General features: G+C 62.4%; 59 protein-coding genes and 3 tRNA genes (1 of these 62 cut by a window edge). 29 read left to right on the top strand and 33 right to left on the bottom strand.

All coding sequences use genetic code 11. The features are described 5' to 3' along the window. The first annotated feature begins 25 nt into the window (after positions 1–25). The 4 genes from O7A05_RS16285 (at position 26) to O7A05_RS16270 (ending at position 3612) form a co-directional block, all read left to right on the top strand. Positions 26–1066, top strand: coding sequence for a sugar ABC transporter substrate-binding protein (locus tag O7A05_RS16285; protein ID WP_337094066.1), 1041 nt, complete (start codon positions 26–28; stop codon positions 1064–1066). A gap of 101 nt (positions 1067–1167) precedes the next feature. Further along, positions 1168–2163: an ABC transporter permease gene (locus tag O7A05_RS16280; protein ID WP_337094065.1), complete on the top strand. Its 996-nt coding sequence runs from the start codon at positions 1168–1170 to the stop codon at positions 2161–2163. Positions 2164–2176: 13 nt separating this feature from the next. Next, positions 2177–2947 (top strand): SDR family NAD(P)-dependent oxidoreductase, encoded by a 771-nt coding sequence (locus O7A05_RS16275; RefSeq protein WP_337094064.1) that lies wholly within the window; start codon positions 2177–2179, stop codon positions 2945–2947. Between the two features lie 125 nt (positions 2948–3072). Then, the gene (locus O7A05_RS16270) at positions 3073–3612 is read left to right on the top strand and encodes a hypothetical protein (protein ID WP_337094063.1); all 540 of its coding nucleotides are present in this window, start codon (positions 3073–3075) and stop codon (positions 3610–3612) included. 82 nt (positions 3613–3694) lie between these two features. Here O7A05_RS16270 and O7A05_RS16265 read toward each other — a convergent pair. After that, a tRNA-Val gene (locus tag O7A05_RS16265) sits at positions 3695–3770 on the bottom strand. A 218-nt stretch (positions 3771–3988) separates the two neighbouring features. On the opposite strand from O7A05_RS16265, the gene O7A05_RS16260 reads away from it, so the two are divergent. Then, positions 3989–4065: transfer RNA gene (locus O7A05_RS16260), tRNA-Asp, on the top strand. Positions 4066–4236: 171 nt separating this feature from the next. After that, positions 4237–4440, top strand: a complete 204-nt coding sequence (locus O7A05_RS16255; protein WP_337094062.1) for a hypothetical protein — start codon at positions 4237–4239, stop codon at positions 4438–4440. 16 nt (positions 4441–4456) lie between these two features. Here O7A05_RS16255 and O7A05_RS16250 read toward each other — a convergent pair whose 3' ends face one another. From O7A05_RS16250 to O7A05_RS16235, 4 genes are all read right to left on the bottom strand, one after another. Further along, a complete protein-coding gene (locus O7A05_RS16250) occupies positions 4457–4555 on the bottom strand; it encodes a putative RiPP precursor (RefSeq protein ID WP_337094061.1) in 99 nt (32 codons plus the stop codon). A 110-nt stretch (positions 4556–4665) separates the two neighbouring features. Beyond that, entirely contained in the window at positions 4666–5595 is a 930-nt protein-coding gene (rbsK, locus tag O7A05_RS16245) for a ribokinase (RefSeq protein ID WP_337094060.1), read from the bottom strand. Positions 5596–5599: 4 nt separating this feature from the next. Beyond that, positions 5600–6052 carry an RbsD/FucU family protein gene (locus tag O7A05_RS16240; RefSeq protein ID WP_095765160.1) on the bottom strand — a complete coding sequence of 151 codons (453 nt, stop codon included), beginning with the start codon at positions 6050–6052 and terminating at the stop codon, positions 5600–5602. 26 nt (positions 6053–6078) lie between these two features. Continuing rightward, positions 6079–7137 (bottom strand): ABC transporter ATP-binding protein, encoded by a 1059-nt coding sequence (locus O7A05_RS16235; RefSeq protein WP_337094059.1) that lies wholly within the window; start codon positions 7135–7137, stop codon positions 6079–6081. A gap of 281 nt (positions 7138–7418) precedes the next feature. Here O7A05_RS16235 and O7A05_RS16230 point away from each other — a divergent pair, with 281 nt between their 5' ends. The 3 genes from O7A05_RS16230 to O7A05_RS16220 all read left to right on the top strand — a co-directional run bounded on the left by O7A05_RS16230 (position 7419) and on the right by O7A05_RS16220 (position 11320). After that, complete coding sequence (locus tag O7A05_RS16230) at positions 7419–9083, top strand: sugar ABC transporter substrate-binding protein (protein ID WP_337094058.1); 1665 nt, start codon at positions 7419–7421, stop codon at positions 9081–9083. 195 nt (positions 9084–9278) lie between these two features. Next, entirely contained in the window at positions 9279–10394 is a 1116-nt protein-coding gene (locus O7A05_RS16225; RefSeq protein ID WP_337094057.1) for a carbohydrate ABC transporter permease, read from the top strand. Between the two features lie 8 nt (positions 10395–10402). Beyond that, positions 10403–11320 carry a carbohydrate ABC transporter permease gene (locus O7A05_RS16220; protein ID WP_337094056.1) on the top strand — a complete coding sequence of 306 codons (918 nt, stop codon included), beginning with the start codon at positions 10403–10405 and terminating at the stop codon, positions 11318–11320. Between the two features lie 43 nt (positions 11321–11363). On the opposite strand, the gene O7A05_RS16215 is transcribed toward O7A05_RS16220, so the two are convergent. Both O7A05_RS16215 and hxlB read right to left on the bottom strand, forming a co-directional pair. Continuing rightward, positions 11364–12107 carry a creatininase family protein gene (locus O7A05_RS16215; protein WP_337094055.1) on the bottom strand — a complete coding sequence of 248 codons (744 nt, stop codon included), beginning with the start codon at positions 12105–12107 and terminating at the stop codon, positions 11364–11366. Between the two features lie 3 nt (positions 12108–12110). Beyond that, the gene (hxlB, locus tag O7A05_RS16210; protein WP_337094054.1) at positions 12111–12677 is read right to left on the bottom strand and encodes a 6-phospho-3-hexuloisomerase; all 567 of its coding nucleotides are present in this window, start codon (positions 12675–12677) and stop codon (positions 12111–12113) included. A 171-nt stretch (positions 12678–12848) separates the two neighbouring features. Here hxlB and O7A05_RS16205 point away from each other — a divergent pair, with 171 nt between their 5' ends. Then, complete coding sequence (locus O7A05_RS16205; protein WP_337094053.1) at positions 12849–13871, top strand: aldo/keto reductase; 1023 nt, start codon at positions 12849–12851, stop codon at positions 13869–13871. 85 nt (positions 13872–13956) lie between these two features. Here the strand turns inward: O7A05_RS16205 and hupB are convergent, their stop codons facing one another. From hupB to O7A05_RS16185, 4 genes are all read right to left on the bottom strand, one after another. Further along, entirely contained in the window at positions 13957–14229 is a 273-nt protein-coding gene (hupB, locus tag O7A05_RS16200; protein WP_140532907.1) for a DNA-binding protein HupB, read from the bottom strand. Between the two features lie 197 nt (positions 14230–14426). Next, positions 14427–16838: an endopeptidase La gene (gene lon / locus O7A05_RS16195; protein ID WP_140750552.1), complete on the bottom strand. Its 2412-nt coding sequence runs from the start codon at positions 16836–16838 to the stop codon at positions 14427–14429. 275 nt (positions 16839–17113) lie between these two features. Continuing rightward, positions 17114–18388, bottom strand: coding sequence for an ATP-dependent Clp protease ATP-binding subunit ClpX (clpX, locus tag O7A05_RS16190; protein WP_224512195.1), 1275 nt, complete (start codon positions 18386–18388; stop codon positions 17114–17116). A gap of 290 nt (positions 18389–18678) precedes the next feature. After that, complete coding sequence (locus O7A05_RS16185; RefSeq protein ID WP_337094052.1) at positions 18679–19314, bottom strand: ATP-dependent Clp protease proteolytic subunit; 636 nt, start codon at positions 19312–19314, stop codon at positions 18679–18681. 347 nt (positions 19315–19661) lie between these two features. Between O7A05_RS16185 and O7A05_RS16180 the strand changes: the two genes are divergently transcribed. Then, a complete protein-coding gene (locus O7A05_RS16180; protein ID WP_337094051.1) occupies positions 19662–20249 on the top strand; it encodes a hypothetical protein in 588 nt (195 codons plus the stop codon). 114 nt (positions 20250–20363) lie between these two features. Beyond that, a complete protein-coding gene (locus O7A05_RS16175) occupies positions 20364–21263 on the top strand; it encodes an ABC transporter substrate-binding protein (RefSeq protein ID WP_337094050.1) in 900 nt (299 codons plus the stop codon). A gap of 155 nt (positions 21264–21418) precedes the next feature. Here the strand turns inward: O7A05_RS16175 and O7A05_RS16170 are convergent, their stop codons facing one another. Both O7A05_RS16170 and cysE read right to left on the bottom strand, forming a co-directional pair. Next, positions 21419–21622: a DUF3126 family protein gene (locus O7A05_RS16170; protein ID WP_042644432.1), complete on the bottom strand. Its 204-nt coding sequence runs from the start codon at positions 21620–21622 to the stop codon at positions 21419–21421. A gap of 147 nt (positions 21623–21769) precedes the next feature. Beyond that, complete coding sequence (gene cysE, locus O7A05_RS16165) at positions 21770–22618, bottom strand: serine O-acetyltransferase (RefSeq protein ID WP_224512198.1); 849 nt, start codon at positions 22616–22618, stop codon at positions 21770–21772. A gap of 216 nt (positions 22619–22834) precedes the next feature. Here cysE and O7A05_RS16160 point away from each other — a divergent pair, with 216 nt between their 5' ends. Further along, positions 22835–23440, top strand: a complete 606-nt coding sequence (locus tag O7A05_RS16160) for an HD domain-containing protein (RefSeq protein ID WP_337094049.1) — start codon at positions 22835–22837, stop codon at positions 23438–23440. Positions 23441–23534: 94 nt separating this feature from the next. After that, positions 23535–24500 carry an agmatinase gene (gene speB / locus O7A05_RS16155; protein WP_337094095.1) on the top strand — a complete coding sequence of 322 codons (966 nt, stop codon included), beginning with the start codon at positions 23535–23537 and terminating at the stop codon, positions 24498–24500. 174 nt (positions 24501–24674) lie between these two features. Here the strand turns inward: speB and O7A05_RS16150 are convergent, their stop codons facing one another. The 3 genes from O7A05_RS16150 to O7A05_RS16140 form a co-directional block, all read right to left on the bottom strand. After that, the gene (locus O7A05_RS16150; protein ID WP_337094048.1) at positions 24675–25442 is read right to left on the bottom strand and encodes an alpha/beta fold hydrolase; all 768 of its coding nucleotides are present in this window, start codon (positions 25440–25442) and stop codon (positions 24675–24677) included. Positions 25443–25457: 15 nt separating this feature from the next. Next, on the bottom strand, positions 25458–25952 hold the full coding sequence (locus O7A05_RS16145) for a DUF192 domain-containing protein (RefSeq protein WP_337094047.1): 495 nt from the start codon (positions 25950–25952) through the stop codon (positions 25458–25460). A gap of 113 nt (positions 25953–26065) precedes the next feature. Next, positions 26066–26659 (bottom strand): cold-shock protein, encoded by a 594-nt coding sequence (locus O7A05_RS16140; protein WP_224586942.1) that lies wholly within the window; start codon positions 26657–26659, stop codon positions 26066–26068. 260 nt (positions 26660–26919) lie between these two features. On the opposite strand from O7A05_RS16140, the gene gloA reads away from it, so the two are divergent. After that, a complete protein-coding gene (gene gloA, locus O7A05_RS16135) occupies positions 26920–27360 on the top strand; it encodes a lactoylglutathione lyase (protein ID WP_337094046.1) in 441 nt (146 codons plus the stop codon). 111 nt (positions 27361–27471) lie between these two features. Then, positions 27472–27759, top strand: a complete 288-nt coding sequence (locus O7A05_RS16130) for a DUF2218 domain-containing protein (RefSeq protein WP_140809090.1) — start codon at positions 27472–27474, stop codon at positions 27757–27759. A 33-nt stretch (positions 27760–27792) separates the two neighbouring features. Here the strand turns inward: O7A05_RS16130 and O7A05_RS16125 are convergent, their stop codons facing one another. Together O7A05_RS16125 and ilvA are read right to left on the bottom strand one after the other, a co-directional pair. Beyond that, positions 27793–28353 carry a DUF1697 domain-containing protein gene (locus O7A05_RS16125; RefSeq protein ID WP_337094045.1) on the bottom strand — a complete coding sequence of 187 codons (561 nt, stop codon included), beginning with the start codon at positions 28351–28353 and terminating at the stop codon, positions 27793–27795. Next, a complete protein-coding gene (gene ilvA / locus O7A05_RS16120) occupies positions 28350–29606 on the bottom strand; it encodes a threonine ammonia-lyase IlvA (protein WP_337094044.1) in 1257 nt (418 codons plus the stop codon). The genes O7A05_RS16125 and ilvA overlap by 4 nt, the downstream gene beginning before the upstream one ends. Before the next feature lie 272 nt (positions 29607–29878). Between ilvA and O7A05_RS16115 the strand changes: the two genes are divergently transcribed. Together O7A05_RS16115 and O7A05_RS16110 are read left to right on the top strand one after the other, a co-directional pair. After that, complete coding sequence (locus O7A05_RS16115; RefSeq protein WP_224587082.1) at positions 29879–30913, top strand: alpha/beta hydrolase; 1035 nt, start codon at positions 29879–29881, stop codon at positions 30911–30913. Positions 30914–31016: 103 nt separating this feature from the next. Beyond that, positions 31017–32177: an alpha/beta hydrolase gene (locus O7A05_RS16110; protein WP_337094043.1), complete on the top strand. Its 1161-nt coding sequence runs from the start codon at positions 31017–31019 to the stop codon at positions 32175–32177. Positions 32178–32183: 6 nt separating this feature from the next. Here O7A05_RS16110 and ade read toward each other — a convergent pair whose 3' ends face one another. Then, entirely contained in the window at positions 32184–34001 is a 1818-nt protein-coding gene (gene ade / locus O7A05_RS16105) for an adenine deaminase (protein WP_337094042.1), read from the bottom strand. 158 nt (positions 34002–34159) lie between these two features. Between ade and O7A05_RS16100 the strand changes: the two genes are divergently transcribed. Beyond that, positions 34160–34816, top strand: coding sequence for an outer membrane protein (locus tag O7A05_RS16100; RefSeq protein ID WP_337094041.1), 657 nt, complete (start codon positions 34160–34162; stop codon positions 34814–34816). Positions 34817–35782: 966 nt separating this feature from the next. Here O7A05_RS16100 and O7A05_RS16095 read toward each other — a convergent pair. The 3 genes from O7A05_RS16095 to O7A05_RS16085 form a co-directional block, all read right to left on the bottom strand. Then, complete coding sequence (locus O7A05_RS16095) at positions 35783–36037, bottom strand: hypothetical protein (protein WP_337094040.1); 255 nt, start codon at positions 36035–36037, stop codon at positions 35783–35785. A 248-nt stretch (positions 36038–36285) separates the two neighbouring features. Beyond that, complete coding sequence (locus O7A05_RS16090) at positions 36286–36729, bottom strand: hypothetical protein (protein ID WP_337094039.1); 444 nt, start codon at positions 36727–36729, stop codon at positions 36286–36288. 47 nt (positions 36730–36776) lie between these two features. After that, a tRNA-Leu gene (locus O7A05_RS16085) sits at positions 36777–36861 on the bottom strand. A 450-nt stretch (positions 36862–37311) separates the two neighbouring features. Here O7A05_RS16085 and O7A05_RS16080 point away from each other — a divergent pair. Beyond that, a complete protein-coding gene (locus tag O7A05_RS16080; protein WP_337094038.1) occupies positions 37312–39126 on the top strand; it encodes a hypothetical protein in 1815 nt (604 codons plus the stop codon). 22 nt (positions 39127–39148) lie between these two features. On the opposite strand, the gene O7A05_RS16075 is transcribed toward O7A05_RS16080, so the two are convergent. Beyond that, a complete protein-coding gene (locus O7A05_RS16075; protein ID WP_337094037.1) occupies positions 39149–39727 on the bottom strand; it encodes an NUDIX domain-containing protein in 579 nt (192 codons plus the stop codon). Between the two features lie 185 nt (positions 39728–39912). On the opposite strand from O7A05_RS16075, the gene O7A05_RS16070 reads away from it, so the two are divergent. The 3 genes from O7A05_RS16070 (at position 39913) to O7A05_RS16060 (ending at position 41869) form a co-directional block, all read left to right on the top strand. Next, complete coding sequence (locus O7A05_RS16070) at positions 39913–41016, top strand: NADH:flavin oxidoreductase/NADH oxidase (protein ID WP_337094036.1); 1104 nt, start codon at positions 39913–39915, stop codon at positions 41014–41016. A gap of 309 nt (positions 41017–41325) precedes the next feature. Next, entirely contained in the window at positions 41326–41604 is a 279-nt protein-coding gene (locus O7A05_RS16065; protein WP_201410293.1) for a DUF982 domain-containing protein, read from the top strand. Between the two features lie 25 nt (positions 41605–41629). Continuing rightward, positions 41630–41869, top strand: a complete 240-nt coding sequence (locus tag O7A05_RS16060; protein ID WP_140750592.1) for a DUF2188 domain-containing protein — start codon at positions 41630–41632, stop codon at positions 41867–41869. A gap of 67 nt (positions 41870–41936) precedes the next feature. On the opposite strand, the gene O7A05_RS16055 is transcribed toward O7A05_RS16060, so the two are convergent. The 3 genes from O7A05_RS16055 to O7A05_RS16045 all read right to left on the bottom strand — a co-directional run bounded on the left by O7A05_RS16055 (position 41937) and on the right by O7A05_RS16045 (position 43409). Further along, the gene (locus O7A05_RS16055; RefSeq protein WP_337094035.1) at positions 41937–42212 is read right to left on the bottom strand and encodes a hypothetical protein; all 276 of its coding nucleotides are present in this window, start codon (positions 42210–42212) and stop codon (positions 41937–41939) included. A 172-nt stretch (positions 42213–42384) separates the two neighbouring features. Next, positions 42385–43161 carry an alpha/beta fold hydrolase gene (locus O7A05_RS16050; protein ID WP_337094094.1) on the bottom strand — a complete coding sequence of 259 codons (777 nt, stop codon included), beginning with the start codon at positions 43159–43161 and terminating at the stop codon, positions 42385–42387. Further along, entirely contained in the window at positions 43086–43409 is a 324-nt protein-coding gene (locus O7A05_RS16045) for a hypothetical protein (protein ID WP_337094034.1), read from the bottom strand. The genes O7A05_RS16050 and O7A05_RS16045 overlap by 76 nt, the downstream gene beginning before the upstream one ends. A gap of 87 nt (positions 43410–43496) precedes the next feature. Here O7A05_RS16045 and O7A05_RS16040 point away from each other — a divergent pair, with 87 nt between their 5' ends. The 4 genes from O7A05_RS16040 to O7A05_RS16025 all read left to right on the top strand — a co-directional run bounded on the left by O7A05_RS16040 (position 43497) and on the right by O7A05_RS16025 (position 46541). Then, a complete protein-coding gene (locus tag O7A05_RS16040; protein ID WP_337094033.1) occupies positions 43497–44237 on the top strand; it encodes a competence/damage-inducible protein A in 741 nt (246 codons plus the stop codon). Between the two features lie 86 nt (positions 44238–44323). Then, on the top strand, positions 44324–45157 hold the full coding sequence (locus O7A05_RS16035) for a universal stress protein (protein ID WP_337094032.1): 834 nt from the start codon (positions 44324–44326) through the stop codon (positions 45155–45157). Between the two features lie 197 nt (positions 45158–45354). Next, positions 45355–45855, top strand: coding sequence for a xanthine phosphoribosyltransferase (gene gpt, locus O7A05_RS16030; RefSeq protein WP_337094031.1), 501 nt, complete (start codon positions 45355–45357; stop codon positions 45853–45855). A gap of 197 nt (positions 45856–46052) precedes the next feature. Next, positions 46053–46541: an NUDIX hydrolase gene (locus O7A05_RS16025; protein ID WP_337094030.1), complete on the top strand. Its 489-nt coding sequence runs from the start codon at positions 46053–46055 to the stop codon at positions 46539–46541. 81 nt (positions 46542–46622) lie between these two features. Here O7A05_RS16025 and O7A05_RS16020 read toward each other — a convergent pair whose 3' ends face one another. The 5 genes from O7A05_RS16020 to O7A05_RS16000 form a co-directional block, all read right to left on the bottom strand. After that, the gene (locus tag O7A05_RS16020) at positions 46623–47789 is read right to left on the bottom strand and encodes a hypothetical protein (protein WP_337094029.1); all 1167 of its coding nucleotides are present in this window, start codon (positions 47787–47789) and stop codon (positions 46623–46625) included. Between the two features lie 305 nt (positions 47790–48094). Next, positions 48095–49900, bottom strand: a complete 1806-nt coding sequence (locus O7A05_RS16015) for an ABC transporter ATP-binding protein (RefSeq protein ID WP_337094028.1) — start codon at positions 49898–49900, stop codon at positions 48095–48097. A gap of 373 nt (positions 49901–50273) precedes the next feature. After that, a complete protein-coding gene (locus tag O7A05_RS16010; RefSeq protein WP_337094027.1) occupies positions 50274–50681 on the bottom strand; it encodes a GNAT family N-acetyltransferase in 408 nt (135 codons plus the stop codon). Between the two features lie 20 nt (positions 50682–50701). Further along, positions 50702–52381, bottom strand: a complete 1680-nt coding sequence (locus O7A05_RS16005; protein ID WP_337094026.1) for an NAD+ synthase — start codon at positions 52379–52381, stop codon at positions 50702–50704. Between the two features lie 198 nt (positions 52382–52579). Further along, the gene (locus O7A05_RS16000; protein WP_337094025.1) at positions 52580–53293 is read right to left on the bottom strand and encodes a DNA-3-methyladenine glycosylase I; all 714 of its coding nucleotides are present in this window, start codon (positions 53291–53293) and stop codon (positions 52580–52582) included. Positions 53294–53384: 91 nt separating this feature from the next. Between O7A05_RS16000 and O7A05_RS15995 the strand changes: the two genes are divergently transcribed. Together O7A05_RS15995 and O7A05_RS15990 are read left to right on the top strand one after the other, a co-directional pair. After that, positions 53385–53948: a DUF1003 domain-containing protein gene (locus O7A05_RS15995; RefSeq protein ID WP_337094024.1), complete on the top strand. Its 564-nt coding sequence runs from the start codon at positions 53385–53387 to the stop codon at positions 53946–53948. Then, entirely contained in the window at positions 53945–54544 is a 600-nt protein-coding gene (locus O7A05_RS15990) for a DedA family protein (protein WP_337094023.1), read from the top strand. The genes O7A05_RS15995 and O7A05_RS15990 overlap by 4 nt, the downstream gene beginning before the upstream one ends. Before the next feature lie 13 nt (positions 54545–54557). Here the strand turns inward: O7A05_RS15990 and O7A05_RS15985 are convergent, their stop codons facing one another. Then, on the bottom strand, positions 54558–54917 hold the full coding sequence (locus tag O7A05_RS15985) for a diacylglycerol kinase (RefSeq protein ID WP_224586893.1): 360 nt from the start codon (positions 54915–54917) through the stop codon (positions 54558–54560). 78 nt (positions 54918–54995) lie between these two features. Further along, a protein-coding gene (locus O7A05_RS15980) for a GFA family protein (RefSeq protein WP_337094022.1) crosses the window boundary here: on the bottom strand, positions 54996–55014 show its 3' end. The gene runs 401 nt beyond the window's last position; 19 of the gene's 420 nt are visible here — the last part of the coding sequence; its start codon lies off the right edge, out of view; its stop codon occupies positions 54996–54998.

Genomic DNA, 55014 nt, shown 5'->3' with positions numbered 1-55014 from the left:
GTCCGGCGCAAGAGGAGCGAACGACATGAAGCGACTGCTACTTTCTGTCTTCGGTATCCTGGCACTGGCCATTGCCACGCTAACGCCGGCATTCGCCCAGTCCAAGGGTACCGTCTATTACCTGGTGCCGACATTGCTTGACGAATTCCAGACCGGCTCGGTGAGCGCTCTGGAACTGTTCCTGAAGCAGGTCGGCTATGAGATGAAAACGCTGAACGCGGACAACAAGACCGATGCTCAGCAATCGCAAATGAATGACGTTATCGCGCTGAAGCCCAAGGCGATCATCCTCGCCGCGGTCGATTTCAACGCATTGAAGCCATCCGTTGAAGCCGCCCGCGCTGCCGGCATCCCGGTGGTCGAGTTCGACCGCCAGATCACCGCAACGCCGTCCGACTTCACCTCGGTCGCAGGCACGGTCGAGATCGGCCACATCGCGGCCGATCAGGCCGAGGCTCTGCTGAAGGCCAAAAACGGCTCGGTCAAGGGCAAGATCCTCCAGGTGCTCGGCGATCCGGGCGATCCCTACACGCTCGATATCCAGAAGGGTTTCGAGGAGAAGATGAAGGCGTTTCCGGACGTCAAGATCATTTCGCTGCCGGCCATGCAGTGGGAAGCGAGCAATGCCGGCACCATCGTTGCCGACCAGATGCTGGCCAATCCAGACATCGACCTGATCTTCAGCCATGCCGCCCACCTCTCGGTCGCCGCGGTCGCTTCGCTCGAAGCCGCCGGCAAGAAGCCGGGCGATGTTATGCTGATGAGCTCGAACGGCGCGCCTGTCGGCCTCGACCTCATCCGGAAGGGCTGGCTGAACGTCGAGGTCGAGCAGCCGCTTTACGCGCAGGCCGCAGCCGTCGCGATGTTCATGGATAAGGTCGCCAACAAGCAGGAGATCAAGCCCGGTGACTACGACGTGCTCGGCCTGAAGTCGGTGGTGACCAAGGAAGCCTGGGGACCCAACATCAAGATCCCGGGCGCCGCGATCACCAAGGCAAACGTCGACAATCCCGCCTTCTGGGGCAACCAGAAGCCGCCGACGGATACGGTCAAGCCGGTCGAATAGGCTTTCCCAGCAGAGCTCCGGGCCGCCATGGCTCGGGGCCCTGCGGTGCGTCCGCACAGAAGCGGTCGCGCATCCCGTCCTGACGCCAACCGGATCGCCCCATGAGTCCGCGCACTCGCCATAGTCTCGAGCTCGTGCTCGACAATCTCGTCTGGTTCATGCTGGTCTTCGTGCTGGCGGTGTTCTCGATGTTCATTCCGAACTTCTTCCAGCTCGGCATCTTCGCCAACATCGTCGAGGCTTCGAGCGTGCTGGGCGTCATGTCGATCGGGCTGGCGCTGGTCATCATTGCCGGCCACATGGACCTTTCGGTCGAATCGGTCGCCGCGCTCAGCGCCATGGCGGTCGGCATCATGTTCTGCTCGTCCGGCATCGGCCTCGGCGTGCAACTGCATCCAGATTGGCTCATGGTGCCGGTATCGCTCGCCATCGCGCTGGCGGTGGGCGCGATCATCGGTGTTATCAACGGGCTCCTCATCGTCAGATTGAAGATGAGCGCCTTCATCATCACGCTTGCTTCCTACATCTGGGCGCGCGGCCTCGTGCTGGTCATCTCCGGCGGCCGCTCCGCACAGGACCTCGCCCCCGCGATCCGCTGGTTCGGCATCCAGCGCCTTGCCGGTCTGCCCCTCACCGCATGGATCGCGATCGCCTGTTTCGTCATCTTTTCGTTGATCCTGGCCAAGACGCCTTTCGGCCGGCATCTGGTGATGATCGGCGGCAACGAGACGGCGACCTTCCGCGCCGGCATCCGCGTCAACCGCAACCTGATCGTCGCCTTCGTGCTCGCCGGCGCTATTGCCGGGCTTGCCGGTTGGCTGCTTGCCATCCGCACCTCCGGCGCCACCGCCAATCTCGGCGTCGGGCTCCTCTTCAACGCATTCGCCGCCGTCGTCATCGGCGGCGTCAGCCTGAAGGGCGGCGTCGGCACACTACCCGGGGTTTACGCCGGCGTGTTGCTGCTGTCGGCCATCAACACGGCCATCAACCTGATGGGCCTGCCGGCTAACTTCACCCAGGTCATCCATGGTCTGCTGGTGCTGGCGGCCGTGCTGCTGGACGCTTTCAAGCAAACCATTCGTCAAAAACTCGCATGACAGGACCGCTCGCATGACCGGACGCATCGAAGGCAAGGTGGCAGCGATCGTCGGCGCCGCGCGCGGCATCGGCAAGGGCATAGCCCAGCGCTTTGCCGAGGAAGGCGCAAGGCTGGTGCTCGCGGACAGCGAGGCCGAGGCCGGCCGGGCGAGCGCCGATGAGCTCGGCGCCGCTTTCATCCACACCGACATCTCGAGGATGGCCGACGCGGAAGCCGTTGTGGCATTGGCGCTGGAGCGCCATGGCCGCCTCGACATCATCGTCCAGAACGCCGGCATCTACCCCTGGCAATTAATCGAGAACACCAGTCCCGACGATTGGGACCGCGTCATGGCAGTTAATTTGCGCGGCACCTTCAACGCCGCCCGCGCCGCCCTGACACCGATGAGGACACAGCAGAGCGGCCGCATGCTCTTCACATCCTCGATTACCGGTCCACAGGTGAGCAGCCCCGGCCACGGTCACTATTCCGCCAGCAAGGCCGGCATCAACGGCTTCATCCGTTCCGCGGCTCTGGAGTTTTCCGGCTATGGCATCACCGTCAACGGCGTCGAGCCCGGCAACATCCTGACCGAAGGCATGAAGCTGCATCGCGATGCCGCGTTCATCAAGAGCATGGAGGACGCCGTGCCGCTCGGCCGCCTTGGTACGCCGCGCGACGTCGCCAACGCCTTCCTGTTTCTGGCCTCGGACGACGCCAGCTATATCACCGGCACGACCATTGTCGTCGATGGCGGCCAGCTCCTGCCGGAAGGCCAGGATTTCCGCCTGACACCGTCGTGATTCGCTGCAACTCCGGCGTCCGTCCACCGTTGGCGGCGACAGCCGCTGCAATGACCGGCTCGTTCATCGCCTATTCAACCGGTCTGCTGTAGCATGGTGAGCCTGAAGCGCACGGAGGACGTATCGTGTCAAAAACCCCAATTTTCTTGATCCGAATGGCGTTGGCAGTCATTTGCTTCGTCGGCTTGGCGGCGACCGCCACTGCCCTTTTCCCCGCCACTGCCTCGGCCCAACAGCTGCGGCGATGCGCCAATGAAGGCGGCATATGCCGCTTGCCCTACCCCACCCAGGTGATCTACGGCGCCCGGGGCCGAACCACCGCTCGGTTTTTCGACCGTCGGTCCGTGCCCTGCTCGAATCGCCTTTTTGGCGACCCGGCCCCCGGCCGCGAAAAGGCCTGTTATTTCGTGGCGCGTGGCGGCGGCTATGGCGATGACGACGACTACGGGGACGACGATTACGGCTCACGCCCCTACCGTGGCGAATGGGTCGCCTGCGCCAGGGAGGGTGAGTTCTGCGATTTCAGCGGCCGCGCGATGGTCAGATACGGCGCACGCGGCCAGTACACGCAGGATGTTTTCAGGAACGGCGTCAGATGCGGCACCGACGCCTTTGGCGATGACCCCGCCCCTGGCGCTCACAAGCGCTGCTACGTCAGGCAGTAGCCGCGCCTAAACCCGGCGCGCAATAAGGTGGCGGCCCCAGCAAGGGCCGTCACCGCACTCTGCTTCAGCTTGTCCGGCAGGCTGGTGGGCGATGACGGGCTCGAACCGCCGACATCTTCGGTGTAAACGAAGCGCTCTACCAACTGAGCTAATCGCCCGCTTGAGCGCGGACCTTTAAGCAGTTAGGGCCGCATTCGCAAGGCCAAATGAATAGGAGGCGCGCCTGTCGCGGTGCGGATTTCCCCAGCCTCGGCGCCGCTGTCAAAAAACCTTCTCCTGATTGCTGTAATGCTTGAATGCCGCGCTTGACACCCGCGGGCGAACCCCTTATCCACCGCCCCAACGACGAACACGCCTGACACGTGCTCGTCAGTGCGCGGGTGTAGCTCAGTCGGTTAGAGTGCCGGCCTGTCACGCCGGAGGTCGCGGGTTCGAGCCCCGTCACTCGCGCCATCTTTTCAAGTTTCAACTTTGCGTTCTTGGCCGAGCAATTTGCGGCCTTTGCCCCGGCAATCCGGCGCTTTGTACCGCGCCAGTAGACCGTGGTCCGCTCTAAGCCTTTGATCCCGGAACCATTCCAAATTTGTCTCGTTCAGCCCTCGGGCGAAAAACGGGAGAGATCAGATGGCTGTGAGATGTCGGATTTCCATCGACGATGAGAGGGATGTCGACGAGCTTGCCGTCCAGGAATTGCCGCGGGTCGGCGAAAGCGTGTCGATACCGGTCGAAGGATCGAACAGGGACCTCCGCGTGCTTCGCGTCGTGCATATGCCCGGCGGCGAGCAAGGCGCAACGACGATGTTGGAACTGACCAGCAGGATTCTTTAGCGCTGCCCACTGGAAATCATTCGCCCAGGATAACCCCGGAAGCGACGATCTGGGCCGTCCGTTCGGTGAGCTTCTGGCGCTTTACCAGTGTGGGCTTTTCGTAAAGTTTTTTCATCCTACCGTTCCAAATCGGCGCGCCGACAGGACGATGAACGCGCTCGCCTCAGTTGCGTTCCGCAATAAGGGGCCGCTAAAAAGCCGTGAAAAAATGGAAGGCGGGAGGTCTCAGGCCTTGGCGAGCAGCGCCTCGACTTCCTGGAGGGTCGGCATGGACGGCGCGGTGCCGGGGCGGGTCACCGAGATGCCGGCGACCGCGCAGGCAAAGCGCACGGCCTCCAGCGGCTCGACGCCTCTTGCCAAGGCGGCTGCGAGACCGCCGTTGAACGCATCACCCGCCCCGGTCGTCTCGACCACCGGGCCGGCACTGACCGCGCCGACATGTTCGGAGCGGTGCTTGGTGTTCAGCAGCGCGCCTTTTTCCCCCAGCGTCACGATGACGGCGCCAACGCCCTTGGCGAGCAACGCGTCGGCGGCGCGGCGGGCGTCGTCGATCGAGGAGACATTGATGCCGGTCAACCCTTCTGCCTCGGTCTCGTTGGGCGTGACATAGTCGCAGAGCGCGTAGATGCGGTCGGGCAGGCTGGCGGCCGGCGCGGGATTGAGAATGGTCGTCACCCCTGCCCCGCGCGCGATTTCCAGCGCCCTCAAGGCCGCATCGATCGGCTGTTCGAGCTGGGTGACGAAGACGCCGGCGGAACGGATGAGCTCGGCATGCGCCTCGATGTCAGCCGGAGAGACAAGCATTGCCGCGCCCGGACTGACGATGATGGCGTTGTTGCCGGTGCCTTCCTCGACGAAAATATAGGCCGCGCCCGTATAGCTGTCCGGCGTATCGATCACGGCGCTTTTCACGCCTGCATCCTTCCAGGTCCGTTTCGCCATATCGGCGAAGGCATCGACGCCGAGCCTGGCCAGGAAGGTGATGTCGGCGCCGAGCTTGCCGGCGGCGACAGCCTGGTTCGAGCCCTTGCCGCCAGGGCCAAGCTTGAAGGAATTGCCGAGGATCGTTTCGCCCAGGCGCGGCTGGCGGTCGGCGCGATAGGCGGTGTCGGCGACGAACACGCCCAGGATGACGATGGGCTTGCCGATAGCCATGTCCTTACTCCGCGTCCGGCGGCACGACGCCCTTGCGGAAGGCAAAGCAGCCATAGAAGCGGCGCTCGCCGGTCTGGATCACGCAATAGGCTTTCTTGGAGCGCTCGTAGAAGGCGTAGCGTTCGATTGAGATCATCGGCCAGGGCTTGCCCTCGGCCGCGTCGATCTCCTTCTGCACTTCCTTCTGCACCGGCGGGATTTCGTTCGGCTTGCCGACGATCTCCATGCGCGCTGCCGCATCGTCGACGAAAGTATCCAGCGGATAGAGCGACAGCACCGCTTTCACCACCTCTGCCGCCGTCGCATCGATGCGCAACAGCTTGCCGAGCACCGTCTGCCTGGCCACGGAATCGGACGGGAAATTGGTGTCGGCGATGATCAGGTCGTCACCATGGCCCATCGCCCGCAGCGCCTGGAGCACATCGGCATTGAGCAGCGGATTGATCCCTTTGAGCATGGTTTCCTCTTGAAGGGTTGATGCGGTCAGAGACGCTTGCCGGTCCCGGCGTCGAAGAGGTGGACCTGGTCGAGGCGCGGTTTGAGCTTGAGCGTGTCGCCCGGCTTGAAGTCGTGGCGCTCGCGGAATAGCGCCACCATGTCGCCCTCGCCGAACCGTACGAACACCAGCGTCTCCGAGCCTGTCGGTTCGACCACCGAAATCGTGGATGCTACGCCGTCGGGATGGATTTCCAGGTGCTCGGGTCGCACGCCATAGATGACGGCCTGGCCGTCCGCCGCGGCGATATTGGTCGGCATCGGAAACGCCGAGCCTGCAATGTCGACCACGGGCTTCCCGCCCTTTTTAACGGTGCCCTTGAGCAGGTTCATCGCCGGCGAGCCGATGAAGCCGGCGACGAACAGATTGGCCGGCCGGTCGAACAGCTCCAGCGGCGCGCCGACCTGCTCGATGCGGCCGTCGCGCATCACCACGATCTTGTCGGCCATGGTCATGGCCTCGATCTGGTCGTGGGTGACGTAGATGGTTGTGGTCTTCAGCCGCTGGTGCAGTTCCTTGATCTCGGTGCGCATCTGCACGCGTAGCTTGGCGTCGAGATTGGAAAGCGGCTCGTCGAACAGGAACACCTGCGGGTTGCGCACGATGGCGCGGCCCATGGCGACGCGCTGGCGCTGGCCGCCGGAAAGCTGGCGCGGGTAGCGCTTGAGATAAGGCGCGAGGTCGAGGATGTCGGCGGCGCGCTTCACCCGTTCGGCAACCACGGCCGGATCGGTGCCGCGCAGCTTCAGCGCAAACGCCATGTTCTGCTCCACCGTCTTGTGCGGATAGAGCGCATAGTTCTGAAAAACCATGGCGATGTCGCGCTTCGCCGGCGGCAGGTTGTTGACGACCCGGTCGCCGATCGAGATCGTGCCGCCGGAAACCGTCTCCAGCCCGGCCACCATCCTGAGCAGCGTGGACTTGCCGCATCCCGACGGGCCGACCAGCACGACGAATTGTCCGTCGGCAATATCGACGCTGACCTCATGCAGGACCTTGACGGTTCCGAACGCCTTGGCCACACTGCTGATCGCGACTTGAGCCATCGTCTCCCCTTTAGCGTTTGCGGTGAAGCTAGCCATTGCGAACGGCAACGGCAAGTCGGTATCTTATAGATAAAAAGCCAATCTTGTTGACAAGGTAATCGATTACGCGAATAGTGGCGAGTGCCAATCCGACAGCAGGCCTGCTACCCTGAGATCGGAGCTCCGGCGACGCAGGGTGGGACCCCACGTCCGGTATGATCGAGGAGAACCGTGAGACGTTTCGACGTCCGAGAGATTGGCCACTTCAATTCAATCGCTGATGTTCTGGGAGGAACCTGTAGATGAGAGTCGATTTGTATGAAAAACTGATGCGCGCCGGCGCGAGCCGCCGCGATGTGCTGAAGGGTGCGGCCAGCATGGCCGCAATCGCCGCCGCCTCCAGTGCGGGGCTCGGAGCACTGACGAAGCCTGCGGCCGCCGACGACAGTGTGCGCGCGAAAATCCTGCAGATTCCGGGCGTCGGCAAGGGCCAGCCGACCGATGCAGACTTCCAGAAGGTCGGAGAGCTCTGCCTCGAAGCGACCAAGGCCAATGTCAAGGAAGGCGAGTTCGCCGGTGTCGAGCTCACCTTTATGGGCCTCAACAACCAGAACCTGCACAACGTGCTGTTCCGTGGCTTCCTGAAGCCATGGGAGGCTTATACGGGCGCCAAGATCAGCTGGATCGACCTTGCCCAGGCCGACTACAACGCCCGCCTGCAGCAATCCATTGCGACCAAGACCGTCGACTTCGACATCATCGAGATGGGCGCGCCCTTCGAAGGCGACGTCTGCGGCAAGGGCCTGACCTCCGAGATGCCCGACTGGGTCAAGAAACAGATCGATTTCGAGGATCTGGTCAACTATCTCAAGCCCCCGGTCGGCACGTGGAACGGCAAGCAGTATCGCGTGACCATCGACGGCGACGCGCACAATTTCAACTACCGCACTGACGTGTTCGCGGATGCCGATCTCGCCAAGGCCTGGAAGGAAAGCGGCGCCACGACCGAATGGGGCGTGCCGAAGACCTGGCAGGAAGTGCAGGCCGTCACCAAGTTCCTTAAGGGCAAGAAATTCAAGGGCCAGGACGTCTACGGCTACCTCGACGCGCCCAAGCCCTGGGGCGGCTTCGGCTTCTATTTCCTCGGCAGCCGCGCCACGGCCTATGCCAAGCATCCCGACGACAAGGCCTGGCTGTTCGATGCCGACACGATGAAGCCGCGCATCAACAACCCGGCCTGGGTGCGCGCCATCCAGGACGTCATCGACGCCCTGCCCTCCGAGCCCGCCGACCAGATCAACGCCGATCCGAACACGACCGCCTTCCAGCAGTTCCTGGCCGGCACCGGCTCGATGATCCCCTGGTGGGGCGACGTCGGCTCGAACGTGAAGACCAATGACTCATCGGTCATCGGCGACGTCACCGGCTTCTCGATCCTGCCGGGCTCCGACGACGTCTACAACTCCAAGACCGGCAAGTGGGAAAAGCTCGCCAGCGGCCCGAATTATGCGCCGAACTGCGCCTATCTCGGCTGGGGCGTCTACGTCATGGCCCGCGTCGATTCCGACGAAAAGAAGAAGAAGGCGGCATGGTCGGCGGCCGCCCATCTCGGCGGCAAGGACCTGTCGATCTGGACGGCGATGTATCCGTCGGGCTTCCAGCCCTACCGCAACTCCCATTTCAACATTCCCGAATGGGTTGCGGCCGGCTATGACGAAGCCTTCATCACCTCCTATCTCAAGTCGGAAGGCGATTCCTACAACCATCCGAATGCGGCGATCGAGCCACGCATCCCCGGCATCTTCCAGTACTATTCGGCCGCCGAGGACATCCTGGCCAACACCTTCGCCGGCAAGATGAAGGCGCAGGAAGGCGCCGATGCAATCGCCGCGGCCTGGGAAAAGCTGACCGACCAGATCGGCCGCGAAAACCAGGTCAAGCTCTACAAAGCCTCGCTCGGCATGTAGGCTGGCTTATGAGACATCGCGGCCCGGTGGCACATCGTCACCGGGCCGCATCTTTACCGGCTCGGCCGGTTTGATGCGTTAGAGCAATTCCAGGAAAAGTGTGAGCGGTTTTCCGTCCGGAATTGCGTAAAAACAAAGAGATAGAGCGGTTCGCCGTTTCCGTGAAACGGTGAAGCGCTCTAGAAGGCGAGAGGCGTGGCTGAGCAGACTTCGACCGCGAATGCGTGGCCGGCACATCCGGCCGACCTGATCCCGGCAGGCCGCAAGCGCCTCGGCTGGGTCTTGCTGGCCATTGCAACGCTTGGCCTGCTGGCGATCATCGTCGTGCAGATCCTCTACAAGACCGAGATGTCCACAGTCGGTTTCGACACATGGCGCCCTGTGGTCTACGCCTACATCTTGTGGGGCGCAGCGCTTGGCGCCTGGCAGGTGCTGACGCGCGGCGAGGACGGGCAGCGCGCGCTGTTCCTTTTGCCGGCCCTGCTCTTCACCATCGCCATGGTGATCTTCCCGACGCTGTTCGGCTTCTACATCGCGCTTACCGACTGGAACCTCAGCTCGTTCTCAGGCCGCCGTTTCAATGGCCTCGACAATTTCTGGCAGATGCTGGCCGACCCCTATTACCGCAACGCGCTGTTGAACATGGTGCTCTATGTGCTTGCGGTGCTGGTCGAATATGTCATCGCTTTCGGCCTGGCGCTGCTGCTCAATGCGCAGATCCGGGCCCGCAAATTTTTCCGCGTCGTCTTCCTGCTGCCCCTGATGCTGTCGCCGGTCGGCGTGTCCTGGATGGTCGGCAAATCGCTGATGGAGTACCGGTTCGGCCCTGCGGCGACACTGGCGCGTCATCTCGGCTGGAACAATCCAGCCTTCTTCTCGGACCCGATCACCGCCCGCATCTCGATCATGATGCTCGATGCCTGGACCTTCATCCCGTTCATGATGATCATGCTGCTTGCTGGCCTGCAGGCGATGTCGCGCGAGGTGCTGGAGGCCGCCCGCGTCGACGGCGCGACCGCATGGCAGACCTTCTGGCAGGTCACCTTCCCGCTGATGCTGCCCGTATCGGTGACGGCGGTGATCCTGCGCATCATCTTCAAGCTGAAGCTCGCAGACATCATCATCACCCTGACCTCCGGCGGACCCGGCGGCGCCACGGATTCCGTGTCGAGCTTCATCTATCGCGAATACCGCGACCGCTCGAATGTCGGCTACGGCACCATGCTGGCCATGGCCTATCTGGTCATCATCATCGTGTTCGTGACCTGGCTCCTGAAATTCGCCAGTCGCTTCGTGCGCAACGTCAACTGAGCGGCATCATGAGCGTCCAGACCACGGACTACACTGTTTCCGAAATCCGCTCGCCGGCGGCCTTCATCGCCAGCCGCGTCTTCATTTATGGCGCGCTTATCTTCTGGGCTTTCGTCTGCCTGTTCCCGATCTATTGGACAATCACCACCTCGTTCAAATCGGCGGTCGACGTCACGCAAGGCCACCTCGTTCCCTTCGTCGACTTCACGCCTGACTGGAAGGGCTGGCGCTCGCTCGGCCTGTCGCCGGATTCCATCTTCCAGACCTCGACCGTGCGCGACGAGTTCCTCAAGCGCTTCATGAACTCGGTCATCACCTCGGTCGGCGCATCGAGCCTCGCCATCATCATCGGCAGCCTCGCCGCCTATGGCCTTGTCCGCTACCGCTACAAATTCGCCTGGTTCAAGAACGAGGACATCTCCTTCTTCTTCCTGTCGCAGTTGATCCTGCCGCCGGTCGTTCTGGCGCTGCCTTTCCTGGTGCTCTACCGGGAAGTGGCGCTCCTCGATACCCGCATCGGGCTCGTGCTCCTCTACACGCTGATGGTGCTGCCGATCGTCATCTGGATCATGCGCGACCAGTTCAACTCGATACCCGTCGAGTTGGAGGAGGCGGCTTTGGTCGACGGGCTGTCGATCTGGGGCGCCTTTTTCCGCATTGTCATACCGATCGCGCTGCCCGGCATGGTCGCCGCCTTCATCCTGGCGATGGTGCTGTGCTGGAACGAGTATTTCTTCGCCGCGCTTCTGACATCGACCGATGCCAAGACCATCCCCGTCATGGTGGCGAGCCAGACCGGCTCGCAAGGCATCAACTGGTGGTCAATGGCAGCCTTGGCCACCGCCGCGATCGCGCCGCTGGCGATCATCGGCATCGCGCTCGAGCGCTATCTGATCATGGGCATGACGGCCGGTTCGGTGAAGTAGGCGGCGCCTTTCCTTCCCCTTGTGGGAGAAGGAAGAACCGCGCCTATCGCACCAGAATCGAGCGCAAATGATCGAGGATCATGGCGACGCCGATCTTGCCAAGGCCCGCCGAGGCCTCCGACGCGCTCTTAGTGTACCAGCTGGTATTGTCCGCGAAACGCCCGGTATCCACCGCCTCGGGACACAGCGCCAGCATCAGCGACGTCTCGCCGATGCCGGCATGGTCGAACGGAAATTTGCCGGTCATCGCGGCCGGCATCAACGGATGCACCTGCACCCAATTGAAGACATTCTCGCCCTGCGCATGGCCGGCATAGTAATCGGCCATGGTGTTGGAACCCCACCAGCCCTCGCCGCGCTCCTTTTCCAGGAAGCGGAAGATCGCCTGCCGGCCGGCGGTCTTGAAGGCGAGATCGGTCGGCATGCCTGCCGCGAAATTCTCGGTCTGGTGATGGATGATGGCGTGGATGTTGCGGAAGCCGATACGCAGCAGGCCGTAGAACAATTCCTCCGCGAAGGGCGAAAGCGCCGGGCCGCCGACCTGCACCGAGCCGCTGCCTTCCGGCGCCGCGACCGCGTAGCTTGCCGCGCCGTAGTAGAAGGGCGGCAGGATGACGAGGTCCCTCTCCTTCTCGATCAGCTCCACCGTCTTGATGACGGCCAGCGTGTCCATTCCGACTGCCATGTGCTCGCCGTGGTATTCGAGCACGCCGAGCGGCAGCACGACCGGCCAGTTCTCCTCGATCGCCTTGCGGATCTGGTGCGGCAGCATCAGTTCGTAGCGCATCCCCTACTCCATATTGGTGTGCCTGGCGCGCATCGCTTCGGGCGTCGCCCCAGTCAGCGCCTGGAGCTTCAGCACCATGATTTCGAACAGAAGGAACAGCGCGCCTTCGAACAGCGAGCCCATCGGCAGCACCGAGCTTCTCGCCGCGCCCTGGTCGCTGGCCATTGTCTGCGCCGGGATGAGCAGGGTGAAGTCCGCGAGCTTGGCGGCGCTGCTTTCCGGTTCTGCCGTCAAAAGCAGCACCTTCGCGCCGGCATCGCGGGCAACGCGCATCAAGGTCAGCACGGTGGTGGTCTCGCCCGGCCCTGAGCTCGCCAGGAAGACGTCGCCCTGCCCCAGCGGCGGCGCGGTCATGTCGCCGACGATCGAGACCGGCAGGCCGAGATGGTAGAGCCGCATGGCGAAGCCCTTCACCTGCAGGGCCTCGCGGCCGCAGCCATAGACGGCGATCTTGCCGGCGCCGGCCAGCATTGCGCAGGCAGCGTCGATGCGAGCTTCATCCGTGCGCGCCAGCACCGCGCCAAGCTCGTCCAGCGCGGTCGCGAACATGCCGGATCCGGCTTTGATCATGATGGCTCACCCTCCTGCGCAATATCGCGATTTGCGGTGCGCGCCGCGAAAGGCTTGTTTTTGTTCATGCTACCATTGCGAAAATCGCTGTCCAATGAGCCTCGGCACTTTTGCTGGGCCACGGGCATGATAGTGTCATGTCAGACAAATCACTCCGGGACATCGTCAGACATGAAGACACGGCACTTCGACCGCATCGGCAATGGCGGCATCACCTTCACCGAGCTCGGCTTCGGCACGGCGCCGCTCGGCAATCTCTACCGCGCCATCTCCGACGAGGACGCCAATGCCACCCTGGAAGCGGCATGGGCGACCGGATGCCGCTACTTTGATACGGCGCCGCTCTACGGCCTCGGCCTGTCGGAAACCCGCCTCAACCCGTTCCTGCGCGGCAGGAAGCGCGACGACTATGTGCTGTCGAGCAAAGTCGGCCGCATCATGCGCGTCGCCCCGCCGGACCAGCGCACCGGCATCGGCAAGTTTTTCGAGACGCCGTCGCGCCGGGAAGTCTACGACTACTCCTATGACGGCGTTATGCGCTCCTTCGAGGCCTCGCTGGAGCGTCTTGGTGTCGACCGTATCGACATCCTCTTCGTCCACGATGTCGATATCTTCACCCATGGCAGCAAGGAAGCCTCCGACGCCCGCATCGAGGAGTTCATGTCGTCCGGCTATTACGGGCTGCTGGCGCTGCGCGACCAGGGCGTGATCAAGGCCTTCGGCGGCGGCATCAACGAGTGGCAAGTCGCCCAGACGCTCGCCGAGCGCGGCGACTTCGACCTGTTCCTGCTTGCCGGCCGCTATACGCTGCTCGAACAGGAAGCGCTTCAATCCTTCCTGCCGCTTTGCCAGAAGCGTGGCATCGGCATCGTGCTGGGCGGCCCCTACAATTCCGGCGTGCTGGCGACCGGACCGAAGCCCGGTGCCTTCTACAATTACAGCGAGGCGCCGAAGGAGATCCTCGACCGCGTGGCGCGCATCGAAGCCGTCTGCAAGCGCCACAATGTGCGCCTGATCGAGGCGGCTCTGCAATTCCCGCTGCAGCACCCTTCGGTGATGTCTGTGATCCCCGGCGGCCAGCGGCCTGCCGAGGTCGAGAGCAACCGCGCGCTACTCGACACCAAGATACCGGTGGCGCTCTGGGCGGATTTGAAACAGGAAGGCCTGATGCGCGCGGACGCGCCGACGGCCTGAGCAATTCCAGCAAAAGTGCAGGGCCGATCGCCAGAAAAAGAAAAGCCGGGCAAGCCCGGCTTTTCTGCACTTAACGAAAAAGGTCTTAGTTGACCGCGTCCTTGAGGCCCTTGCCGGCCGAGAATTTCGGCACGGTGCGCGCCGGAATCTGCACTTCCGCGCCGGTCTGCGGATTGCGGCCGGTCGAAGCAGCGCGTTTTGACACGGTGAAATTTCCGAAGCCGACAAGCCGGACATCGCCGCCCTTCTTCAGTTCGCCGGTGATTACGGAGAACACCGCATCGACGGCGGACTGCGCATCAGCCTTCGAAATGCTTGCGGAGTCGGCGACAGCGGACACCAGTTCGTTCTTGTTCATCAAAATTCCCTTCCATGAGAAAACCGGAACTTACGACTCGTCCGGCAGGAAACGGACTTTAGAAAGAAGCTTACAGGAACCCAAGCCGAAAACCGCAGAATTCCGGGCTTTTTTGCATTTTTTCATGGCTTTTTCACATGAAAAAAGCCGGGCTCAAGGCCCGGCTCTCTCTTTGTGCATTGCAACGTTAGAATATTCTAATGAGCAAGCGACTTTCCGGCATCGTCGCCGGTGTCGACCGGAGCCGGCGCATTGACCGGCTCGACCCACTCGATCGGCTCCGGCATCCTGGTCAGCGCGTGCGCGAGCACCTCGCCGACCCGCGAGACCGGGACGATTTCCATGCCATTCTTGACGTTGTCCGGAATGTCCGCCAGATCCTTGACGTTCTCTTCCGGGATCAGGACCTTTTTGATGCCGCCGCGCAATGCCGCGAGCAGCTTCTCCTTCAGGCCGCCGATCGGCAGGATGCGGCCACGCAGCGTGATCTCGCCGGTCATCGCCACATCGGCCCGGACGGGGATACCCGTCAGCACCGACACGATAGCCGTGGCCATCGCGGCGCCGGCGGACGGGCCATCCTTCGGGGTCGCGCCTTCCGGCAAGTGGACGTGGATGTCGCGCTTGTCGAACAGCGGCGGCTCGATGCCGAAATCGATTGCCCTGGAGCGGACATAAGAGGCCGCCGCCGAGATCGATTCCTTCATCACGTCACGCAGATTGCCGGTCACCGTCATGCGGCCCTTGCCGGGCATCATGACGCCTTCGATCGTCAGCAGCTCGCCGCCGACTTCCGTCCAGGCAAGACCCGTGACCACGCCGACCTGATCGTCGGCCTCGACCTGGCCGAAGCGGAAGCGCGGCACGCCGAGATAATCGGCGAGGTTGTCCGCCGTGATCTTCACCGTCTTCTTCTTCGTCCGCAGGATCTCGGTCACCGCCTTGCGCCCGAGCTTCATCAGCTCGCGCTCCAGGCTGCGCACGCCGGCTTCCCGCGTGTAGGTCTGGATGATGCCGCGGATCGCGTCCTCGCCGACCGAGAATTCGTTCGGCTGCAGGGCATGGTCGCGGATCACCTTGGGCATCAGATGACGCTTGGCGATCTCGATCTTCTCGTCCTCGGTGTAACCGGCGATACGGATGATCTCCATGCGGTCCATCAGGGGCGCAGGGATGTTCAGCGTGTTCGCCGTCGTCACGAACATCACGCTCGACAGGTCGTATTCGACCTCGAGGTAGTGGTCCATGAACGTCGAGTTCTGCTCCGGATCGAGCACCTCGAGCAGGGCCGACGACGGATCGCCGCGGAAGTCCTGACCCATCTTGTCGATCTCATCGAGCAGGAAGAGCGGGTTGGACTTCTTGGCCTTCTTCATCGACTGGATGACCTTGCCGGGCATCGAGCCGATATAGGTCCGCCTGTGACCGCGGATCTCGGCCTCGTCACGCACGCCGCCAAGCGCCATGCGGATGAACTCGCGGCCGGTCGCCTTGGCGATCGACTTGCCGAGCGACGTCTTGCCGACGCCGGGCGGTCCGACCAGGCACAGGATCGGCCCCTTGATCTTCTTCTGGCGGCTCTGCACGGCGAGATACTCGACGATGCGCTCCTTGACCTTGTCGAGGCCGAAATGATCGGCGTCGAGCACGTCCTGCGCATAGTTCAGATCCTGCTTGACCTTGGAGTTCTTGCCCCACGGGATCGACAGCAGCCAGTCGAGATAGTTGCGCACGACCGTCGATTCAGCCGACATCGGCGACATCGAGCGCAGCTTCTTCAATTCGGCTTCCGCCTTCTCGCGGGCCTCCTTGGAGAGCTTGGTCTTCTTGATGCGCGCCTCGATCTCGGCGGCCTCGTCGCGGCCGTCCTCGCCCTCGCCGAGCTCCTTCTGGATCGCCTTCATCTGCTCGTTGAGGTAGTACTCGCGCTGCGTCTTCTCCATCTGGCGCTTGACGCGCGAGCGGATGCGCTTTTCCACCTGGAGCACGGAGATTTCGGCTTCCATGAAGCCCATCGCCTTCTCCAGCCGTTCCTTGACGGAAAGCGTGGCGAGCATCTCCTGCTTCTCGGGGATCTTGATGGCGAGATGCGACGCAACCGTATCGGCGAGCTTGGAATAGTCGTCGATCTGGCTGGCGGCGCCCACCACTTCGGGCGAAATCTTCTTGTTCAGCTTGACGTAATTCTCGAAGTCGGTGACGACCGAGCGGGCAAGCGCCTCGATCTCGACCTCTTCCTCTTCCGGCTCGGCGAGCGCTGTGGCGCGGGCCTCATGGAAGTCGGGACGATCGGTGAACGAAACGATCTTGGCGCGCGAGGCACCCTCGACCAGAACCTTCACGGTGCCGTCGGGCAGCTTCAAAAGCTGCAGCACATTGGCGAGCGTGCCGATGTCGAAAATCGCATCGGGCTCAGGATCGTCGTCGGCTGCATTCATCTGGGTAGCGAGCAGGATCTGCTTTTCCTGACCCATCACCTCTTCCAGCGCCTTGATCGACTTTTCACGGCCCACGAAGAGCGGAACGATCATATGCGGGAACACGACAATATCGCGCAGTGGGAGAACTGCGAAAACGCCGTCGCCGGAAGCCTTGGATATCTTGGCCATTGTCCAACCTTTCATGTCGCGGCCGCTTATTTAGCCAACCGCGAATCTCATATTAACGACCGAGCGTCGTTCCGCCTACCACCGTTTGTGACGGGAATTTTACAGCACAGAATTCGGCGCCTCGGCCTTCTGCTGTTAGGTGGATGTAGCCGAGGCAAAGATCAAGGGTTAACACGGTCGTTCGAGCCCTTCCACTGCCCGCCTCCCCCGCCTTTGACAGCAAAACGGCGCCACGCGGGCGCCGTTCCATGAAAATTGACGGGCCCAGTGCCATTTCAGGCGCTGACATTGCCCTTCTTTTCCTTCTGCTCGGAGTAGATGTAGAGCGGCCGGGCGTTGCCGGACACCACCTCTTCCGAAATCACCACCTCGCGCACGCCTTCCAGCGCCGGCAGCTCGAACATGGTGTCGAGCAGGATCGCTTCCATGATGGAGCGCAGGCCGCGCGCGCCGGTCTTGCGCTCGATGGCGCGCTTGGCGATCGCCGACAGCGCGTTCTCGTGGAACGTCAGGTCGACATTCTCCATCTCGAACAGCCGCTGATACTGCTTGACCAGCGCGTTCTTCGGCTCGGTCAGGATTTGGATCAGCGCCGGCTCGTCGAGATCTTCCAGCGTCGCCAGAACCGGCAGACGGCCGACGAATTCGGGGATCAGGCCGAATTTCAACAGATCCTCGGGCTCGACCTGGCGGAAGATGTCGCCGGTGCGCCGATCCTCGGGCGAGGCAACGGTCGCGCCGAAGCCGATCGAGGTTTTACGGCCACGGTCCGAGATGATCTTGTCGAGACCCGCAAAGGCGCCACCGCAGATGAACAGGATGTTGGCGGTGTCGACCTGCAGAAATTCCTGCTGCGGATGCTTGCGGCCGCCCTGCGGCGGCACCGAAGCGACCGTGCCTTCCATGATCTTGAGCAGCGCCTGCTGCACGCCCTCGCCCGACACGTCGCGGGTGATCGACGGATTGTCAGACTTGCGCGAGATCTTGTCGATTTCGTCGATATAGACGATGCCGCGCTGGGCGCGCTCGACATTGTAGTCGGCCGACTGCAACAGCTTCAGGATAATGTTCTCGACGTCCTCGCCGACGTAGCCGGCCTCGGTCAGGGTCGTGGCGTCCGCCATGGTGAAGGGCACGTCGATGATGCGGGCGAGCGTCTGGGCGAGGAGCGTCTTGCCGCAGCCCGTCGGGCCGATCAGCAGGATGTTCGACTTCGCCAGTTCGACGTCGTTGTTCTTGCCGGCATGCGCCAGGCGCTTGTAGTGGTTATGGACCGCCACCGACAGCACGCGCTTGGCGTAAGGCTGGCCGATGACGTAGTCGTCGAGGACCTTGAGGATCTCCTGCGGGGTCGGCACGCCTTCGCGCGACTTCACCATCGAGGTCTTGTTCTCCTCGCGGATGATGTCCATGCACAGTTCGACGCATTCATCGCAGATGAAGACCGTCGGTCCGGCGATCAGCTTGCGGACTTCGTGCTGGCTCTTGCCGCAAAACGAGCAGTAAAGCGTGTTCTTTGAATCGCCGCCGCCGTTGCTGACCTTGCTCATTTTTCTGTCCTTTCACCGTCGCCCGCCGATCGCCTGGCTTTGAGTGACGTCTCACCAATCTATCGCGGGAATCCGCCACCGCCAGTGTCCCGGCTCGCACAGCGCATTCCGTACGAAACACAATTCAGAAAACGCGGCAACGATTCGCAGCAACCCCATGCAAAGCTAAGCCGTCGAAAATCAACATAGCCTTAACGTAGGCAATCCCAACGCCTGAGGGAACAGCCAATTGTGGCCGAAATGCCGCAAGACGCGCCAAAACCGCGTTATGCTGTCATTTGCTGTGGATGTCAGGCCGAGGCTGCGACTGTCTCGACGGCCTCGCGGCTCGATATGACCTTGTCGATCAGACCAAAGTCCCTGGCCTCGTCCGCGGTCATGAAATGGTCACGGTCGAGCGTCCTCTCAATCTCGTCATAGCTCTTGCCGGTGTGCTTGACATAGACCTCGTTCAGGCGGCGCTTCAGCTTGATGATGTCCTGCGCATGACGTTCGATGTCCGAAGCCTGCCCCTGGAAGCCGCCGGACGGCTGGTGAACCATGATCCGGGCGTTCGGCGTGGCAAAACGCATGTCCTTGTGGCCGGCGGTCAGAAGCAGCGAACCCATCGAGGCCGCCTGGCCGATGCAGAGCGTCGACACCGCCGGCTTGATGAACTGCATGGTGTCGTAGATCGCCATGCCCGAGGTGACGACCCCGCCCGGCGAATTGATATAGAGATTGATTTCCTTCTTGGGGTTTTCCGCCTCGAGGAACAAAAGCTGTGCACAAACCAGCGTCGCCATCCCATCCTCCACCGGGCCGGTGATGAAGATGATGCGTTCCTTCAAGAGGCGCGAGAAAATGTCATAGGCACGCTCGCCGCGATTGGTCTGCTCGACCACCATCGGAACGAGGTTCATGTAGGTTTCAACGGGGTTCTTCATGGACTACCCTTGTTGGAGATGGATTCCGGCACCTTGGTATTATCAGCAATCGCGCGGAATCGTTCTGGATCGGTTACGATCTAAATAGGATGCCGGCTCACCCTAGCGCAAGGCCGCCTCTCCTAGCCATCTGGTTAAGCCGAATCAAGCGTCGCAGTGTCGGCAAAAACCCGAGGCGAATAGGCCGACGAGGCGGGCTCGGTCCGGTTGGCCGAACCGAAGACATGGCAAGGTAGCAATTCCTTAACCGCGCCGCTTAACGAAAAGCCTTGAAATCGCTGCCGGCCCCCGGACCTTCCGCTACAGTCCTGCGTTGTGAGGGCGTCCTTTTTCAACGGGGGAATGTCATGATCCGCAAAAGCTCCGCATCGCTGGCGGCCGTCGCCATGCTTGCCAGCGTCTGTGAAACCGCCGCCGGCGGCCGCGCGCTCGAATGCTATGAGCCGATCCATAGGCCGGCACTTTACGACACCGTCTACGAGGATGTGATGGTGAGCCCCGGCGGACAGGTGGTCGATTACGACGCGCCGATCTACGGCACCTATCAAAGCGTGGACCGGATCGCTCCGGCGCGCGTCACCTACGAGACAGTGCCGGCAGTCACACGCACGGTCTACCACACAGTCAAGGTCGAGGATGGCGGCTATGCCTGGGAGTGGCGCGTCATTCACGGCCGCAAGGTGCTGTGCAAGGTGTGGCGCAAAGCCCGCTATGCGCGCGTTGCCGAGACGGTTGTGGTCCAGCCGGAGCGCGTCCGGCGCGTCGTTCAGCCGGCGGAATTTGAAGCGGTTGCCCACGAAGTGCTGGTGCGTCCGCAGCAGGTACGCATCCGGCAAATCCCGCCCTCATATGGGACAGTGGCGCGCCGGGTGGTGGTGCGGGAAGGTTCGACCAGCTGGAAGCGGGTGTATATCCCGCAGCATTGCGTGGGGTAGGGTCGACCGGAATTGTTGCATCTGCGGACAGAAAGCCGACCTTTCGGCATTCCACCTGTGTTAGCTTAGACGTCGAAACACAGCGGGCGCGACGAACTGACAGGAATCCGAGGAATGCGGCCTTCAGACGTCCCCGTTGTCGGCATGCTGCTTGCCGGCGACCGATCGTATCCGAGCTTCGGCTCTTTCTGCGATGCAATCCGGGAACTGGGCTACAGGGACGGTGAAACCATCCAGATCGAGCCTCGCTTTGCCGATGGACATCTCGATCGCCTTCCTGGCCTTGCCGCCGAGCTTGTTCAGCGCCGGGCAAAGATCATCGTCGCCATTGGGGCAGTGAGCTACTGGGCTGCTCGCGAAGCGGCGCCCGATTTGCCGATCGTCTTTGCCATCGTGCTCGATCCGGTATCGGTGAAAATCGTCCAGAGTGCCGAGCGCCCCGGTGGCCACACAACGGGATGCACGAACTTCGACCCTTGCCAGATCGGCGAGCAAGTGCGGATGCTGAAGCAGGTGGTGCCAGGCCTGAGATGCTTGGCGATTTTGGGCGACGCTGGGGTTCCAGACTTGCTGCCGAGGCTTTCGAAGGCGGTCGCCGAAGCGGAAGGCCTCGACATTTCGGTTCACCTGCTTGGCCGCGAGGAAGACCTGGAGACTGCCTTCGCCGCATTCGCGGCCGCGAAGGCCGGCGGTCTTCTGTGCCTGGAGGTTCCGCGAACCACGACATATGGGGCCAAGATCGTCGAAATGGCTCACGCCGCGCGGCTGCCGGCCATCTTCGGCAGGGATCACGCAAGATATGGTCCGCTGATGGCCTACGGCACGAGCCTTGCCCTTGCCGCTCGTCGAATGGCCAGCCAAGTCGATATCGTCCTCAACGGTGCCGACGCTGGCGCGCTTCCGGTCGAATATGTCCGCCGGCCCGAGTTGATCGTCAATTTGAACGCTGCGCGGAGAATGGCAATCACATTACCAGACAGCTTCCTGCGGTTGGCCAGCGAAATCGTCGGATAGCTGCCCGCTGGGCGCGACACGGCTTTAAGTCACCTCCGCTCGCAGCCTTCTTTGAGAGAGTATCGCCGCCTCCGGTTGGTCGCAGGAGGCTCGACCAACTGGCCGCAGGCGCACATCCGGCCGCATTGCCGGACCGGACAGCAACTCGCTGTGGCTTAGCCCAGATCGATGTCGAGAATGGCCATCGAGAAATTATAGTCGCCGTCGTCCTCGTCCTTGAAGACGATGCCGAGGAACTCGTCGCCGACATAAACCTCGGCCGAGTCTTCCTTGCGCGGACGCGCTTTCACCTGCAGCTTGGGATTCTGGAAGACGCGTTTGAAATAAGCGTCGAGCTTTCTGATTTCGTCAGGCTTCAAAAGTCTTCTCCGAAATGTCGGCCTTGTTCGTGGGAACGCGCTTCTGACACGCCAACGATGGCCATGTAAAGGCAAGCTGGCAGGATAACATGGGAGAACAGCCAAGCGAACCGGCGGCCCGCTCGGCGGCCGCCGGCAAACGGTCGGTCAGATATCGAAGCTCACGACGTGGTCCATGCTTTGCGACGGCAGGAGCTGGTCCATCTGCCGCGAAGGCTGGTCGCAGCCGGTTTCCCCCACGACCCGAGCGGGCACGCCGGCGACCGTCTTGTTGTGCGGCACGGGCGACAGCACGACCGAGCCGGCCGCGATCTTGGAGCAATGGCCGATCTCGATATTGCCGAGGATCTTGGCGCCGGCGCCGATCAGCACGCCGCGGCGGATCTTCGGGTGGCGGTCGCCACTGGCCTTGCCGGTGCCGCCCAGCGTCACCCCGTGGAGGATCGAGACGTCATCTTCGATGACGGCGGTCTGGCCGACGACCAGGCCCGTGGCGTGGTCGAGGAAGATGCCCTTGCCGATGCGGGCGGCCGGATTGATGTCGGTCTGGAACACCGAGGACGAGCGGCTCTGCAGATAGAGCGCGAAGTCCCTGCGGCCCTGGTTCCACAGCCAATGCGCCAGCCGGTGCGTCTGGATGGCGTGAAAACCCTTGAAATAGAGAACCGGCATGATGAAGCGGTCGCAGGCCGGGTCGCGATCGTAATAGGCCTGAATGTCGACGCGAACCGTCGAGCTCCATTCCGGATCGTCGTTCAGCATCGCCTTGAAGGTCTGGCGGATGAGATCGGAACCGATATCCTGATGCGCAAGGCGCTCGGCCAGCCGGTGGATCACCGCTTCTTCGAGGCTCTCCTGGTTCAGGATGGTCGAATAGAGAAAGGCCGCGAGCAACGGATCGCGGTTCACCGCCTCCATCGCCTCGTCGCGGATCGACCGCCAGATCGGATCGACCGGCTGCACCATGCTGGGGCGGGCAATCGTAACGCTGTTCATCGACGCTCTCCGGCCTTGCTCATTCTCCGGCGGCACATATAGGCCAAATCATAGCACGGTTGAACTCAATTTTCCTTAGTGCTTTGTCAAATGGACCTGGTTCACGCAAATTCAAGCGACGATGGAAAACGAACCCTTGATCGGGAGCGCATATGCTCTTGAAGCTGGCGGCGACTTGCGTTGTCCTGCCAGCGTTAGCCGCCCGGAAAATTCGTCATGGAAAAACAGACGCTGATCGACGATCCGCTGAAGGCCGAGCTTTCCGCGCTCTATCAGGCCGGGGACCGGCACTATCACAACCTCGTCCATATCAAGGCCATGCTGGCGCTGGCTCAAGAATACCAGGGCCTGCTCGACGACCCGGGCGCTGTCGAAGCGGCGATCTGGTTTCATGACGCGATCTATGACAGCAGCGCCAGGGACAATGAGGCAAAAAGCGCCGAGCTGGCCGAGAAAAGGCTCGCCGGGCACGTCGATCCTCATCGCCTTGCCCGCATAGAGGCGATGATCAACGCCACCGCCACCCACCAGTTGCCGCCGTTCCGCGACGAGGACGCGCTCAACGATGCGGCCCTTTTACTCGACATGGATCTGGCGATCCTCGGCGCCGAACCGGCGGTGTTCGATGCCTATGAGACGGCGGTCCGGCTGGAATATGGCTGGGTGGAGGAGCCGATGTGGCGCGCGGGCCGCGCGGCCGTTCTGAAGAGTTTCCTCGCCCGCCCGCACATTTTCTATACGACCGAATTCCGGGATCGGTTCGAGGCGCAGGCCAGGGAAAATCTCGGCCGTTCACTGCAAGCCCTGCAAGACCAGCCCTGATAGGCCCATTCTCCCGCAGGACTTTGCCCCTATGCCCAAATCCAGGGCCCTGCGATCACTATCGAACGTGAATTCGTCTGAGATGACCAAGACCATGGAAAACAGCTTCCACCAACCTGTCGACGCCGCACAGGTCCCGCGTTTTGCCGGGCTTTCCACCTTCATGCGGCTGCCGGCCGTGCCGAGCGCGAAGGGGCTCGACATCGCCCTTGTCGGAATTCCCTGGGACGGCGGCACGACTAACCGGGCCGGCGCCCGCCACGGTCCGCGCGAAATCAGGAACCAGTCGAGCCTGATGCGCCGCGTCCACCATGTCTCGGGAACAGAACCGTTCAGCATCGCCAATATTGCCGATGTCGGCGACGTTTCGGTCAACCCGATCAACCTGCTCGACGGGTTGAAGCGGATCGAGGACGGCATTGCCGCGATCGTTGCCGAGGGCGCCGTCCCACTGGCGGCGGGCGGCGACCACCTGACGACGCTGCCGGTGCTGCGCGCCGTGGCCCGCAAAGCGCCTGTCGGCATGGTTCACTTCGATGCGCATTCCGATACCAACGACCGCTATTTCGGCGACAATCCCTACACCCACGGAACGCCTTTCCGCCGCGCGATCGAGGAAGGGCTGCTCGACCCGAAACGGGTTGTCCAGATCGGGATCAGAGGCTCGATCTATGAACCGGGCGAACACGATTGGGCGACCGCCCAGGGCGTGCGCATCATCTATATGGAAGAATTCGTCCGGCGCGGCGTCGCTTCCGTCATGCAAGAAGCGCGCGATCTTGTCGGCGACAGCCCGACCTATGTGACGTTCGACATCGATTGCATCGATCCGTCCATGGCCCCCGGCACCGGAACGCCGGAGCTCGGCGGCTTCACCACACGCGAGGCGCAGGAGATGGTTCGATTGCTGGGCGGATTGAATTTCGCAGGCGCCGATGTCGTCGAGGTCGCGCCCCCCTTTGACGTTGGCGGCATGACGGCGCTGGCCGGCGCGACGATGATGTTCGAGCTGCTGTGCGTCATGGCGAGATCCCTCGCCGACAGGAGGGCGCACGGCTAGCGCGATTACAGGAAAAGCGCATAGCGCCTTTCCGGCTAATCCTGAAAGGTCTCGATCCTCTGGGTGTAGATCCTGAATCCCGCGCATCGCAAGCGGTGCGCCCTGCGGCGGCGCCAGCATCTCCATATAGGTGACGAGAAGATCGACCATTGCGAGCCGAGGAGCCCCGCGCGCTCAGAGCGGGTTTTCGGCGTAGAACTCGAGCACGCGCTGCTTGAAGCTCTTGTCGCCGACGGCGAGCATGTGGTCCCGTCCCTCGATGTGAAAGGCCCTGGCGTTAGGCATGAGGGCGGCAAGCTCGTCCGGCGAGCCGCCAATATCGTCCTTGGTGCCGACGGCGATCAATGTCGGCTGGGCGATGCGGGCCATGTCATCCTCGCTGAGCAACTCGCGCGACTTTACGATGCAAGCGGCAAGCGCGCGACGGTCGCTGCGCGTCTGATCTGCGAAAGCGCGAAAGGAGCGCCCGCGCGGATGAGTGGTCTGGGAAGGGTCTTCCGCCAGCAGGGCCGCCGCGATCGGATCCCAGTCGCCGACGCCGTCGACCATGCCGATGCCGAGGCCGCCGAACACCAGCGTCGCGACCTTCTCCGGATCGGAGAGCGCCAGGAAGGCCGAGACGCGCGTACCCATCGAATAGCCCATGACATGCGCGCGCTCGATGCCGAGATGATCGAGCAACGCGGCCGCGTCGGACGCCATCTTTTCAGGCGTGTAATCGGCCTCGTCATAGCTCTTCGACGACGAGCCATGTCCGCGATGGTCGAAGGCGATCGCCCGGTAGCCGGCGTCGTTCAGCGTCTTGAACCAGCCCGGCGAGACCCAGTTGACATAGTGGCTGGAGGCGAAGCCATGGATCATCAGCACCGGGTCGCCCTGCCCCGAGGCCGGCTGGCGATCGAGATAGGCGAGTTCGAAACCGTCATGCGAAAAGAAATCCATCGGCGGAACTGCTTCTCAGTTGGAACTGGAGCCGATAGCCGGATGGCGCATGAGATCGCCTTCCTTGATGCCGTCCTTGGCGGCCGTACCCGCCTTCAGTTCAAGCACGAAGCGCACTGGCTGTCCGGGCGAGATGATCGCTTCGGATTCGGGCTCGCCGCGCTTGATGGCTTTGATCCTGCCGTCCTGGCCGATGAAGATGAGGTCGAGCGCCATCGGCGTGTTCTTCATCCAGAAATCCACCTCGTCGGTTCTTTCGAAGACGAACAACATGCCGTGATCGTCGGCCATGGTCTGGCGAAACATCAGTCCCGCCTCTCGTTCGGCAGAGGTATCGGCGATCTCGATGGAGAAGGAACGATCACCGGAGCCGGTCGACACCACCAGCGGCGTCCGGTCGGTGGGCAGCAGCATCGCATCCGCCGAACTCGGCTTCGCGGCAATGAAACAGGCGGCGAAAACGATCGCGGCGCAGAGCGCGCCCGCAGTCAGCCAATTGCGATGAGCCATGGGGTACCTCGACCAAACCCTCGTCCTAGACCATGATCCGGAGAAGTGGAACCGGTTTTCGGACAATATGGTCGGCCCGCGGCACAGGGACTTCTCGACTGAGTCGAGAGACCTTAGTGCGAGACCGACAAGGTGCCCATATCGGGGTGGATTTCGGCGGCCATAAGGCCTTTGTCGCCGCGTCCGAAGCGGACGAGCACGACCTGGCCCGGCCGGAGCTCGGTTATGCCGTAGCGCCGCAGCGTCTCCATGTGGACGAAGATGTCTTCCGTCCCCTCGCCCCGCGTCAGGAAGCCGAAACCCTTGGTGCGGTTGAACCACTTCACCAGGGCGCGCTCGAGGCCGCTCTCAGGGCTCACGGTAACGTGGGTGCGCTGTTCCTGCTCTGCCGGGTGCACCGCGGTCGAGGCATCCATGGACAGGACGCGGAAAGCCTGCAAGCCGCGCTCGCCCTGTTTCACCAGGCAGACGACCCGCGCGCCTTCGAGCGCCGTCTGGAAACCGTCCCTTCGAAGACAAGTCACATGGAGGAGAATATCACCCGAGACGCCGTCGTCCGGAAGGATGAAGCCGTAGCCCTTGGCCACGTCGAACCATTTGATCGCGCCGGCGATTTCGACAAGCTCGGCGGGATCGCCGCCATTGTCCCGCTGCAAGGCGTCGTCAAGGCTTCCGTCCCGCCTCGTAAAAGAGGCTTTTTCCCCCATAAGAATGCCCCCTTTTTCCAACTGAACTACAACTGATTCTTGCCAAGAGATTAACACTGCGGCTTCCGGGGTGTGCAAGGGCTGACGTGCCTTTTTTCACCGTTCATTACCGGAAAGGCTGAAATGTTGTTTGCCGGCGCTTCCCAAAGACGAACGGCGAGGTCCGAAATCAGCCGCAGCGCCGCAATTGTCGGACGATTGCCCTTTCGCCGGGTGGCCCCTATGTTGCCTGGCAACCCCAATAGCCCGAGGAAGCCGCCATGCGCTATCTGCACACAATGGTCCGCGTCGCCGATATCGACCAGTCGCTCGATTTCTACTGCAACAAGCTCGGCCTGAAGGAGGTGCGCCGTTACGAAAACGAGCAGGGCCGCTACACGCTGATCTTCCTCGCCGCGCCGGAAGACGAGCAAAGCGGCATTCACGAGAAGGCGCCGCTGGTCGAATTGACCTACAATTGGGACCCGGAGGACTACAAGGGCGGTCGCAATTTCGGCCACCTCGCCTACGAGGTCGACGACATCTACGCCACCTGCCAGAAGCTGATGGACAATGGCGTGACCATCAATCGCCCGCCGCGCGACGGCAACATGGCCTTCATTCGCTCGCCGGACGGCATCTCGATCGAGCTGCTGCAGAAGGGCCCCGCCAAGGCGAAGGCCGAACCGTGGGCCTCGATGCCGAACGAGGGCGTCTGGTAAATCCACCCCGATTTGACCGGGGCGGCTGGCGTTTCGCCGGGCATTGCCTATATCGGGAATCGGCGCCAGGCTTATCCAGGCTGGCGTTTCTTCATCCGCCAGGAGAATTTCATGCCGACCAGCCGCGCCGATGTCGCCACCGAACATGCAAGCCGCTATCTGCAGCAGCTCTGCAAGCACTGGTCGCACAAATTCCCGGTCGAGTTCGACCCGCAACACGGCGCCATCCAGCTCTCGATTGGCCGCACCGTGATGGATGCCGACGATCAGGCGCTGCACATCGCTTTAGCCGCCGACGATGAAGCTTCGCTGGAGCGGCTGGAGAGCGTGGTCGCCGACCATATCAAGCGCTTCGCCTTCCGCGAGGAATTGAGCTTCGACTGGCAAAAGGCCGCCTGAGCCGGAGCAATTCGGGAAAACTGCCTCAAACAGTCAGCCGCCGGCCTTGCCGGCCATGTCGAGCAGCGCCAGCACGCTGCGCCAGTTGCGCGCCGTGCTCGGCACCTTCAAGGTACGCGGGATGAGGGTGGCGAACACCGATTTGCCGAGCCCGTCCGGCGCATGCAGGTAAAGCACGTCGCCCTTGATCTCGAAGCGCTCGGAGCCGGTGCATTTGTCGGCGAGCCGCTTCGTCTCCTCGGCGGTTGGCTCCCGTTCCAGCGCATAGGCATGCAGCTTGGTCGGCTCGCCGGCGACCTCGGGATAGGGATTGTCCATCACCAGCCGCTCGAACCAGCCGGCATCGCGCACCATGATGCGCGAGTTGAAGCCCCATTTCTTCTCGAAGGCCGTCTCGAGTTCCTTGGTCAGCGCCGCCGCATCCCTCTTCTTCGCCCGGAACACGACATTGCCGCTCTGCAGATAAGTCGCAACATCGCTGAAGCCGAGACTTTCGAAGAAGGCTTTGAGCTCCGCCATTTTGACGATGCGGTTGCCGCCGACGTTGATGCCGGAAAACAGCGCGACGAAAACCGTGCTTTGTTTTGCGCTCATATGATGAACCCCGCCAGCGTCTCGTTGTCCGTGATATCCTGATATTGCACGCCCTCGGCGTCGAAATTGGCCTTCAGCAGGTCGAAATTGCGTCGGTCCTTGGTCTCGATGCCGATCAGCACCGAACCGAAATTGCGCGCCGACTTCTTCAGATACTCGAAGCGGGCGATGTCATCGTCGGGACCAAGCATTTCGAGGAAATCGCGCAGCGCGCCCGGCCGTTGCGGGAAGCGGATGATGAAATACTTCTTCAACCCCTCGAAGCGCAGCGCCCGCTCCTTCACGTCCGGCAGCCGCTCGAAATCGAAATTGCCGCCGGAGACGACGGCGACGATGGTCTTGCCCCTGATCTCCTTTCGCGAAAAATCCTTGAGCGCGTCGATCGCCAGCGCGCCGGCCGGCTCCAGCACGACGCCCTCGACATTGAGCATCTCGATCATGGTGGCGCAGAGCCGGTTCTCCGGAACCAGCCGCACGGCATCGGCGGTGAAGTCCTTGAGATGGCGCAGCGGCTCGCGGCCGATCTCGGCCACCGCGGCGCCGTCGACGAAATTATCGACCTTGGCGAGCTTGACCCGCTTGCCGCCGGCAAGGCTTTCACGCAGGCTCGGCGCGCCCGCCGGCTCGCAGAACACGAAACGCGGGTCGCGATGCTGGTCGGCGAAATATTGGGTCACACCGGCGGCGAGGCCGCCGCCGCCCACCGGCAGCATGACGATGTCGGGCACGCGTCCACCCGGCATCTGCGCCGCGATTTCGTACGCGACGGTCGCCTGGCCCTCGATGATGTCCTTGTGGTCGAAGGGCGGCACCATATGCGCGCCGGCGCTTTCGGTGAATTCGAAGGCGGCGCGGTAGCAATCGTCGAAGAAGTCGCCGACCAGCCTGATCTCGACGAAATCACCGCCGAACAGCCGCGTCTTGTCGATCTTCTGCTGCGGCGTCGTCACCGGCATGAACACGACGCCCTTCTTGCCGAAATGCCGGCAGACGAAGGCGAAGCCCTGCGCGTGATTGCCGGCAGAGGCGCAGACGAACAGCTCGGCATTGTTGCCGGCGGCGAGCGCCTTGCGGAAGAAGTTGAAGGCTCCCCTGATCTTGTAGGAGCGTACCGGCGTCAGGTCCTCGCGCTTCAAAAGAATGCGCGCGCCGGTTTTCTTCGACAGATAGTCGTTCTCCTGGAGCGGCGTTTCCGGAAAGATTTCGCGGATCGCCTCGGCGGCAGCGGCGACGCGAGAAGAGAAGCTGTTCACCAGAAGTCCCTCATTTGTCTCGGCGGTACGCCAGGACAGCCATGTCCCGTGCCGGCAGACCTTCCTGCCGCCCTTTTGGCTTTCGCGCAACACTGCGATGACGGTCGTTCGGCACTGAGCGGATTTCCGCTGGACACGACTTACTTTAGCCGCACTTCGCCTGTCCGGGAGATTTCCGCGGAGTGGACGGCCAATTGTGGCTGCGGTGGAATTGCAGTGAAAGTGTCGACGTGCGGTTGAAGACAATTCTGATCATTGCCCTTGCCCTGCTGATGGCAGGTTGCGCGGGCCACCAGACGCAGGAAATCCTGGGCAGCGTCGTCGTGCCGACGACGGCGACCGAGATCGCCGGCAACCACTCGATCTTCATCACTACCACGCGCAAGCGGTCCGACGACCCGAACAAGGTCTTCGATGGCGAACGCTCCGCGACGCTCAACTACGCACGCGTCAACGTCACCGTTCCCCCTATTCATCAGACCGGCCAGATCGAGCGCCGTTCGCGCGGCAAGTCGAACGATCCGACGAAATATTTCATGGCCTCGGAAGTCGTCGGCTACGACACGCAGCCGAAATTCGCCAGCGCCCTCAACGCCGACATCGACGCGCGCGGCGGACGTGTGATGGTCTTCGTCCATGGCTATAACACCGGCTTCGACGACGCCGTCTATCGGCTCACCCAGATCGTCCATGATTCCGGCTATCCGGGCACGCCGGTGCTGTTCTCCTGGGCTTCCGGCGCCAAGACCACCGACTATGTTTATGACAAGGAAAGTGCCGCAGCGGCTCGCGACCAGCTGGAGGTGACGCTGCGGATGCTGGCACAGACCGGCGCCCGGCGCATCGACATCGTCGCCCATTCGATGGGAACCTGGGTGACTATGGAAACGCTGCGTCAGCTCGCCATCACCGGCGATCGCGATCTCGGCGGTAAGCTCGGCGACGTGGTGCTCGCCTCGCCCGACATCGATGTCGACGTCTTCAAGAGCCAGATGCGCCGCTACGGCAAGCCGGACAAGCCCTTCATCCTGCTGTTGTCGGATGACGACCGGGCGCTGAGGCTCTCCGGCCTGATCGCCGGCGCTCGGCCGCGCGTCGGCGACTACAGGGATGCTGCCGACCTCGCCTCCTATGGCGTCACCGTGGTCGACCTCTCGAAGGTGAAGGGCGCCGACAGCTTCAACCACACCAAATTCGCCGACAACCCGATGATGGTGCAGATGATTGGACAGCGGCTGCGCGAGGACGACGGCTTTGCCAGCGACCGCGACGTGACGGACCGCATCCGCCAGCTCGCTGCGCAGTAACCGCATCGGTGCGGGTTCCGCCGCAGGGACTTTGAACTGGACCCGGCCGCTCTCTGGCTTTATCGGAGTAGCAGGAGAGGTTGCCGCCCTTGGGGGACCCCGGGTGACTGTGCATGTGAAGATCGTTGTCGGCCTTGCCTTCACGCTCGCCCTCGCCGGCTGCGCCGGTCCCACGCATGACCTGCTCAACCGCAAGGCGGTTGCGGCGCCTGCCTCTGACATCGCCGCCAGGCACGAAATCTTCGTCGCCACCACCCGCCAGCAGGCGACCAAGGATCCGCGCCAGGTGTTCGACGGCGACCGTTCGCTGACCACCAGCTACGCCCGCGTCGACGTCACCGTGCCGAAGATCCATCAGGTTGGCGCGATCGAACGTGCCAAGGGCTCGGCAGACTCCAATCCGACCAAGCAGTTCACCGCCACCGACGTCGTCCACTATGGAGACGCGCGGAAATTCGCCAAGGCGGTCGGAGCCGACATTTCCATGCGCGGCGACCGCGCCCTGGTGTTCGTGCACGGCTTCAACAACGGTTTCGACGACGGTATCTATCGCATCACGCAGATAGCGCATGACACCAAATATCCCGGAACGCCGGTGCTGTTCTCATGGGCATCGAGTGCCAAGGCGACCGGCTATATCTACGACAAGGACAGCTCGACCGCCGCGCGCGACGACCTCGAGGCGACGCTCAGGACGCTCGCCAAGACACGCGTCAAGAGCATCGACATCATCGCCCATTCAATGGGCACCTGGCTGACGATGGAGGCGCTGCGCCAGCTCGCCATCACCGGCGACCGCGATCTCGGCGGCAAGCTCGGCTATGTCATCCTCGCCTCGCCCGACATCGACGTCGATGTCTTCAAGAAGCAGATGATCCGCTACGGCAAGCCCGACAAGCCCTTCGCCATCCTGCTTTCGGGCGACGATCGTGCGCTGAAGCTGTCGAGCTTCATTTCCGGCGACAAGCCGCGCGTCGGCGACTACGGCAACGCCGCCGATCTCGCCGATTACGGCGTGACGGTCGTCGACCTGACCCACGCCAAGGGCGGCGACGGCCTGAACCATGCCAAATTCGCCGACAACCCGATCCTGGTGCAATTGCTGGGCAACCGGCTGCGCACACCGGCCGGGCTTGCGTCGGACGAGCCGGACCCGGCGCAGCTCAACGATATCGGCCAAGGCCTCGGCAAAGCGGTCGGTTCGGTCGCCGAGGTTGTCATCACCACGCCGTTCAAGGTATTGACCATCGCGACCGGCGGGTGACCTACCCTAAACAAACAGGTCGACCTTCCGGAACGTCGTCACGTCGACAAGGCCGACATCCGAAATCCTCAGCTCTGGTATCACCACCAGCGCAAGCAGCGAGTGCTGCATATAAGCGTTGTTGAGCGAACAGCCGACCTTGCGCATCGCCTCGGTCAGTTGCTCGGCCTTGGCCGCGACGATCTCGGCGCGCTCGTCCGACATCAGCCCGGCGATCGGCATCTCGACCAGCGCCAGTTCTTTGCCCCTGGAATAAAGCACGACGCCGCCGCCCACCTCGCCCAGCCGGTTGACGGCCAAAGCCATGTCTTCCTTGTTGGTGCCGACGACGATGATGTGGTGCGCGTCATGCGCTACGCTGGATGCCATCGCGCAGTCCTCCACATAGCCGAAACCGGACACGAAAGCGTTGGTAACGCCGCCCGTGCCGCGATGGCGCTCGACCAGGGCGATCTGGCAGATGTCGTTGCGCCGATCCATGGCGACCAGCCCGTCCTCGACCGCCAGATCGGCCTCGAGAGCCCGAGTCGGCGCCTGGTTCTCGATCACGCCGATGACCCGCGCCCGCACCTCGTTGGCGCCCTGCGGCGCAAAAATGTCAAAATCCTCCGCCGCGAGTTTCTTGCCGAGCCTGACGGTATTCTTCGCGGATTGCGGATAGTCATAGGCCGCGATGTCGACCTCGAGCTTGCCGGCCTTGGCCAGCCTGAGGCCGCGGCCATAGACCTCATCTATGGTCATCTGGGCAAGGTCCGAAACGATCAGCAGATCGGCCAGGCGTCCGGGCGCGATCGAGCCGATCTCGCGCTCCAGCCTGAAATGCTGCGCGGTGTTGAGCGTCGCCATCTGGATCGCCGTCACCGGCTTCAGTCCCTGGCTGATGGCATGCCGCACCACACGATCCATATGGCCTTCATGCACCAGCGTGCCGGAATGGCTGTCATCGGTGCACAAGATGAAGTTGCGCGGGTCGATGCCGCCTTCGGTCACCGCCTTGATCTGTGCCGCGACGTCGTACCAGGCCGACCCAAGCCTCAGCATCGCCTTCATGCCCTGGCGCACCCGCGCGATCGCGTCCTCCGCGCGCGTGCCTTCATGATCGTCCTCCGCCCCGCCGGCGACATAGCCGTGGAACGGCAGACCGAGATCGGGCGATGCATAATGCCCGCCGACCGTCTTGCCGGCCCTGACCGTCTCGGCGATCTCGCCCGACATCACCGGATCGTTGGCAGCGACCCCGGGGAAATTCATCACCTCGCCAAGCCCGATGATATTTTCCCAGGTCATGGCCTCTGCCACGTCGGCGACTGTCAGCTCGGCGCCGGCATGCTCCAGCCCCGGCGCCGAGGGCACGCAGGACGGCATCTGCACATGCACGTTGATCGGCATCGCGACCGCCTCGTCATGCATCAGGCGCACGCCCGGCAATCCAAGCACATTGGCGATCTCGTGCGGATCGATGAACATCGAGGTGGTGCCGTGCGGGATGACCGCGCGGCAGAACTCCGTCACCGTCACCATGCCGCTCTCGACATGCATATGCGCGTCGCAAAGGCCGGGCACGAGATAGCGCCCGCCGGCGTCGACGACCTTGGTCCCCTCCCCGATCGCATGGCCGGCATTCGGCCCGCAATAGGCGAAGCGGCCGGCGGCGATCGCGACATCGGTGCCGGGGATGACCTCGCCCGAATGGACATTCAACCAGCGACCATTGCGGATGACCACATCGGCCGGCTTTCGGCCCATCGCGACATCGACCAGATATGTCGCCACCTCGGTCCACGGCTTTGGCTTTGTGGCGCTTGTCGGCTTGGCGTTCGTCATGGCTGAGTCCTCTGCATGGGCCAGTTTGGCAAATGTCGGCGCCCGGAGCCAGAGCGTAAGGTCGTAAACCACTGTTGCAGAAATGCAATTCCGTTTCGCGGTGATTGGGGCTAGTCTGCCCGAAGGAATCTTTCGAAACCGCCATTTCGGAGCGCCCTATGCGTCGACTGACGCTCGCCAGTGCCGGCCTTCTTGCCCTGCTGTCCGGCTCTGCCTGGGCGGCGGACCTAGGCACCAATCTGCCGATGACCGCGCCCGGCTTCGACTGGACCGGCTACTATGCCGGCATGCAGGCCGGCTATGGCTGGGGCCGGTCCGACATCAGCGTCGAGGGCGGTTCGGTGAAGCCCGACATCGATGGCGGTTTCGTCGGCGGCCACGTCGCGGGGCTCTGGCAGTTCGACCAGGCCGTGATCGGCGCCGAAGCCGATCTCAACTACGCCTCGATCGACGGCACTGCCGACGCCGGCCCGTCAAACACATTCGGTACCGACGTCAAGTGGTTCGGATCCATCGATGCCAAGGCCGGCTACGCCATGGATCGCGTATTGATCTATGGCATCGGCGGCGTGGCTTTCGCCGGCATCGAGACCTCGCAGGCGGCGGGCACCGGCTTTACCCAAACCCACACCAGCACCGGCTGGACGCTCGGCGCCGGCGTCGACTACGCCTTGACCAATAATGTCGTCGTCGGCGCGCAATATCGCTACTACGATTTCGGCAAGGAGCATTTCGACGCTTCGAACACCTTCACCGAGCGCGATCAGGACGTGAAGCTGCAGACGCTGGGCGTGAATTTCAGCTATAAATTCTGAGGCTTGCGCCACCGCGTCGATGCGGAAGACCTCTCACGCATCAATGTGTCGAAATAGCGTGGCCGGCGCCCGCAGGGGGCGGGGGGAATGGGTAGGGGCCTGATAGACGCCGGCCTCGGCGGATCGATCCGCCGCGTCGCGAAACCTAGCGTTCCCTTGGCAGACCGTAATTCCGTGATCGCGCCACTTTCCAACCGCCCTGCCCCGCCGTGGCGGATATGGCGGACATGCTTGGCTGAACGCTTGCCACTGCCTCAGGATCGGTCCGAAGCCCTCTTTCCTCCAGGCATGGCGTCGAGGCACTCCTCCAGCCGCCGCAGCCGGGCCTTTTGCCAGCGCAGCGTGTGCGCGACCTCATGCAAGTTCCATTTGGCCTTCGAGTTGGCGGCATCTATCACACCCCGCTCGAGCCGATCGATTTCGCTGCGCAGTTGCCGCGCCTCCGCCTCCCGCAGTCCCCTGATCCAGCCTGGCCCACGCATGGTCCACCATCAAAGCCGGCCCGATGATAGCACACAAAGGCTAATGGGATCGGTTTGGACAATTTGGAATTTTAAATATCACTAATATTAAATCTGCGCGATCGCCGCCCGCGCAAACTGCGGACGATCGGAAACATCGCTTGACGGCTCATATCAGGCATTTGAAAAGGGGCACGCCTGCGGACGTGGCGGAATTGGTAGACGCAAGGGACTTAAAAAATGACACCGCTGCCTTCAACAAAATCAATCACTTGCCCAAAAATTAGGACCAAGCGAATGGTTTGGTTGCGCCGGCAAGTTTCGCCACCTCCAGTTGAGAGCATAACCTGCTGTTTCTTCTCAGTGTTTCGTATGCATAGAGGCGACCAGCGCACACGCGCGACCTTTGCAGCGCGCAACGGATAATGTGAGAGTTTCTGTGGGACAAATGCCACGAACTAGGCTGTGAACTCATAAACTCCGATAGTTGGCAGCGGTTTGCCGACTACCGGTTTCGGGATGAGACGCGGTCGATCACGCCGATTCCGTCCACATAGTGGATCAAGCCCGCTTCAGCGGTCTCGATCATGACGCCGGACGACAGAGTGCCGCCGCCGAGCATTTCGGTCGTGGGCATGTCCCAAGTCTCATAGCCTTCTGCAAACTCGCGGCTATCAAAATCGCAGACAATCAAGCCTCTCATCCCATCGGCGACTACCTCGTCGCCAACTTTCATCTTCTGCCCCGTCGCGTATTGCATCTGCTACCTCTTCACAGGTCCGTCTGCAGCGATAATGTCAGCCTTTCATCGCACTCGCGCGAGCCTGCGGCTTTCATGTAGCCGAAATCCTGGTTTCAACTCATTGCAGAATCTCGCGTTGCCTCCCTACTTGCCGTGCCAACTTATTGAAATCGCGCCGCTATATTTCCTCCATTGAAGCGATCTTCCCACTCCCGATACCGATGCCCACGAAAAGAGAAAATGTGGGAAATCTTGTGGGAACACGCTTAGTCAGTACTGCCGCTCTCGACCGCTTCATTTTCGATGGCCACGCGCTGAACCACCTCGGGGGATACATGCATGATGGTAATATCGAAAGCCCGATAAGCCTCATCTGGCGTAATGCCGCGTTCGATTTCCGCCTTCGTCATGCCGTCCTTCAGTTGCTCGTTGCGCAGTTTGGTCAGGATTGATCCAAGTTCATGGTGATGGCCGAAACTCGGCGCGACGTACTCGCCTGAGGGCGTCCAGCCGCCGAAGTGCATCGCGATATGCACATCTTGGAGTTCCTCCGGGTCAGACGCGCTGATCCTGGTGAGCTCTTTGATGAGTTCCTCAATTGCAGCTTTGGTCATGTATGCGGTTACGCCCATGACATCCAATCGCAGCGCCAAGCTGTGCGGTCCAGCCGACATCTTTTTCGCAGGTTTTTTCGTTGGTCGCTTGGCCATACTTAAATTGCCTCCGTGCCGTGATGCGTTCGATCCTATGGGAGGCATGGTGCGGGCGGCGGGACTTGAACCCGCATGGCCGAAGCCTCCGGATTTTAAGTCCGGTGTGTATACCAATTTCACCACGCCCGCAGTGCCCGCACATGTACGCGTGGTGTGGGATTTTGCAAAGAGCAAGGGAACAGGCTCGCACACCTGATTGTGTGGGAAAAATCGTGGGGATTTCCCACCCATGTGGGAGAAAACCGGACTTCACCATCAGCTCGAAGTCTTGGTTTTCCAGACCATTGAGCGGGAAGCACCGCAGAAAAAGGGACTTAAAATCCCTCGATCTCTGATCGTACGGGTTCGATTCCCGTCGTCCGCACCACCCTTCGCTCTTCGAGCTTCGACCACACCAGGTTCGTCGAGCGAAGGAGTATCCTCCGAAGCCCTGACGTAGGAGATGCCGCTAAGTCGCACCAGCCATGCCGCCGGCCTGGGCGAAAGTGAAATTCGGCTATCGGTTCGATCTTCCAGCGAGGTTACACGATCGAAAGCTTTTCCACGCATCATGGCTGGCGGGCATGGGAAGGGTTCGGGATGTCGACAATCGGGGCGATTTACCGCCGCATCCCCGCCCCGGTCATTATCGTCTGGCTGGCGCTCGCCACTGCTCTGAGCCTATTACTGTTGCAAGGCACAATGCCCAACGGCGACGTCGACGATTTGATGAAGCTGCATGAAATCAGGCATCTTCTGCAAACAGGCAATCCGTTCGACAGAACAATGATCGGTATTGCCCAGCCCGAGCCCATGGTCTCGCACTGGCCGTGGGTCGTCGATTCGCCCTATGCGCTGCTGGCCATCGCGACCGCGCCTTTCATCGGGATGGAAGCTGCCGTCTCCGTTGCCGCGTTCGCGGTGCCGCTTCTCCTCCTCCTGGTCGCATTGATCCTGCTGTTCCTAGTGATCAGAGAATTCGAGTTCGACCATCCGGGCGCGGTACTGGCCATCGCGGCCTTCGCCGGGCTGCCGGCACTTTCGGAATTTCAACCCTGGCGCATCGACTACCACAACCTGCAGATGGTCATCCTCCTGGGTGCGGCGCTGCTGACAATCCGTGGCGGCCCGGTTGCCGCCGGGCTGAACGGCGCCTTGATGGCTTTGTCTACGGCAATCAGCGCCGAAATGGCGCCGTTCCTTGTCTTGCCTGCCGGCCTTTGCGCATGGGCGTTCATCGCCGGAACGAAAGATGCAGCAAAAGACCTCAGGACGTATGGTCTGGCGCTGGCGGTCGCCGGCGTTGCTGCATTCTTTGTGGTCGTTGGGCCCAATGCCTACACAAGCACTGCCTGCGACCGTTATTCGCTTTTGCACCTAACAGCGCTTGCGGTTACGGGCGTCGTCATGGCGGCCGCCGCCGCGGGAGAGGCTGGAAGCTGGCGGATACGTGCCACATGCCTTCTGGCCGGCGCCGGCGCGACCGCCGCGCTGCTCGTCTCCTTCTTCCCCCAGTGCGCGGGCGGTCCTTTCGTCGGCTTGAGCGACTACGTTCGCGACAATTGGCTGGCGCGCATCGACCAGGAACGCAGCATTTTTTCCAGCTCGGACTTTCTGAGCTTTGATCGCTTCGCCAGGTTCTTCCCCGCCATTCTGGGCGCGGCCGCGACATGCATTTTGGCCTGTTCCAGCACGACAAGACGGCGCGCCTGGGTGGTTCTTGCACTCTTCTCGACCATCGGCCTGCTGCAGGGGCTGCTCTATCTGCGATACCTGCGTTTTTTCCCGCTCTTCGTCGGCCCGGGGGTCGCCCTGATCGTCCATCAAGCCATTCCCGTCCGGTTGCCGCTAAGGCGCTATTTCGGCCCGGGATCCGACAACCAGTTGCCGGGCGTTGCGCTGCTGGCCGCTCCCGGCGTGGCGATTGTCGCTGCCCTTTTTGTGAGCCATCTGTTTTGGCCTCCCGGAGAAACGAGGCTTTTGGGCATCGATATCGCCGATGCCTGCGACAAGAGCGGCGACGGCCCGCATTTCGTCTGGCCAAAAGGTGCGCGGCTGTTTGCGTCTCCGGATACGGGGATCACCGCCTTGGGGTCGCTGGTCGAACTCGACGTCGTCGCCGTCCCTTTTCACACATCGGCCAAGGGTATTGAGCGCGTTATTAGATTTTTCGATCCCGCCACGTCCGACCCGACGCAGTTCCTTGATCAGACCAAGGCCACTCATGTCGCAGTCTGCCGTATCGAGGAAACAACCCTCCAGCCGATCGAAGCTCGGTTTCCATTGGCCAGCCGGCTGGCCACGGGAAAGCCCCCGGACTGGTTGAAGGAGTGTCCCGTCGCGGGGCCGCTGCGAATCTATCGATATCCGGCGGCAGGCGGTCCCGCCGGGCAATGTCCCGTTGCCGGCCAATGAGCCCGTAACGCGATGACGCCGGTCAAACCTCGATCGGGTTGAGCTTCAGGTGCTGGATCAGGATGATCGTCTTGGCATCGACGATGCGGCCGCCGGCGATACCGGCCAGCGCCTCGTCCAACGGCATTTCCAGAACCTCGATGTCCTCGCCTTCCTCCGGTGCGCCGCCGCCATCGGAAATGCGGTCGGCCGGCGAATAGCGCGCGGTGAAGAACCAGAGCCGTTCCGTCACGCTGCCCGGGCTCATGAACGGCGAAAACAGCCGCTCGACATCCTTCAGGTGGTAACCCAGTTCCTCCTCCGCTTCCTTGCGGATGGCGGTTTCGGGATCGTTTTCGTCGAGCAAGCCGGCGCAGGCCTCGATCAGCGGCTCGCGATGGCCCACGGCGTAAGCCGGGAACCGGAACTGCCGCACCAGGAGCACGGTCGAGCGCTGCGGATCGAAGGGCAGGATCACAGCGCCGTCGCCGCGATCGTAGGTCTGGCGGATCTGCGTCTCCCATCGCCCGTCGCGGCGGCGATAGTCGAGCACCGTCTTCTTCAGCACCGCCCAGTCGTCCGAAAGGACCTCCTCCGAACGGATGCGAACGCGATCTTCCATGACGATCTCCGTATTGGTGGCAAAGGGGTAACGACGAAAGGTGGCGCACGCAATCCTGGAAACCGGCTGGCCTCGAAACTGACTGGCATCGAAACCGACTGGTCCAGCGGGAGTTTCACCGGCTCGTGACTGGCGCGACGCGCCGCGGCTGCCTAGATAGCGGTATCTCGCCAGGAGCTCGTTTCATGACGTCATCGCTTTTCCAGCCGATCACCCTCGGCGGCCTCACTTTCCCCAATCGCATCGCGGTAGCGCCGATGTGCCAGTATTCGGCCGAGGACGGCTCGGCCAGCGACTGGCATCTTTATCACTGGATGAACCTGGCAATGTCGGGCGCCGGCATGGTGACCGTCGAAATGACCGATGTCGAGCGGCGCGGACGTATCTCGCATGGCTGCCTCGGCCTCTATTCCGACGACAACGAGGCGGCCGCCAAGCGCACGCTCGACGCCGCCAGGCGCGTCGCCGCACGCGGCACGAAATTCGGCGTCCAGCTTGCCCATGCCGGCCGCAAGGCCTCCAACCGCAAACCCTGGGAAGGCGGCGGTCCGCTGCAGGCTGGCGAGGATCCCTGGCAGACGGTTTCCGCCTCGGCTATCGCCTATGACACGGGCTGGAATGTGCCGCACGCATTGGAAGAGGACGAGATCCTGGAGCTCATTGCGCGCTTTGCGCAGGCGGCCGTGCGCGCCGAACGCGCCGGCTTCGACTTTGCTGAACTGCACGCCGCGCATGGCTATCTGATCTTCCAGTTCCTCTCGCCGCTCTCCAACCAGCGGACAGACCGCTGGGGCGGGTCGCTGGAAAACCGCATGCGCTTTGCGGTCGAAATCGCCAGGGCGGTGAGGAAGGCCGCTCCGTCCATGATGCTGGGCGCGCGCCTTTCGGTGAAGGAATGGGTCGAAGGCGGTTTCGACGTCGAGGACGCAATCGAGGTGGCCAAGGCGCTGAAGGCCGAGAGCATCGCCTATATCTGCTGCTCCAGCGGCGGCAATTCGCCCCTGCAGCAGGTGCCGCCCGGCCCCGGCTATCAGGTGCACCTGGCGGAAGCCGTGCGCAACGGCGCCGGCATTCCGACGCGCGCCGTTGGGCTGATCGACGATCCTAGCCAGGCCGAGGCGATCGTGGCCGACGGCCGTGCCGACATGGTGGCGCTGGCACGCGCATTCCTTGCCGACCCGCGCTGGGGCTGGCGCGCGGCGGCTGCCTTCGGCGAGGAAATCCATCCCGCGCCTCAACTGGCACGTTCGGTGACGACGATGCGGCATTGGATGAAGGCCGCCGGCTAGGGTGTGTTGAGATTCAGGTCAGGCCGAGCCGAGAACGATGGTTTCCGAGAACCGGAGCGGAGCGTACCTAAAGTACGTGAGCACCGGAAGCGCAGGAACCATCGCTCGCAGGCCGGCATCATCTGAATGTCAACGCAGCCTAGAGCAGTTCCAGGAAAAGCGTGACACGGTCAGGCTCGGCGGCTTCGCCGGGGCCTTCCGTCCGGAATTGCGTCAAAACAAAACTCGAAATCAGCAGAGTGCTGAGACGTTTGGGCGCAGGATCCTCGCCACAACCGCAACCAATTTGGCCGTTTTACGTTGGCGGCCATGATAGACAACAAGCCCTTTGAAAAGCCGGTGGTGGTCGAACTCGGCCACGTCGGCAAATATCGCCAAATCCGAAGCACCCGCGAAGCAGCCGAGTGCCTGATGACCGTTTGGCCGCTCAATCGCGGCGAGCGCCATCGTGATGCTCTGGACACTTGCCTCAAGGCGCTGGAAGGTTATCGTTCGACAGCGGACGCGCGTCGCGCCCTCGTCGAGGCAGCCAGGGAATCGGAAGTGCTGGTTCCTGAAGACAGGCTGCCCGATGGAAAGCTGCATTGAGCGGGTTTCTTAACCGGAGGATTCCATGGCGAAGCTGACTTACAAGATCGTCGAGCATGATGGCGGCTGGGCCTACAAGGTCGGTTCGACATTCTCTGAAACTTTCCGCACACACCAGGAAGCGCTGCGCGCCGCCGAAATCGCCTCCGCCGAGCAGCAGGTCGCCGGCACCACGGACGGCATCCAGTACGAGGATGCTGAAGGAAAGTGGCACGACGAATTGGCCGATGGCCGCGACCGGCCGCAGACCGAAGTATCTGACTAAAAATTGAAATCCGCCCCGGCCGGCAAAGCCCTAAGGCTTCATGCCGGCCGCCGGCGGCTGGGCGGAGCTACTTGCCGCAATAATTGTCGTTGACGTTCTGCTGTGAGTTGGCGTCCGGGCCGGGTGTATTGTGAGCGCACGGCCCCATGGCTCCGTTGCTGTTACCGTAGGTGCTCAACCCTGAGCCTCCATAGATGCTGCCGGTCGTGTAAGGATCGACCTGCTCGCTCACGTCGGGGCGATGGTCGCGGTGCCACCACCACCAGTCATCTGATGACTGCGCCATGGCCGCGCCGCCCATGGCCAGCACCAGCGCCGAAGCTGCGATAAGTCTTGTAAGCATCGGATTTCTCCATTCTCTCGATCGCAAAATATATGGGGCCGAAGCCCCACAGCGACACAGACGAAACCCTGCGGCAGGGGCCAAAGTTCCACCGGAAATTGCGGGTGAGACGACACTTTTGTGTGACGCTTCGTGAACGGTTGTAGGGGGACACGCAGGGCGTCGCCCGAAATCATTGCGCGTTGGCGAAAGCACGCGCGGCGATACGTTTTATGAAAGCGACGACCCGTTCGGGTTCCACGAATTGCGGCATGTGGCCGAGACCTTCGACCCGTTCGAAGTCGAGCCCCCCGATCTTGTCCAGCATCGGTTCGCCATGCACGGCCTCGCCGATCACCCGGTCGTCGGTCCCGAACAGAATGCCTGCCGGCAGCGCTATATCGCGGTAACGCCGTTCGATTTCGCCAAGGTCCTGTTCCACCGCCACGACATCGGTGGAGATGGCGAAATAGTGGGAGGGACGCAGCCCGAGCCAGCCCCCGCCGGCGACCATGTAGTCCGCAGGAACCGCTTGCGGCGCGAAAATGAACCTCAGCGTCGGCTGCGCGTAACGAAGGCTGAGTGGTACCGCCACCGTATGGGCCAGGACGCGGCGCAACAGCCCCGAAGGAACATAGAGCAGGTCAAACCGCTCACGTATCCTCGCTTCGAGATGCGTCAGCGGCGAGAGCAGCGCAATGCCGGAAATCGCCGTCGGATGCCCGGCTGCCAGAGCAAGCGCGATGGCTCCGCCGAGCGAATGGCCGACGATGAGTGGCCGTTCCAGGCGCAATTCCTCGATGAAGCGCCGCAGGATGTCGGCCTGTTCGGACAATCGGCCCGTCGCACCCCTTGCTCGAACCGAATAGCCGGAGCCCGGCCGGTCGAGCGCGATCAAATGGTAACCAGGACCGAAGCGTCCGAACAGCGTGCGGCGGAAATGGTGGAGTTGAGCGCCGAGCCCGTGCACGAAGACGATCGGCCTGCCCTCGCCTTCTTCCACATAGTGGATGCGGTGCCGTCGACCTCGATGAATTTTCCGCAAGCCGGCACCAGTTCTTCGGCCTTTGCCGCGATCCGCCAGGTCGCAAGCGTCACGGCGAGGACGACAAGCACGACGGCGGCAAGCAAGCCGGCAAGCAGCCACAAGACAATCGATATCAGCATGTTTTCATCCGGCCCGACCGACCGCACCATATCGGCAACGGCAGCCGCCATAAGCGCGCATCCGACACATCCGGGTTTCGCATTGCCGCCGGCCGCCGGCCGAGTTATCTCAGGCGACCTATTGTGCCGGAGCCCGCCATGCCTGAAATCGTCACCGCCGCCATGCTCGTCATCGGCGACGAGATCCTCTCCGGCCGCACCAAGGACAAGAACATCGGCCACCTCGCCGACATCATGACGGCGATCGGCATCGATCTTAAGGAAGTGCGCATCGTCCCCGACGAGGAGAACGAGATCGTTGCGGCGGTGAATGCCGTGCGCGCCCGTTATACCTACGTCTTTACCACCGGCGGCATCGGCCCAACGCATGACGATATCACCGCCGATTCGATCGCCAAGGCCTTCGGCGTGCCCTGCGAATACGACGCCAGGGCCTATGCGCTGCTCGAAGCAAGCTATGCCGGGCGCGACATCGAATTCACCGAAGCGCGCAAGCGCATGGCGCGCATGCCGCGCGGCGCCGACCATATCGACAATCCCATTTCCGTCGCGCCGGGCTTCCGCATCGGCAATGTCCATGTCATGGCCGGCGTGCCGTCGATCTTCCAGGCCATGCTCGACAATGTCGTGCCGACACTTAGGGCCGGCACGAAGATGCTGTCGGCCACGGTGCACTGTCCCTTCGGCGAAGGATTGATCGGCGGGCCGCTGGCCGAGATCCAGAAGGCGCATCCCGACACGATCATCGGCTCTTATCCCAAATATGGCGACGGCAAGTTCTGGACCGAACTCGTCGTCCGAGCCCGCAGCGAGGAAGCGCTGGAGGCCGCGCGCAAGGACGTCGAGGCGATGGTGGCGGGCTTGGCCAAGGCAGGCTGACCGGGCCATTCGGCTGGAACCAGTCAACGCGCTGAGGCGTTCCCTTGCCGCGCGCACGCGTAGCGCAAACAATTGAGGGACCGGTCATGCGCTTCAAGACAATCGTCGCCATTTTGCAGAACGAGCAGGACGCCGAGCGCGTCCTCGATTACGCCCTTCCGCTTGCCGAAAGGTTTGAGAGCCATCTCGTCGGTATCCATGCCGAGGCGCTTCCCCTGCCCTACACGTCGGCCACCGGCTTTCCCGATACCGAATTCCTCCAGGTCTCGGCTGAGATGAACAAGGAACGCGCCGACAAGTTGCAGGCCTATTTTTTGAAACGGATCGAGGAATCCGGCCTGTCCTTCGAGTGGCGGAGCCTGGAAAGCTTCTCCGGCGACAGCGCGCTGACCGGCATATCGAGCGTGCGCGCCGCCGATCTGATCATTGCCGCGCAGCGTGACACCGGCGGCGATCCGACCGCCGACGTCGACACGTTGGTCTACGATGCCGGCCGGCCGGTTCTGGTCGTGCCCCATGCCGGGCCGCTGGTCACCACCTTCAGACGTGTGCTGCTTGCCTGGAACGGCAGCAAGGAAGCGGCCCGGGCCGCGTTCGATGCCCTGCCCTTCATCGCCGAGGCCGACAAGACGGACATTCTCGTCATCGACCCGCCGGAGACACTCGATGAATCTGCAGAAGCCGCCGGCGCCGAGATCGCAGCGGCGCTGTCGCGTCACGGTGCCAATGTCAGCGTCTCCGTGCAGAAATCGGACGGCTCCTCGGTGGACGATATCATCCAGTCGCGAATAACTGAGTCCGGCGCCGATCTTCTGGTGCTCGGCGCCTACAGCCACTCCTGGCTGCGCCAGCTTCTGTTCGGCGGGGTCACCCGCACGGTGCTGCGCACGACTAATGTCGCGGCCTTCTTGTCGCGGTGAGCGCAGGTCTCGAACCCGTAGCGGTTTCGAGGCCGCGACCTGTGTCATGCTAAAACGCGTCGCTTCAATTCGTCTCAGCGCGCCGCGCATCGAGTCCACAGCCCTCCCCCTTGCCAAGCCCAGCGCTTTCCGGCTAATTCCGCCTGCATTCCAGTGTTTCTGCGCGCCGACGGCGCGCCTTGCGGAGTGCGCGAACCATGTCCCTTCCCGAAAAAGCTTTCCCCGTCTCCTGGGACCAGTTCCACCGCGACGCCCGCGCGCTTTCCTGGCGGCTGTCCGGCGCCAACAAGGGACAATGGAAAGCGATCGTCTGCATCACGCGCGGCGGGCTGGTGCCCGCCGCCATCATCGCGCGCGAGCTTGGCATCCGCGTCATCGAAACAGTGTGCGTTGCCTCCTATCATGACTACACCAGTCAGGGTCAGTTGCAGGTCCTGAAGGAGATTTCGCCTCCGCTGCTCGTCGATGACGGGGCCGGCGTGCTGATAATCGACGACCTGACCGATACCGGCAAGACTGCGGGCATAGTGCGCGCCATGATGCCGAAGGCACATTTCGCGACCGTCTATGCCAAGCCGAAGGGCCGCCCGCTGGTCGACATATTCGTCACCGAGGTCAGCCAGGACACCTGGATCTACTTTCCTTGGGATATGGGCTTCACTTACCAGAAGCCGATCGCGGACGATCACGCCGGCTGAGCGGCCTTCACGTTTCGAGAGGAACTGCCTCAAAGGCAGGTCCTGTAACCGCGCCAATGAGCGCAACTACTTGGGCAAATGACCTTTTCTGGTGGCATTTCCCGATTGAGTGAAGTTTTTTACTTTTAAAGCCCATAATTCGCCCTAAGATTTGTAAGGTGGCAAACGATTCTGGAGGCTTGGGGCAGCTTCTTACTATGTTGACGAGGTCGACGACGCACAACCAGATGGCCGAGAGAGTCCGGCGACTCTTCGGCGTCGCGCCTTGTCGCCTGCAGGTGGCCGCGTTGCCTTGGCGCGAGGGCGAGAACGGCGTGGAGATCATGCTGATCACCAGTCGCGACACCGGGCGCTGGGTGCTGCCCAAGGGTTGGCCGGAGGCTAGGGAACCGCTTTGCGAGGCCGCCGCGCGCGAAGCGGGCGAGGAAGCCGGGCTGCGCGGCACCGTCTCGCATCTTGAAGCCGGCCGCTATTTCTATGCCAAGGTCCTTGCCTCAGGCGAGGAAGTGCCTTGCGAGGTGCTGGTCTTTCCGCTGCATGTCGAGCGCGTGGCGGATCGCTGGAAAGAGAAGCGCGCGCGCACCCGCAAATGGGTCGGCCCGAACGAAGCCGTCCGTATGGTCAACGAACCCGACCTCTGCCAGATCATCGCCGGCTTCTGCGCCGCGCCGCACAAGTTCGCCTGATTCAAAGCAATCCCAGGAAAAGTGTGAGCGGTTAGGCTCGGCGGCTTCGTCTTAGCCTTCCGTCCGGAATTGCGTGGATCGTCAGACGCGGCCGAAATCATCGGAACTGAGCCGGGTCCAACGATCGCCCATCAGCCCGCCGATGAAGATGTCGCCGGAGCGGACCGCCTCCGTGACCTCGGCAACGCGCGAGCGGACCATGGTGCCTCCGGCATAATGGAAGAAGACGTTCTTGTAGCCGAAGAGCTGAGGCATGAACCTGCTCTGGGTCTGGCCGGTAATGCCTACGCAGCCCAAATCCCGCGCGGCCGCAATGAGAGCATCCAGCGTTGCGCCCCAGTGGGATCCGGACGCCTGGATTTGCAACAGGTTCGCGATACCGCCGGCCTCGCCATAGAAGGCGTAGCACCCCAGCATCTTGCCCGTTTCGTCGTCAATCCCGCCGAAATGAAGCGGCCCGTCGGCCCGCTTCTCAGCCGCCAGCGCGAGCAACCGCGGCAGCTCGCCATCCTTCCAGCTCGGACGCAGGGAATAGTCGGCCATGAGGACGGGCAGCCGCTCCGCAAATTGGGCCACATCGATCGGCTCCCTGTGGATTCGTTGGCTTGACGAATGCTGGGCCGGCGGATCGAACCGTCTTCGTGCAAGCGCATCAAATGCTCCCGCGAAGGGATCGAGCGCAAGCCGAGGCAGCCCCGGCCATTTGCGGCGCACTGTGGCGACGGCCATGGCGCCCGGCCGGAAAACACAGGTCCATTCCAGACAATGCACCGGCAGGAGCTGATACTTCATCGGACGCGCGAAGGCCAAGGATGTCCGGTTGGCGGAATCGGTCAGGTACAGGTCGAATTCGCTCTGATGCAGGGCACGCAGCAATTGCGGCCCGGCCCAACCGTGATCGATGCTGGAGTCGGTCATGAACGGACCGATGATGGCAGCGTTCAATGCCGTTCTGTTAAGCTCATATCGAGCTTTCAGAACGCCCATGAAGCCCCCCAATCGGCCCTGTGGATTGATCTGGACAAGAGCCTTGCTCTTATCCCCATCAAGGTAAAGCTTCCTCATATAGTCCGCCGTCTGTGCGATCGCGCGATCGCGCTGGCGGCGACGATGGCGAAATTTCATCAGGAACAACGCGGCGACGTGCTCGAGATCCTCGGCGGCTAAAGGCCGGACCGAACCATGGGATTCCAGCGCCGACGGCCCAACCACCTTGCCCGGGCTCGCTTTTGCGGAAACCGGATTCATCGTGAATGCCTAGACCAGAACGCTAAAGGCTGCCGTTCTTCCCAAAGAAGTCTCCATGCGGTCGGCTTCCTGCAAAAATCTCTCCAAGAGGCCTTCTTCTGCCATATCTGATTTTCTTTTCTGTAAATACAGTCAAATCATTGCCTGAAAGCGCGTGAATAGCTAAAATCTGAAATAAAATCTCCTAAACTTCTATGTGTAAAGTTTTGACAAACATATTGAGCCACTCTAACCGCATAACGGGAGAGCGGTTGCAACCGCGTTGCGGCTGATGGCGCCCGGCAGAGGCCGGGCGCCATCCTTCCTCAGGCGACGAGGCCCTTGGTCAGTTCGAGTGCCTGACGCTCGAACAGCCGCCGGTAGATGCCGCCGTTCAGCCGGATCAGCTCGTCATGCGAACCTTCCTCGGCGATACGTCCGCGATCGAAGACCAGCAGCCGGTCGAGCGCCCGCACCGTCGAGAGCCGGTGCGCGATCACCAGGGTCGTGCGTCCGACCATCAACCGCTCCATCGCCTTCTGGATCAGCACCTCCGATTCCGAATCGAGGCTCGACGTCGCCTCGTCCAGGATCAGGATGCGGGCGTCGGCCAGGAAGGCGCGGGCGATCGCCACGCGCTGGCGCTCGCCGCCCGACAGTTTCACGCCGCGCTCGCCGACCAGGGTTCCATAGCCCTTGGGCAGGCTGGTGATGAAATCATGCGCGCTGGCGAGTTTGGCCGCATGCTCGATCTCGGCCTGGCTGGCGCCGGGCTTGGCATAGGCGATGTTCTCGGCGAGCGAGCGGTGGAACAGGATCGGCTCCTGCTGGACGATGGCGATCTGGCTGCGCAGCGACGCCTGCTCGACCTGCGAGATGTCCTGCCCGTCGATCAGGATCCGTCCGGCGTTCACGTCATAGAGGCGCTGGATCAGCTTGACGAAGGTCGTCTTGCCCGAACCCGAATGCCCGACCAGCCCGATGCGTTCGCCCGTCGCGATATCGACCGAGAAATCGCGGTAGAGCGGCAGAAGGTGATTGCCGTAGTGGAACGTCACCTTGTCGAAGGCGATGTGCCCATCGGTGATCCGGATCGGCCGGGCGCCGGACCGGTCCTCGATGCCGAGCGGTTCGGACTGGAAGTCGACCAGTTCCTCCATGTCGTTGATCGAGCGCTGCAGGTTGCGGATATGCGTGCCGATGTCGCGCAGATAGCCCTGCAGCACGAAGAATGAGGTCAGCACGAAAGCGACATCGCCGGCGCTCGCCTGGCCCCAGGCCCACAGCATGAGGACAAGACCGACGACCGCCGCCCGCATCAGCAGCAGCAGCACCCCTTGCGTGGTGCCGTTGGCGGTGCCGCGCATCCAGGTGCGGCCGGTGCGCAGGCGCCATTTGGCGACGACGCGCGCCAGCCGCGCTTCCTCGCGGGTCTCCGCGCCGAAGCCCTTGACGACGGCGTTGCAGCTCACCGCGTCTGCCAGCGAGCCGCCCAGCCGCGTGTCCCAGCTGTTGGCGAGCCGCGCGGCAGGCGCGACATAGCCGAGCGACAGCATCGCCGTGACGGCGATGAACAGCACCGAACCGGCGGCCACCACGGCCCCCATTAACGGCCAGAACCAGCCAAGCAGCAGCGTCGAACCGACGAGCATGACGACCGACGGCAGAAGCGCGATCAGGATCGTGTCGTTGAGCAGGTCCAGCGCCCACATGCCGCGCGTTATCTTGCGTACCGTCGATCCGGCAAAGCTGTTGGCGTGCCAGTCCGTCGAGAAGCGCTGCACCCGATGGAAGGCATCGGCGGCAATGTCCGACATCATTTTCAGCGTCAACTCGACGATACACAGGAAGGCGACATTGCGCAGCACGACGCCAGCCAGCGCCAGCGCGATCAGCATCGAGAACGCCGTCATCGCCGCATTCCAGGCAACTGCCTCGGTTCCGGCGCCGCTGGCGACCGCATCGACCAGGCGGCCGGAATAGAAAGGTGTCAGCACGTCGGCCAGCGTCGAGAGCAGGAATGCGCCCATGATGAGCGAAAGCCGCCACGGCTGGCGCCGCCAGTGGCCGAACGTAAAGCCAAGCACGCTGCGAAAGGCGCTCGCGCGCAGATCGATCTTGAAACGAGCCATGATGTCATCCGGGCGCGAACGAGCCCGGTCCCGGTAAAATCAAAATTGGAAAACCCGCATCCGCGCCTGCGGCGCCCCAAAAGAGCGGGAGATTCAGTATGGTAGGCCGTCTGCCCTGAGGCGGCAGCCGGCAGCGGCAAATGCCTGTTCCGCGTCTGGCTCTCCGAGAAACCATCGGAGGGCCGGCGCCGACCTAGGCCTCGCGGCCTCGCATAACGATGTCAAATCCTGCCATACGGTCCTCCCGGAAGGGAATCGCGGAGAGGCCGTTATAGGCAGGCATCAGCCGATCGCCAAGCCGGCCCGTCGCCAAAACGACATTTGGTCCAAGCACTGAGACGAATTTGCAACAACGGCGGGTTGTGGCCGGGCCTCAGGCAGCGGGTGAGCGATCCAGTCGCATGTAGCGTCCTTCCGCCCGGAATCCGAACTTCTGGTAGAGGCTGTGAGCGTCGCTGGTCGTAAGGCTCCAATGAGAAACGGTTTTCATATCGGGATGATCGAGGAGTGCCTGCACAAGCCGTTTTCCGATGCCATGCCCACGACGCTCCGGCCAGACGATGACATCGGCAAGATAGGCAAAGACCGTGTAGTCGGTGATTGCGCGGGCGAACCCGACCTGCTCGCCGTCGAGATAGGCGCCCACGCAAAGCGAGTTGTCGAAGGCGCGGCGGTTGGCCTCGTCAGTTCGCGACGCACCCCAATAGCTTTGCATGAGCAGATCGGAGGTTGCCCGGAAATCGATCCGCGACAGGTCGAAACTGATTTCAACATCCTGCATGCGCGGCGCAATCTGGCGGACTAGCCGCGGTCCCGGAACCGGTTGGTGATCGGATAACGGCGGTCGCGGCCGAAATTCTTCCGTGTGATCTTCACGCCGGGCGCCGCCTGCCTGCGCTTGTATTCGGCGATGTAAAGCAGGTGCTCGACGCGCGTCACCGTCGCCCGGTCGTGGCCTCGCGCGACGATGTCCTCGACGCTCATCTCGTTCTCCACCAGGCATTCCAGGATGTCGTCCAGCACCGGATAGGGCGGCAGCGAATCCTGGTCGGTCTGGTTCTCGCGCAGCTCCGCCGACGGCGCCTTGTCGATGATGTTCTTCGGGATGACCTCGCCCGACGGCCCAAGCGCGCCCGGCGGCACATGCGAATTGCGCCAGCGCGACAGCGCGTAGACCTGCATCTTGTAGAGATCCTTGATCGGATTGAAGCCGCCATTCATGTCGCCGTAAAGCGTAGCGTAGCCGACCGACATTTCGCTCTTGTTGCCCGTGGTGACCACCATTGAGCCGAACTTGTTGGAGATTGCCATCAGGATCGTGCCGCGCGCGCGGCTCTGCAGGTTCTCCTCGGTGATGCCTTCCTGGGTGCCCTCGAAGAGCTGCGTCAGCGCATGCCTGAAGCCTTCGACAGGCTCGGAGATTGGCACGATGTCGTAGCGGCAGCCAAGCGCGCGCGCGCAGTCCTCGGCATCCTTCAGCGAATCCTTCGATGTATAGCGATATGGCATCATAACGGTGCGCAGCCGCTCTTCGCCCAGCGCATCGACGGCGAGTGCCGCGCAGATCGCCGAGTCGATGCCGCCGGAGAGGCCGAGCACCACATTCTTGAAGCCGTTCTTGTTGACATAATCGCGCAGGCCCAGCATGCAGGCGCGATAGTCGGCCTCTTCACGATCGGGGATCTTCGACATCGGGCCTTCCGAGCAGACCCAGCTGTCTCCCTTCCTTTTCCAGGTGGTGACGTCGACCGCCTCCTCGAACTGACTCATCTGGAAGGCAAGCGTCTTGTCGGCGCCGATGGCAAATGAAGCACCGTCGAAGATCAGCTCGTCCTGGCCGCCGAGTTGGTTGGCGTAAATCATCGGCAAGCCGGTTTCGATGACCTGCCGGATGACGATCTGGTGGCGAACGTCGATCTTGGCGCGGTAATAGGGCGAGCCGTTCGGCACCAAAAGGATCTCGGCGCCGCTTTCGGCCAGCGTCTCGCAGACGGCAATATCGCCCCAGATATCCTCGCAGATCGGAATGCCGATGCGCACGCCGCGGAAATTGACCGGACCCTGCAGTTCCGGCCCGGCCTGGAAGACGCGCTTCTCGTCGAACTCACCATAGTTGGGCAAATCGAGCTTGTAGCGTTCTGCAATGATCTTGCCGCCATCGGCGAAGACGATGGAGTTATGCGTGCCGGACCGGCGCTTCAGCGGCGTGCCGATGATGACACCGGGACCGCCATCGGCCGTGTCGTTGGCGACATCCTGCACGGCCTTCTCGCATGCCTTCAGGAAGGAAGGCTTAAGCACCAGGTCTTCAGGCGGATAGCCGGCAAGGAAGAGCTCGGTATAGAGCACCAGATCGGCGCCCTGCCGCGCCGCGTCCGCCCTCGCCTCGCGCGCTTTTGCCAGATTGCCGGCGACGTCGCCGACGGTCGGGTTGAGCTGGGCAACGGCGATGCGCAGGATATCGGGAGCGGTCTTGGTCATGGAACGGATTTAGCGTGGCTCAAATCGCGCCGCAATGGCGTTTGGTTGTGCCACTTAGGATCGATCGAGGGACATCGATCGTATCCCGACTAATCGGCGAAGCCGATTATGTCCCTGATCGATCGAAGATCGTATCCTGACTAATCGGCAGAGCCGACTATGTCCCTGATCGATCGACGACGTTCGTATCCCAACCACCTAATCGCCCATATATTCGCGCAACGCCTCCGCCGAGCGATTCTCGCCGATCGACATCGCCAGGATGCGCGAGATGTGGCGGCGCGGCAGGCCGGTCTCGGCCGACCATTGGTTGATCTGCGCCTGGATCTTGTCGAGGTCCCGCTTCGAGGTCGGGTTCTCGGCGATATCGAGGCCGGCATCGCGCAATGCCGCCGCCATATCGGCGGAGACGACGAACGTGTCCCATTCCAGCCAGCGCAGGAAATACTGGCCGGTGTTGCCGCCCAGCCGGCTGCCATGCTTGGCGAGATACGCGGTCAGGCCGACCTGATCGTCCGCCGGCCATCCGGCGATGAATTCGCCGAAGCTGCCATGTTCCTTCGAGACGCGATCGACGAAGGCGGCGTTGTCGCGCACCGACTTGATCTTCTGCGGGTTGCGCACGATGCGGCTGTCGGACGCCAGCTCGTGCCAGAAATCGTCGGGCTGGAACAAAAGCCGCTTCGGCTCGAAGCCGAGGAACGCTTCCTCGAAACCCGGCCATTTCTGTTCGATGACGCGCCACACGAAACCGGCGGCGAAAACGCGCTCGGCCATGGTGGAGAGAATTCGGTCGTCAGGGACTTTCGCCACCGCCTGGTTGTCAGGCGCAGGACCAAGCAGCGGAGCGAGCACCGCCTCGCCACCCTTGCGCTTTGCCGCCCGCGCCTGGATTTTCTGGAAATCGAGCATCGTTGTCCTCGCCTGTTCGCCGCAATCTAGCACTTCACGCCCGGCCCGGCAGCCTCTACGTCTATTGATGCTCGGGCGAAGGAGAGGACAGATGAACAAGATCGTCGAGGATATGGCGAACCGTTTGCTCAAGCGGAAGCCGGAAGGTTTCGGTCCGCTCGAGAGCCGCGTCCTCCAGTCGACGCTTGAGCGCACCACCATCACCCGCGACACCAACAAGGCCGTCGCCTTCCACGCGACGTATGGCGACCGCGTCGCCGATACCATCGCCAGGATCGGCGGCTCCTGGTCCTTCATCCTCGGCTTCCTTGCCTTTCTGGTTGTTTGGACCGTCGGCAATGCCTGGCTGCTGACGCGCGACGCTTTCGACCCCTACCCCTTCATCTTCCTCAACCTGGTGCTGTCGATGCTCGCGGCGATACAGGCGCCGGTGATAATGATGTCGCAGAACCGTCAGACCGAGCGTGACCGCATCGACGCGGCCCACGACTACGAGGTCAATCTGAAGGCCGAGATCGAGATCATGGCCCTGCATGAAAAGCTGGACGAGCTGCGCCACAGCGAGATCATCGGCATGCGGGACGAGATCATGCGCATGGCCGAGCAGATCAGGCGCATCGACGAGAAACTGTCGGCGCGGCCCGCAACGGAATGAGCGAGACCGTCCACCATCTCATCGAGCAATACGGGCTGATCGCGGTCTTCCTGGGTTGCGTCGCCGAAGGCGAAAGCGCGGCAATCCTTGGCGGCTTCTTTGCCCATCAGCATGTTTTCGTGCTGTGGCAGACTTTCCTCGCCGCCTTTGTCGGCGCCTTCGCCGGCGACACCTTCTTCTTCACCATGGGGCGCAGCTTCGCCGAACATCGCTATGTGAGACTGTTGCGCAGGCGTCCGGGCTTCAGCCGCGCTTACCGCCTGCTCAACACCCATCCCAACATTTTCGTGCTGACCAACCGCTATATCTACGGCATGCGCCTGGTCGGCGGCGTCGCCGCCGGCCTGTCGACCGTGTCCGTGCCGCGTTTCGTCATCCTGAATGCCACCTCGTCCGCGGTCTGGGCGGCCCTGTTCTGCGGCATCGGCTTTGTCTTCGGCCTGGGCGCGGAGGAAATGGTGGGCCAGGCGTTTGCACGCCATGAGCGCCTGCTCATCGCCCTTGGCGTCGGCATCGTTGTCGCCGTGGTAGCCTGGTTGATAGGCCATCACTTCGCAAAGCGTGAACGCGCCAGGGAAGACCAGGCGGGATCGTGATCAATCGCGAGGATCAGATCGGCGCGCCGGTAAGGCGCTCGATCAAGGCGATGCCCCAGACGCCGCCGGCGATCACGATGGAAATCAGCACCGCCAGCGACCCGCAATCCTTGGCGAGCTGGATATCGATGTGGAATTCCCGCGAGATCGCGTCGCAAGCCGCCTCGATGCCGGTGTTGAGCACCTCGACCATGATCAGGAGCAGCACAGCGCCGATCAGCAGAGCATAGCCCCGCCAGGAGACCGAGATGAACCAGCCGGCCGGCAAGGCAAGCGCAAGCAGCATCAGTTCCTGCTGGAATGCTTTCTCATGTGCGGCAAGCTTGCGGAAGGCCCGTACCGAATTGATGAAAGCGTCGATCAGCCGCTGCATGCCCAGCCCCGTTTCGAGTAACCGTCAGGGGGATATCGCAACGGCCGGATCAAGGGAATAAGGCAGCCGAACCAAAAATCATTCGTCCGCCACCTTT

The sequence above is a fragment of the Mesorhizobium argentiipisi (SeqCode) genome (genome assembly GCF_037179585.1).
Classification (GTDB): Bacteria; Pseudomonadota; Alphaproteobacteria; order Rhizobiales; family Rhizobiaceae; genus Mesorhizobium; species Mesorhizobium argentiipisi.
The sequence above is the reverse complement of the archived record's forward strand: the minus strand, read 5'-3'. Positions and strand labels throughout refer to the sequence as shown.

Coding starts and splice junctions, on each gene's coding strand:
- O7A05_RS16080 (WP_337094038.1), top strand. CDS start 37,312: ATGTCGACAATCGGGGCGATTTACCGCCGCATCCCCGCCCCGGTCATT.
- O7A05_RS16000 (WP_337094025.1), bottom strand. CDS start 53,293: ATGCTCGATTTCCAGAAAATCCAGGCGCGGGCGGCAAAGCGCAAGGGT.
- gloA (WP_337094046.1), top strand. CDS start 26,920: ATGCGCTATCTGCACACAATGGTCCGCGTCGCCGATATCGACCAGTCG.
- O7A05_RS16160 (WP_337094049.1), top strand. CDS start 22,835: ATGGAAAAACAGACGCTGATCGACGATCCGCTGAAGGCCGAGCTTTCC.
- cysE (WP_224512198.1), bottom strand. CDS start 22,618: ATGAACAGCGTTACGATTGCCCGCCCCAGCATGGTGCAGCCGGTCGAT.
- O7A05_RS16035 (WP_337094032.1), top strand. CDS start 44,324: ATGCGCTTCAAGACAATCGTCGCCATTTTGCAGAACGAGCAGGACGCC.
- O7A05_RS16005 (WP_337094026.1), bottom strand. CDS start 52,381: ATGACCAAGACCGCTCCCGATATCCTGCGCATCGCCGTTGCCCAGCTC.
- O7A05_RS16255 (WP_337094062.1), top strand. CDS start 4,237: ATGGCTGTGAGATGTCGGATTTCCATCGACGATGAGAGGGATGTCGAC.
- O7A05_RS16040 (WP_337094033.1), top strand. CDS start 43,497: ATGCCTGAAATCGTCACCGCCGCCATGCTCGTCATCGGCGACGAGATC.
- O7A05_RS16130 (WP_140809090.1), top strand. CDS start 27,472: ATGCCGACCAGCCGCGCCGATGTCGCCACCGAACATGCAAGCCGCTAT.
- gpt (WP_337094031.1), top strand. CDS start 45,355: ATGTCCCTTCCCGAAAAAGCTTTCCCCGTCTCCTGGGACCAGTTCCAC.
- O7A05_RS16230 (WP_337094058.1), top strand. CDS start 7,419: ATGAGAGTCGATTTGTATGAAAAACTGATGCGCGCCGGCGCGAGCCGC.
- clpX (WP_224512195.1), bottom strand. CDS start 18,388: ATGAGCAAGGTCAGCAACGGCGGCGGCGATTCAAAGAACACGCTTTAC.
- O7A05_RS16275 (WP_337094064.1), top strand. CDS start 2,177: ATGACCGGACGCATCGAAGGCAAGGTGGCAGCGATCGTCGGCGCCGCG.
- O7A05_RS16140 (WP_224586942.1), bottom strand. CDS start 26,659: ATGGGGGAAAAAGCCTCTTTTACGAGGCGGGACGGAAGCCTTGACGAC.
- O7A05_RS16215 (WP_337094055.1), bottom strand. CDS start 12,107: ATGCGCTACGAACTGATGCTGCCGCACCAGATCCGCAAGGCGATCGAG.
- lon (WP_140750552.1), bottom strand. CDS start 16,838: ATGGCCAAGATATCCAAGGCTTCCGGCGACGGCGTTTTCGCAGTTCTC.
- speB (WP_337094095.1), top strand. CDS start 23,535: ATGGAAAACAGCTTCCACCAACCTGTCGACGCCGCACAGGTCCCGCGT.
- O7A05_RS16015 (WP_337094028.1), bottom strand. CDS start 49,900: ATGGCTCGTTTCAAGATCGATCTGCGCGCGAGCGCCTTTCGCAGCGTG.
- O7A05_RS16125 (WP_337094045.1), bottom strand. CDS start 28,353: ATGAGCGCAAAACAAAGCACGGTTTTCGTCGCGCTGTTTTCCGGCATC.
- O7A05_RS16060 (WP_140750592.1), top strand. CDS start 41,630: ATGGCGAAGCTGACTTACAAGATCGTCGAGCATGATGGCGGCTGGGCC.
- O7A05_RS15985 (WP_224586893.1), bottom strand. CDS start 54,917: ATGCAGCGGCTGATCGACGCTTTCATCAATTCGGTACGGGCCTTCCGC.
- O7A05_RS16095 (WP_337094040.1), bottom strand. CDS start 36,037: ATGCAATACGCGACGGGGCAGAAGATGAAAGTTGGCGACGAGGTAGTC.
- O7A05_RS15990 (WP_337094023.1), top strand. CDS start 53,945: ATGAGCGAGACCGTCCACCATCTCATCGAGCAATACGGGCTGATCGCG.
- O7A05_RS16250 (WP_337094061.1), bottom strand. CDS start 4,555: ATGAAAAAACTTTACGAAAAGCCCACACTGGTAAAGCGCCAGAAGCTC.
- O7A05_RS16180 (WP_337094051.1), top strand. CDS start 19,662: ATGATCCGCAAAAGCTCCGCATCGCTGGCGGCCGTCGCCATGCTTGCC.
- hupB (WP_140532907.1), bottom strand. CDS start 14,229: ATGAACAAGAACGAACTGGTGTCCGCTGTCGCCGACTCCGCAAGCATT.
- O7A05_RS16285 (WP_337094066.1), top strand. CDS start 26: ATGAAGCGACTGCTACTTTCTGTCTTCGGTATCCTGGCACTGGCCATT.
- hxlB (WP_337094054.1), bottom strand. CDS start 12,677: ATGATCAAAGCCGGATCCGGCATGTTCGCGACCGCGCTGGACGAGCTT.
- O7A05_RS16065 (WP_201410293.1), top strand. CDS start 41,326: ATGATAGACAACAAGCCCTTTGAAAAGCCGGTGGTGGTCGAACTCGGC.
- rbsK (WP_337094060.1), bottom strand. CDS start 5,595: ATGGCTATCGGCAAGCCCATCGTCATCCTGGGCGTGTTCGTCGCCGAC.
- O7A05_RS16090 (WP_337094039.1), bottom strand. CDS start 36,729: ATGGCCAAGCGACCAACGAAAAAACCTGCGAAAAAGATGTCGGCTGGA.
- ade (WP_337094042.1), bottom strand. CDS start 34,001: ATGACGAACGCCAAGCCGACAAGCGCCACAAAGCCAAAGCCGTGGACC.
- O7A05_RS16150 (WP_337094048.1), bottom strand. CDS start 25,442: ATGGATTTCTTTTCGCATGACGGTTTCGAACTCGCCTATCTCGATCGC.
- O7A05_RS16280 (WP_337094065.1), top strand. CDS start 1,168: ATGAGTCCGCGCACTCGCCATAGTCTCGAGCTCGTGCTCGACAATCTC.
- O7A05_RS16240 (WP_095765160.1), bottom strand. CDS start 6,052: ATGCTCAAAGGGATCAATCCGCTGCTCAATGCCGATGTGCTCCAGGCG.
- O7A05_RS16205 (WP_337094053.1), top strand. CDS start 12,849: ATGAAGACACGGCACTTCGACCGCATCGGCAATGGCGGCATCACCTTC.
- O7A05_RS16115 (WP_224587082.1), top strand. CDS start 29,879: ATGGCAGGTTGCGCGGGCCACCAGACGCAGGAAATCCTGGGCAGCGTC.
- O7A05_RS16045 (WP_337094034.1), bottom strand. CDS start 43,409: ATGGCGGCTGCCGTTGCCGATATGGTGCGGTCGGTCGGGCCGGATGAA.
- O7A05_RS16055 (WP_337094035.1), bottom strand. CDS start 42,212: ATGCTTACAAGACTTATCGCAGCTTCGGCGCTGGTGCTGGCCATGGGC.
- O7A05_RS16020 (WP_337094029.1), bottom strand. CDS start 47,789: ATGAATCCGGTTTCCGCAAAAGCGAGCCCGGGCAAGGTGGTTGGGCCG.
- O7A05_RS16185 (WP_337094052.1), bottom strand. CDS start 19,314: ATGAAGAACCCCGTTGAAACCTACATGAACCTCGTTCCGATGGTGGTC.
- O7A05_RS16145 (WP_337094047.1), bottom strand. CDS start 25,952: ATGGCTCATCGCAATTGGCTGACTGCGGGCGCGCTCTGCGCCGCGATC.
- O7A05_RS16235 (WP_337094059.1), bottom strand. CDS start 7,137: ATGGCTCAAGTCGCGATCAGCAGTGTGGCCAAGGCGTTCGGAACCGTC.
- O7A05_RS16220 (WP_337094056.1), top strand. CDS start 10,403: ATGAGCGTCCAGACCACGGACTACACTGTTTCCGAAATCCGCTCGCCG.
- O7A05_RS16010 (WP_337094027.1), bottom strand. CDS start 50,681: ATGCAGGATGTTGAAATCAGTTTCGACCTGTCGCGGATCGATTTCCGG.
- O7A05_RS15995 (WP_337094024.1), top strand. CDS start 53,385: ATGAACAAGATCGTCGAGGATATGGCGAACCGTTTGCTCAAGCGGAAG.
- O7A05_RS16075 (WP_337094037.1), bottom strand. CDS start 39,727: ATGGAAGATCGCGTTCGCATCCGTTCGGAGGAGGTCCTTTCGGACGAC.
- O7A05_RS16175 (WP_337094050.1), top strand. CDS start 20,364: ATGCGGCCTTCAGACGTCCCCGTTGTCGGCATGCTGCTTGCCGGCGAC.
- O7A05_RS16025 (WP_337094030.1), top strand. CDS start 46,053: ATGTTGACGAGGTCGACGACGCACAACCAGATGGCCGAGAGAGTCCGG.
- O7A05_RS16070 (WP_337094036.1), top strand. CDS start 39,913: ATGACGTCATCGCTTTTCCAGCCGATCACCCTCGGCGGCCTCACTTTC.
- O7A05_RS16100 (WP_337094041.1), top strand. CDS start 34,160: ATGCGTCGACTGACGCTCGCCAGTGCCGGCCTTCTTGCCCTGCTGTCC.